Annotated in this window: 46 protein-coding genes and 1 pseudogene (1 of these 47 only partly in view); 37 read left to right on the top strand and 10 right to left on the bottom strand. The window is 72.1% G+C overall.

Features of this window, described 5'->3' with window-relative positions; translation table 11 throughout:
• A protein-coding gene (locus OG956_RS04175; protein WP_330336561.1) for a MarR family transcriptional regulator crosses the window boundary here: on the bottom strand, positions 1 to 65 show its 5' portion. 370 nt of this gene lie to the left of the window's left edge; only the first 65 of its 435 coding nucleotides appear in the window; the start codon lies at positions 63 to 65; the stop codon falls past the left edge of the window.
• Between the two features lie 200 nt (positions 66 to 265).
• Here OG956_RS04175 and OG956_RS04170 point away from each other — a divergent pair, with 200 nt between their 5' ends.
• The 7 genes from OG956_RS04170 to OG956_RS04140 all read left to right on the top strand — a co-directional run bounded on the left by OG956_RS04170 (position 266) and on the right by OG956_RS04140 (position 7397).
• Complete coding sequence (locus OG956_RS04170; RefSeq protein ID WP_330336560.1) at positions 266 to 1450, top strand: PP2C family protein-serine/threonine phosphatase; 1185 nt, start codon at positions 266 to 268, stop codon at positions 1448 to 1450.
• A gap of 115 nt (positions 1451 to 1565) precedes the next feature.
• Positions 1566 to 2462: an STAS domain-containing protein gene (locus OG956_RS04165; RefSeq protein ID WP_330336559.1), complete on the top strand. Its 897-nt coding sequence runs from the start codon at positions 1566 to 1568 to the stop codon at positions 2460 to 2462.
• The gene (locus tag OG956_RS04160) at positions 2459 to 2875 is read left to right on the top strand and encodes an STAS domain-containing protein (protein ID WP_330336558.1); all 417 of its coding nucleotides are present in this window, start codon (positions 2459 to 2461) and stop codon (positions 2873 to 2875) included. The genes OG956_RS04165 and OG956_RS04160 overlap by 4 nt, the downstream gene beginning before the upstream one ends.
• Positions 2875 to 3318 (top strand): ATP-binding protein, encoded by a 444-nt coding sequence (locus OG956_RS04155; protein ID WP_330342732.1) that lies wholly within the window; start codon positions 2875 to 2877, stop codon positions 3316 to 3318. Before OG956_RS04160 ends, OG956_RS04155 begins: the two co-directional genes overlap by 1 nt.
• On the top strand, positions 3315 to 4391 hold the full coding sequence (locus OG956_RS04150) for an ATP-binding SpoIIE family protein phosphatase (protein WP_330336557.1): 1077 nt from the start codon (positions 3315 to 3317) through the stop codon (positions 4389 to 4391). Before OG956_RS04155 ends, OG956_RS04150 begins: the two co-directional genes overlap by 4 nt.
• On the top strand, positions 4388 to 6139 hold the full coding sequence (locus OG956_RS04145; protein ID WP_330336556.1) for a PP2C family protein-serine/threonine phosphatase: 1752 nt from the start codon (positions 4388 to 4390) through the stop codon (positions 6137 to 6139). Before OG956_RS04150 ends, OG956_RS04145 begins: the two co-directional genes overlap by 4 nt.
• A gap of 70 nt (positions 6140 to 6209) precedes the next feature.
• Positions 6210 to 7397, top strand: a complete 1188-nt coding sequence (locus OG956_RS04140; protein WP_330336555.1) for a PP2C family protein-serine/threonine phosphatase — start codon at positions 6210 to 6212, stop codon at positions 7395 to 7397.
• A 19-nt stretch (positions 7398 to 7416) separates the two neighbouring features.
• Here the strand turns inward: OG956_RS04140 and OG956_RS04135 are convergent, their stop codons facing one another.
• Positions 7417 to 7923: a MarR family winged helix-turn-helix transcriptional regulator gene (locus tag OG956_RS04135; RefSeq protein WP_330336554.1), complete on the bottom strand. Its 507-nt coding sequence runs from the start codon at positions 7921 to 7923 to the stop codon at positions 7417 to 7419.
• A gap of 398 nt (positions 7924 to 8321) precedes the next feature.
• Between OG956_RS04135 and OG956_RS04130 the strand changes: the two genes are divergently transcribed.
• The 5 genes from OG956_RS04130 to OG956_RS04110 all read left to right on the top strand — a co-directional run bounded on the left by OG956_RS04130 (position 8322) and on the right by OG956_RS04110 (position 12698).
• Complete coding sequence (locus tag OG956_RS04130; protein WP_330336553.1) at positions 8322 to 8774, top strand: MarR family winged helix-turn-helix transcriptional regulator; 453 nt, start codon at positions 8322 to 8324, stop codon at positions 8772 to 8774.
• Between the two features lie 34 nt (positions 8775 to 8808).
• Entirely contained in the window at positions 8809 to 9219 is a 411-nt protein-coding gene (locus OG956_RS04125; RefSeq protein WP_330336552.1) for an ATP-binding protein, read from the top strand.
• A gap of 115 nt (positions 9220 to 9334) precedes the next feature.
• Positions 9335 to 10594 (top strand): PP2C family protein-serine/threonine phosphatase, encoded by a 1260-nt coding sequence (locus OG956_RS04120; protein WP_330336551.1) that lies wholly within the window; start codon positions 9335 to 9337, stop codon positions 10592 to 10594.
• Positions 10595 to 10665: 71 nt separating this feature from the next.
• Positions 10666 to 12243, top strand: coding sequence for a sensor histidine kinase (locus OG956_RS04115; protein WP_330342731.1), 1578 nt, complete (start codon positions 10666 to 10668; stop codon positions 12241 to 12243).
• The gene (locus tag OG956_RS04110; protein ID WP_330336550.1) at positions 12240 to 12698 is read left to right on the top strand and encodes a response regulator; all 459 of its coding nucleotides are present in this window, start codon (positions 12240 to 12242) and stop codon (positions 12696 to 12698) included. The genes OG956_RS04115 and OG956_RS04110 overlap by 4 nt, the downstream gene beginning before the upstream one ends.
• A 19-nt stretch (positions 12699 to 12717) precedes the next feature.
• Here OG956_RS04110 and OG956_RS04105 read toward each other — a convergent pair whose 3' ends face one another.
• Positions 12718 to 13563: an RNA polymerase sigma factor SigF gene (locus OG956_RS04105; RefSeq protein ID WP_330336549.1), complete on the bottom strand. Its 846-nt coding sequence runs from the start codon at positions 13561 to 13563 to the stop codon at positions 12718 to 12720.
• Between the two features lie 385 nt (positions 13564 to 13948).
• On the opposite strand from OG956_RS04105, the gene OG956_RS04100 reads away from it, so the two are divergent.
• Both OG956_RS04100 and OG956_RS04095 read left to right on the top strand, forming a co-directional pair.
• The gene (locus OG956_RS04100) at positions 13949 to 14716 is read left to right on the top strand and encodes an alpha/beta hydrolase (RefSeq protein ID WP_330336548.1); all 768 of its coding nucleotides are present in this window, start codon (positions 13949 to 13951) and stop codon (positions 14714 to 14716) included.
• A gap of 404 nt (positions 14717 to 15120) precedes the next feature.
• On the top strand, positions 15121 to 15756 hold the full coding sequence (locus OG956_RS04095; protein ID WP_330336547.1) for an SMI1/KNR4 family protein: 636 nt from the start codon (positions 15121 to 15123) through the stop codon (positions 15754 to 15756).
• A 58-nt stretch (positions 15757 to 15814) separates the two neighbouring features.
• On the opposite strand, the gene OG956_RS04090 is transcribed toward OG956_RS04095, so the two are convergent.
• Positions 15815 to 20401 (bottom strand): golvesin C-terminal-like domain-containing protein, encoded by a 4587-nt coding sequence (locus tag OG956_RS04090; protein ID WP_330336546.1) that lies wholly within the window; start codon positions 20399 to 20401, stop codon positions 15815 to 15817.
• A gap of 1394 nt (positions 20402 to 21795) precedes the next feature.
• Between OG956_RS04090 and panD the strand changes: the two genes are divergently transcribed.
• Both panD and OG956_RS04080 read left to right on the top strand, forming a co-directional pair.
• Entirely contained in the window at positions 21796 to 22215 is a 420-nt protein-coding gene (panD, locus tag OG956_RS04085) for an aspartate 1-decarboxylase (protein WP_330336545.1), read from the top strand.
• Positions 22196 to 22606, top strand: a pseudogene (locus tag OG956_RS04080) (GNAT family N-acetyltransferase); the annotation flags it as partial. The gene panD and the pseudogene OG956_RS04080, both read left to right, overlap by 20 nt.
• A gap of 598 nt (positions 22607 to 23204) precedes the next feature.
• Here OG956_RS04080 and gndA read toward each other — a convergent pair.
• Positions 23205 to 24644, bottom strand: a complete 1440-nt coding sequence (gene gndA, locus OG956_RS04075; protein ID WP_330336544.1) for an NADP-dependent phosphogluconate dehydrogenase — start codon at positions 24642 to 24644, stop codon at positions 23205 to 23207.
• A 273-nt stretch (positions 24645 to 24917) separates the two neighbouring features.
• On the opposite strand from gndA, the gene OG956_RS04070 reads away from it, so the two are divergent.
• Positions 24918 to 26123 carry a transglycosylase family protein gene (locus OG956_RS04070; RefSeq protein ID WP_330336543.1) on the top strand — a complete coding sequence of 402 codons (1206 nt, stop codon included), beginning with the start codon at positions 24918 to 24920 and terminating at the stop codon, positions 26121 to 26123.
• Here the strand turns inward: OG956_RS04070 and OG956_RS04065 are convergent.
• Entirely contained in the window at positions 26113 to 27414 is a 1302-nt protein-coding gene (locus OG956_RS04065; protein ID WP_330336542.1) for a DMT family transporter, read from the bottom strand. The two genes, OG956_RS04070 and OG956_RS04065, sit on opposite strands and share 11 nt — an antisense overlap.
• 231 nt (positions 27415 to 27645) lie before the next feature.
• Here OG956_RS04065 and OG956_RS04060 point away from each other — a divergent pair, with 231 nt between their 5' ends.
• The 6 genes from OG956_RS04060 to OG956_RS04035 all read left to right on the top strand — a co-directional run bounded on the left by OG956_RS04060 (position 27646) and on the right by OG956_RS04035 (position 36726).
• The gene (locus OG956_RS04060; RefSeq protein WP_330336541.1) at positions 27646 to 28395 is read left to right on the top strand and encodes a (2Fe-2S)-binding protein; all 750 of its coding nucleotides are present in this window, start codon (positions 27646 to 27648) and stop codon (positions 28393 to 28395) included.
• A 40-nt stretch (positions 28396 to 28435) separates the two neighbouring features.
• Positions 28436 to 29587 carry a glycogen synthase gene (glgA, locus tag OG956_RS04055; RefSeq protein WP_330336540.1) on the top strand — a complete coding sequence of 384 codons (1152 nt, stop codon included), beginning with the start codon at positions 28436 to 28438 and terminating at the stop codon, positions 29585 to 29587.
• Between the two features lie 50 nt (positions 29588 to 29637).
• Positions 29638 to 30858, top strand: a complete 1221-nt coding sequence (gene glgC, locus OG956_RS04050) for a glucose-1-phosphate adenylyltransferase (RefSeq protein ID WP_330336539.1) — start codon at positions 29638 to 29640, stop codon at positions 30856 to 30858.
• A 166-nt stretch (positions 30859 to 31024) separates the two neighbouring features.
• Entirely contained in the window at positions 31025 to 33346 is a 2322-nt protein-coding gene (locus OG956_RS04045; protein ID WP_330336538.1) for a GH92 family glycosyl hydrolase, read from the top strand.
• A gap of 157 nt (positions 33347 to 33503) precedes the next feature.
• A complete protein-coding gene (locus tag OG956_RS04040) occupies positions 33504 to 34835 on the top strand; it encodes a wax ester/triacylglycerol synthase family O-acyltransferase (protein ID WP_330336537.1) in 1332 nt (443 codons plus the stop codon).
• Between the two features lie 397 nt (positions 34836 to 35232).
• Complete coding sequence (locus tag OG956_RS04035) at positions 35233 to 36726, top strand: SDR family NAD(P)-dependent oxidoreductase (RefSeq protein WP_330336536.1); 1494 nt, start codon at positions 35233 to 35235, stop codon at positions 36724 to 36726.
• A gap of 24 nt (positions 36727 to 36750) precedes the next feature.
• Here the strand turns inward: OG956_RS04035 and OG956_RS04030 are convergent, their stop codons facing one another.
• On the bottom strand, positions 36751 to 37104 hold the full coding sequence (locus tag OG956_RS04030; protein WP_330336535.1) for a hypothetical protein: 354 nt from the start codon (positions 37102 to 37104) through the stop codon (positions 36751 to 36753).
• A 406-nt stretch (positions 37105 to 37510) separates the two neighbouring features.
• On the opposite strand from OG956_RS04030, the gene OG956_RS04025 reads away from it, so the two are divergent.
• Together OG956_RS04025 and OG956_RS04020 are read left to right on the top strand one after the other, a co-directional pair.
• On the top strand, positions 37511 to 37684 hold the full coding sequence (locus OG956_RS04025) for a hypothetical protein (protein ID WP_330336534.1): 174 nt from the start codon (positions 37511 to 37513) through the stop codon (positions 37682 to 37684).
• A gap of 61 nt (positions 37685 to 37745) precedes the next feature.
• On the top strand, positions 37746 to 38240 hold the full coding sequence (locus OG956_RS04020; RefSeq protein ID WP_330336533.1) for a GNAT family N-acetyltransferase: 495 nt from the start codon (positions 37746 to 37748) through the stop codon (positions 38238 to 38240).
• 3 nt (positions 38241 to 38243) lie between these two features.
• On the opposite strand, the gene OG956_RS04015 is transcribed toward OG956_RS04020, so the two are convergent.
• Positions 38244 to 39587, bottom strand: a complete 1344-nt coding sequence (locus tag OG956_RS04015) for an amidase (protein ID WP_330336532.1) — start codon at positions 39585 to 39587, stop codon at positions 38244 to 38246.
• A 219-nt stretch (positions 39588 to 39806) separates the two neighbouring features.
• On the opposite strand from OG956_RS04015, the gene OG956_RS04010 reads away from it, so the two are divergent.
• From OG956_RS04010 to OG956_RS03995, 4 genes are all read left to right on the top strand, one after another.
• Positions 39807 to 42143: an alpha-L-fucosidase gene (locus tag OG956_RS04010; protein WP_330336531.1), complete on the top strand. Its 2337-nt coding sequence runs from the start codon at positions 39807 to 39809 to the stop codon at positions 42141 to 42143.
• A gap of 176 nt (positions 42144 to 42319) precedes the next feature.
• A complete protein-coding gene (locus OG956_RS04005) occupies positions 42320 to 42454 on the top strand; it encodes a hypothetical protein (protein WP_330336530.1) in 135 nt (44 codons plus the stop codon).
• Positions 42455 to 42480: 26 nt separating this feature from the next.
• Positions 42481 to 43728: a glycoside hydrolase 5 family protein gene (locus tag OG956_RS04000; RefSeq protein ID WP_330336529.1), complete on the top strand. Its 1248-nt coding sequence runs from the start codon at positions 42481 to 42483 to the stop codon at positions 43726 to 43728.
• 260 nt (positions 43729 to 43988) lie between these two features.
• Entirely contained in the window at positions 43989 to 47009 is a 3021-nt protein-coding gene (locus tag OG956_RS03995; protein ID WP_330336528.1) for an alpha-mannosidase, read from the top strand.
• Between the two features lie 225 nt (positions 47010 to 47234).
• Here OG956_RS03995 and OG956_RS03990 read toward each other — a convergent pair whose 3' ends face one another.
• Positions 47235 to 47963, bottom strand: coding sequence for a FadR/GntR family transcriptional regulator (locus OG956_RS03990; protein WP_330336527.1), 729 nt, complete (start codon positions 47961 to 47963; stop codon positions 47235 to 47237).
• A gap of 163 nt (positions 47964 to 48126) precedes the next feature.
• On the opposite strand from OG956_RS03990, the gene OG956_RS03985 reads away from it, so the two are divergent.
• Genes OG956_RS03985 through OG956_RS03950 form a run of 8 tightly spaced genes read left to right on the top strand, consistent with a single transcriptional unit; the run spans position 48127 to position 56048 of the window.
• The gene (locus tag OG956_RS03985; protein ID WP_330336526.1) at positions 48127 to 49191 is read left to right on the top strand and encodes a sugar ABC transporter substrate-binding protein; all 1065 of its coding nucleotides are present in this window, start codon (positions 48127 to 48129) and stop codon (positions 49189 to 49191) included.
• Positions 49188 to 50738, top strand: coding sequence for a sugar ABC transporter ATP-binding protein (locus tag OG956_RS03980; RefSeq protein WP_330336525.1), 1551 nt, complete (start codon positions 49188 to 49190; stop codon positions 50736 to 50738). Before OG956_RS03985 ends, OG956_RS03980 begins: the two co-directional genes overlap by 4 nt.
• Before the next feature lie 28 nt (positions 50739 to 50766).
• The gene (locus OG956_RS03975; RefSeq protein ID WP_330342730.1) at positions 50767 to 51768 is read left to right on the top strand and encodes an ABC transporter permease; all 1002 of its coding nucleotides are present in this window, start codon (positions 50767 to 50769) and stop codon (positions 51766 to 51768) included.
• 36 nt (positions 51769 to 51804) lie between these two features.
• Complete coding sequence (locus OG956_RS03970) at positions 51805 to 53145, top strand: L-fuconate dehydratase (RefSeq protein ID WP_330336524.1); 1341 nt, start codon at positions 51805 to 51807, stop codon at positions 53143 to 53145.
• Entirely contained in the window at positions 53142 to 53897 is a 756-nt protein-coding gene (locus tag OG956_RS03965) for an SDR family NAD(P)-dependent oxidoreductase (RefSeq protein WP_330336523.1), read from the top strand. Before OG956_RS03970 ends, OG956_RS03965 begins: the two co-directional genes overlap by 4 nt.
• Positions 53894 to 54865 carry an aldo/keto reductase gene (locus OG956_RS03960; protein WP_330336522.1) on the top strand — a complete coding sequence of 324 codons (972 nt, stop codon included), beginning with the start codon at positions 53894 to 53896 and terminating at the stop codon, positions 54863 to 54865. The genes OG956_RS03965 and OG956_RS03960 overlap by 4 nt, the downstream gene beginning before the upstream one ends.
• Positions 54862 to 55212, top strand: coding sequence for an L-rhamnose mutarotase (locus OG956_RS03955; protein WP_330336521.1), 351 nt, complete (start codon positions 54862 to 54864; stop codon positions 55210 to 55212). Before OG956_RS03960 ends, OG956_RS03955 begins: the two co-directional genes overlap by 4 nt.
• Positions 55209 to 56048 (top strand): amidohydrolase family protein, encoded by an 840-nt coding sequence (locus OG956_RS03950; protein ID WP_330336520.1) that lies wholly within the window; start codon positions 55209 to 55211, stop codon positions 56046 to 56048. The genes OG956_RS03955 and OG956_RS03950 overlap by 4 nt, the downstream gene beginning before the upstream one ends.
• Before the next feature lie 82 nt (positions 56049 to 56130).
• Here OG956_RS03950 and OG956_RS03945 read toward each other — a convergent pair whose 3' ends face one another.
• Complete coding sequence (locus OG956_RS03945; protein ID WP_330336519.1) at positions 56131 to 57555, bottom strand: lipase maturation factor family protein; 1425 nt, start codon at positions 57553 to 57555, stop codon at positions 56131 to 56133.
• Between the last annotated feature and the right edge of the window lie 116 nt (positions 57556 to 57671).

The raw sequence follows: 57671 nt of genomic DNA, 5'->3' as shown, positions 1-57671 counted from the left end.
GAGGTGGGCGCGGTGGAGGCCCGGCCCCACACGACCTCCAGCAGCTCGACGGCCTTGGTGGTCACACGCGCGACCTCTTCGGGCTCTGGGCGGCGGCGGAAGGCAGTCACGGTCACACTCTCGCAGGCACTGGGGCGCCTGTCAGCGTACTAGGCGCACGCGCGGCCGGAGCCGATCCGGCGTGACAGACGTGGCTCAGGCAGGAGTTCGGCCTCGTGAGCGAGGCCCCTACGTTGTCCGGCGAAAGGTTGGTGTGTTTCTCATCGTGAAAAGATTCCTTGCCGCTGAACGCGCTCTGCGCACGGCGGCTCCCCACGACCTGCTCGACGCCGTGCGCGTCGTACTGATCGAGCAGTACGGCGCGGAAGACGCCGAGCTGTTGATGGCCGACTACGGCCTGACGGTGCTTCAGCCGTTGTCGCCCCGCGCGCTTCAGCCGGTGTCGGTGCACAACAGCCCGGCCGGCCGCGCCTTCGGCTCGCAGAAGCCGTACTGCGAGGAGGGCCGGGACGGGCGGGCCCGCCTGCACCTGCCGGTGACCGTGCGCGGCGACCGGCTCGGCGTGCTGTCCGTGACCCTGCCCGGGGGCGAGGCGGTGCGCCGCTGGGAGCCCGAACTGGCCGAGATCGCCGAGGTGCTGGGGCACGAGCTGATCGTGGCCGAGCGCGACACCGACGTGTATCTGCAGGCGCGGCGCAAGGAGCGGCTCACCCTGGCCGCCGAGATGCAGTGGCAGCTGCTGCCCGGCCGCTCCTGCTCCCGCCCCGAGTACGAACTGGGCGCTCAACTGGAGCCGGCGTACGCCATCTTCGGCGACAACTTCGACTGGTCCGCGACGGCGGACCATCTGATGCTCTACGTCACCAACGGCATGGGCGAGGGCATAGAGGCCTCCCTGCTGACCAACCTGGCCATCAACGCCCTGCGCAACGCGCGGCGCGCCGGCATCTCCATCGCCGACCAGGCGGCCCTCGCCGACCAGGCCGTGTACGCGCACTACCAGGGGCGCTGCTACCTGTCCGTGCTCATGTTCGACTTCGACCTCGCCACCGGCCGGGCCAGCGTCGTGGACGCGGGCTCGCCCCAGATGCTGCGGCTGCGGGGCGGCACGGTGGAACGCGTCACCTTCGACGCCCAGCTTCCGTTGGGCATGTTCGAGGAGACCGACTATGTGGCCCAGGACTTCCAGGTCGAGCCCGGCGACCGGCTCGTCTTCGTCAGCGACGGCGTGCACGCCGTGGCCTCGCCCAAGGGCGAGACGTACGGGGACGCCGCGCTGGCCCGCGCCATCCAGGCCACCCGGCTGCTGCCCGCCGCCGAGGTGCCGCGCGCCATCCTGCGCGAGCTGACCGGGCACCGCGGCAAGCCGGTGCCGGACGACGACGCCCTGGTGGTGTGTCTGGACTGGCGGGGCAGGAAGCCGGGCGGCGGACCGGTGCCGCTGGGCTGAATGTGACGATCGCGTGTGGTTCGGCCGATACCGTCGCACCAACGCTTGCCATAAAGCAATAATTGTTCCATGGCTCGGCGGCCAGGCGGGCCGCCGAGCGCACAGCAGGGAGACGATGCAGGTGGCGGAGCAGCACGACGTGGCCCCCGAGGTCGTGCAGGAGCTGGGTGCCTTCCTGGAGCGGCGGCGCGAGCAGATCGCCCAGCGGTGGGCGGACGCCGCTCTGTTCAGCATGGTGTTCACCGTCTCCCGGGACGAGGCGGTCGAGGCGTGCAAGGCCGTGGTGGACGCCCTGGCCGAGGTGGCCCGCTCCGGGCGGCTGGAGGACATCGACGCCCCGGGCTTCGGCGCCGTGAAGGACCAGCTCGGCCGGATGGCCGCCTCCCGTGCCCGGGCCGGATTCAGCCCCGCGCAGATCACCGCGGAGGTCGCCGGGCTGCGCGAACCGGCCGCCGCGTTGCTGCGCGCCGAGTTCGGGTCCGCCGACGAGCACGCGCACGCGTGCGTGCTCGCGCTGGCGGTGCTCATGGGGACGCTGCGCCTCGTCGTCATGGAGACGACCCTCAGCGCGGGGGAGGAGCTGATCGCCCGGCAGCGCGAGCAGCTGCTGGAGGTGGCCACCCCGGTCATCAGGCTGTGGGAGGGCGTCGTCGCCGTACCGCTGATCGGCACGCTGGACAGCGCCCGCAGCCAGGTGGTGATGGAGAGCCTGCTGGAGGCCATCGTCGAGCAGCGGGCCCGGTACGCCATCCTCGACATCACCGGCGTGCCGACCGTCGACTCCCTCGTCGCCCAGCACCTGATGAAGACCGTCGCCGCGGCCCGTCTGATGGGCGCCGAGTGCATCGTCTCCGGCATCCGCCCCGCGATCGCGCAGACCATCGTGCACCTCGGCATCGACCTGGGGTCGATCATCACGCGGGCCGGCCTCGCCGACGCCCTGGCCCACGCCCTCACCCAGCAGGGCATCGTCGTCTCGCCACGCCCGGACGCGGGAGCGAACGCACGGTGACCGGCTTCTCCGGCCACGCGGGCACGGTGCCGGTCCTGGCACTGGGAGACGTCCTGCTGGTCACCCTGCAAGGCGAGCTGCACGACGGGGCGGCCGAACAGCTCAAGGACGACCTCGCCCACCGCATCGCGGCCAGCCCGGTGCCGGTGGGCGGTGTCGTGATCGACATCTCCGGCGTGGAGATGGTCGACTCCTTCCTCGGCCGCATCCTGGCCGAGATCGCCGCGAACGCACACCTGCTGGCAGCCAGGACGGTGCTGGCCGGCATGCGTCCCGCCGTGGCCATCACCCTGGTCGAGCTGGGCCTCACCCTGCCCGGCCTGGACACGGCCCTGGACGTCGAGAGGGCACTGGCCCTGCTGGGCCGTGCCCCCTCGGCAGCCTCACCCGCTCATCCGGAAGAGGGTGCATGATGCATGCCCCACTCGCGCCGACCACGCGTCTGCCCATCGGCTCGGACGCGGACCTGGCCTGGGTACGCCAGCGCGTACGCCGGGCCGCCGCCGACCTCGGCTTCAGTCTGGTCCAGCAGACGAAGCTGGTCACCGCGGTCAGCGAACTGGCCCGCAACACGCTGGTGCACGGCGGTGGCGGGTCCGTGGAGATGAGAGTCCTGGAAGAGGCGGGCAGGCGCGGACTGCGGCTGTCGTTCGTCGACGACGGCCCCGGCATCCGGGACATCGATCTGGCCATGACCGACGGCTACACCACCGGCGGCGGCCTGGGCCTCGGCCTGAGCGGCGCCAAGCGGCTGGTCCAGGAGTTCACGCTCGACAGCCGCCCCGGCAAGGGCACGACCGTCACCATCACCGACTGGGCCACGGGCGTGCCCGGCCCGCGCACGGGTGCGCCATGAGCCGGGTCTGGGACATCCCCGTCCAGGACAGCACCCGGGTGCGGGACGTGCGCGTGGCCACGGAAGCCGCCTGCGCCCGCACCGGGCTGGACGCCCACTCCACCGCGGTCGCGGCGCTGGTGGCCACCGAGCTGGCGACCAACCTGGTCAAGCACGCCGGCGGCGGCCGCATCGTGATCAACCTGACCGCTCCCTGCGACACCCGTGCGCAAGCCGTGCCCGGGGTGCAGATCACCTCGCTCGACCACGGGCCGGGCATCGGCAACGTCCAGGCGGCCCTGCGGGACGGGCACACCACCGCCTCCTCCTCGCTCGGCGCGGGCCTGGGCACCTGCCTGCGCGTCTCCAGCGACTTCGACCTGCACAGCAGGCCGGGCCGGGGCACGGTCGCCGTGGCGCGCATCAGGCCGGCGCGTCCCCCGGGCACCCGGTCACCGGGGCCGGCGGCTCCCTCCGCGACGGGCGTTCGGGCCGGGGGCATCGTCACCTCGCTCTCCCCTGCCGAGCACTCCGGCGACGCCTTCACCTGGGTGCGCTCCGGTCCGACGGTCACGCTGCTGCTCGCCGACGGACTCGGCCACGGCGGCAAGGCGGCCGAGGCGTCCACCGCCGCCGTGGAGGAACTGCACGCGAGTGCCGGTCTGCCGCCGGCCGACATCCTGCGGCGCCTCCACGAGGCGTTGCGGACCACACGCGGTGCGGCCGTCGGCGTCGCCCAGCTCGACGAGAGCACCGGCCGGCTGTCCTTCGCCGGCGTCGGCAACATCGGCGCCCGGCTCCGCACCGAGGACGTGTGGCAGCCGCTCATCTCCCATCCGGGCATCGTCGGCGCCCACTTTCCCGCCACCGTGCCCGTACAGCAGTCACCCTGGCGGCCGGACAGCCTGCTCGTCCTGCACAGCGACGGGCTGCCCAGCCGCTGGGAGCCACCGCACGACCCCCGGCTCCTCGGCCACGACCCGGCCGTGACGGCCGCGGTCGTCCTGCGGGACGCCGGCAGCGCCGCACGCCCGCTGCGCGACGACACCAGCGTGGCCGTCCTGGCCCCCGAACCCCCGGACGGACGCACATGACCGCACCTCCCGACGTCTGGAAGATCGCGTCCGTCACCGACGCGGCACTGGCCCGTGCCGCCGTCGACCGCGTCCTCACCGCCGGCGACACCCCGGCCCTGGAGCGGGCCCGCTTCCTCACGTCGCTCACGGCCCGGCTGCGCCACTGCCTGGGCCAGGGCGGCGAGTGGGAACTCCTGCTCCACCTCCGGCACGCCGGCGCGCACCAGGAGGGCCGGCTCGACGTCTCGCTGCGGCCGGTCGGCTCCAACCTCCCGGCCGCGGCCGGCGGCCCCGCCCTCGGCTGCCCCCTGCCCCACCCGCCCCCCGGGCACCCTCCCCGCGCCGGCCTGCCGCTGCCCGAGGCCCTCCTGCACGCCGACGAGAACACCGCGGCCCTGCTGAGCCTGCTGGACGAGCAGGACCACCTCATCCGGCTGCACCGGGAGGAGCTGCACGACACCAACCAGGGCGTGCTCGCGCTGCACTCCGACCTGGAGGCCGCCGTACGGGCCCAGCGCGAACTGCTCGACGCCGAGCGGGCCGCCCGCGCCGAGGCGGAGCGGGCCCGCCGCCTGCTGACCTTCCTCGGTGACGCCAGCGCCGCCATCACGGCGTCCCTCAGCCCCACGGCCATCCTGCGCCGCCTGTCCGAGCTGCTGATCCCGGACTATGCGGCCGACCTCGACGTCTGGCTCTTCGACGAGGACGACGACGAGCGGCCCCACCCGGTGCGGGGCCACTCGGCGGCCGCGGTGGCCGCCGCCCGCGCGGGCCGGCCCCAGCACGCCGCCCCCCACCCCGGCAACCTGCCCGGCATCGGCGACCTCCCGCCGTCCGCCCTGTCTCCCGAGCGGCCCCTGCTGGCCATTCCCCTGGGGGCGCACAGCCTGCTGGGCGTCCTCACCCTCACCGCCCCCGGCCCCCGCTTCGACCCCGACACCTGCGTGATGCTGGTGGAACTCGCCCGCCGCGCCGGCATCGCCCTGGACAACGCCCGCCGCTACGAGCGCTACCGCGACACCGCCGACACCCTGCAGCGGGCCCAGCTGACCGACCTGCCCGCCGTCCCCGGGCTGCTCCTGGCCGCGCGCTACCTCCCCGCCACCCAGGGACTGAACATCGGCGGCGACTGGTACGACGCCTTCCTCCAGCCCGACGGAAGCCTGCTGGCCGTCATAGGGGACGTCACCGGCCACGGGCTGCACGCCGCCGTCGTCATGGGCCAGCTGCGCACCGCGCTGCGCGCCTACGCCGTCGACAACTCCACCCCCGGCCAGATCCTCACGCGCCTGCACCACATGCTCCGCCACCTGCAACCCGACCTGTACGCCACCGCGCTGGTCGCCCGCTTCCGGCCCGGCGAACCCGAGGTGGTCTGGGCGTCGGCCGGCCATCCGCCCGCCGTCGTGCGCGGCGCCGACGGAACCGTGCGGGTCCTCGGCGGTAAGCCGGGCGTCATGCTGGGCATCCCGGTGACGTACACCTATGCCGACCATGTCGCCGAGGTGCAGCCCGGCTCGTCCCTGGTGCTGTACACGGACGGCCTGGTCGAACGCCGGGCGCAGGGCATCGACCCCGGCATCGAACGCCTCGGCCAGGCACTGGGCGCACTGAGCGCACCGGAACTGGAACAGGACCCGGACGCCGCCGCCGACGCCCTGCTCAAACCCCTCCTGCACGACTCCGAACGCGACGACGACGTCTGTCTGCTGCTGTGCCACACCATGACGCCGGCCGGGCCGGAGCGGCGCACGGAGGGCGCCTGAGCCCAGGCCGGAAGGAGAGCTGCCGGTCACGGCTCGCGGAGCGGTAGCGTGGAGGCCACCAGGCGAGAGGGTGGATGCCGTGAAAGCCTCTGAATCGCTTCCGTCCGCGGAGGCCCTGCTGCGTGCGGCCCCGCCCCACGCGCTGGTCGCCACCGCCCGCCGTCTGCTGGCCGAGCGGGCGGGAGCCCAGGAGGTGACCCTCCTGCTGGCCGACTACGGACTGACCGTGCTGCAACCGGTGTCCCACCTGCCGCACACCGGCCCCCCGGTGCCCGCCCACGACGGCCCGGCGGGCAGCGCCTTCATCAACCAGAGCCCGGTGATCGAGGTCCTGCGCGAGCCCCCCGGCCACCTGGTGCATCTGCCCATCACCGTGCGCGGAGACCGCATGGGCGTCCTCTCCGTGCGCCTGCCCGCAGGGCCCGTCGACCCGGACACCGTGCTGCAGCTCGGCGACTTCGCCACGGCGCTCGGCCACGAGGTCGCCACCGCCGACCGCGACACCGACCTCTACGTCCAGGCGCGCCGCACCCGCCGCCTCACGCTCGCCGCCGAGATGCAGTGGCAGCTCCTGCCCGGCTGCGGCTCGGCCCGCGAGGAGTACGCCATCGGCGCGCACCTCGAACCCGCCTACGCCATCGGCGGGGACAACTTCGACTGGTCCGCCGGCGCCGACCACCTCATCCTCACCGTGACCGACGGCATGGGCCAGGGCATAGACGCCTCGCTGCTCACCAGCCTCGCCGTCGGCGCCCTGCGCAACGCCCGCCGCGCCGGCATCGCCCTGGCCGACCAGGCGTGCCTCGCCGACCAGGCGGTCTTCGCGCAGTACGGCGGCAAGGCGTACGCCTCCACGCTGCTGCTGCAGTTCGACCTGGTCTCCGGCGCGGTACGCGCGGTCGACGCCGGGTCACCGCAGCTGTTCCGCCAGCGCGGCGACCACACCGAGCGGATCGAGCTGGAGGCGCAGCTGCCGCTCGGCATGTTCGAGGAGACCCTGTACGCCGAGCAGACCTTCCGGGTCGAGCCCGGCGACCGCCTGATCGCGGTCAGCACCGGAGTGCACGGCACCCGCTCGGCGGCAGGCGATCTGTTCGGAGAACGGGCCCTGCGCCAGATCCTCGGCGCCACCCGGTCCGCACCGCCGCACGAGACGGCCCGCTCGGTCGTCGCGGGGCTGATCGAGCACTACGGCAGCAAGGACCTCATGTCCGACGCCGCCGTGGTCTGCCTCGACTGGAAGGGCCGGCGCGGCTGACCGCGTCCCGCTCGCGCGATCAGGCGCCGGGGCGGTCCGGGCCCCGGGTGACGCCGTCCTGAGCCGCGAGGAAACCCTGCAGGCCGCGACTGAGCGCGTCCCGGTCGCCCGCCCCCATGGCCGCGAACACGGTGGCGAGCGCCCGCGACCGGCGGGCGGCCACCTCGTCCAGCACCTGCCGGCCGTGCCCCGTGAGGTTCAGCTGCACCTCGCGCCGCTTGCGCGGGTGCAGCACGCGCTCCAGCAGGCCGGCCGCCTCCAGCCGGTCGCACAGCCGGCTGGCCGTGGGCATCCCTATCTCCATGCTCTCCGCCAGAGCGGTGAGGTTGAGCCCCGGCGCGGCCTGAAGGATCCGCAGGGCCCGCAGCTGGTGCGGCGACAGGCGCAGCCGCGCTCCCTGCGCGGCGACCGACCACAGGGTCGCGAGACTGTCCACGGCATCGGCGAGCTCCAGCGCGAGGGCCGCCATGGGATCATCGTCCGGCCCGCTTGCCTGGTCGTCCCCGAAGCCGCTGAGACGAGTCACGAACACTTCGCTTTCAGTAATCGTCTGCACATACGGATGCCACCCTCATTCAAACGCGGTACCCGAACGGCCGCCGAGCAAGCACCGCCGGCCGGGCCATCGTAGGAGACGCACAGCGGTCCGGCCGCGTCCTCGGCGGCGGTGCCCGCGCCGTAGCCCGCCGGCCGGATGGGACAAGGGCATGGCGGGCACGCGTTGTCCAGAGCTGATCGTGCGGAAGCGGGGGGCACGGCGCCGGCGTTCAGCAGCCACTGGCCCCGTCCTCCGGATGGCCGGTCACCGGCACCGGATCACCCGCCTGCCGCGCAGCTGAGAGTGTTCTCGAACACAGCGGCGAGGCTGAAGTCCTGCCAGGTGGGTAAGGGCGCTTCCCGACGGCACCGAGGAAGGGGAAAGCCATGTCAGTGCATCCCGAACCCGTCGAAGCGTCGATCGCGGCGGAACACGTCGCCGAATCGCTGGCCGAGTTGTGGCGGCGGGCCCACGAGGACGTCGCCCCGACGCTTTCCGGCCAGCACATGCTCGCTCTGCTCGCGCTGGAGAACGAGCCGGCCGGCCCGGGCGCGATCGCCGAGGTCCTCGGCGTCGACGCCGCGTCCGCGGCGAGACTGTTCCGACGGCTGGAACAGCGCACGCTGGTACGGCGCGTTCCGTCCGGCGCGTTCTGCCTCACCGGTGCCGGCACGTGCGTGCTCGAAGCGACGCGCCAGCGCCGCCGTCAGCTTCTGGAGCAGGTCCTGGCGACGGCCGCACCGCCGGACCGGCCGGTGCTGCGTGAAGCGGTCGACCAGTTGTACGGACGGCTGAGCCCGTTGGTGAGGGTGCCGCGCAGCCGCTCGCACACCGACTGAACCGCAGACGCGCCCACGAGGAGGAGGTCGTTGCATGGCAAGCCGTGACCTGCGGGAGGCCACGAGAGCGCGGACGCGTGCCGTCCTGGGCCGCCGGTCCGACGCCGCCGCCCACGCCCGCGGCGCCTCCCGCACGTTCCTCGACGGCCTTCGGTCCCCGGTCTGCGAGAAGACGGCCTCGGCGGTCGAGCTGGTCGTCTCCGAACTGGTGACGAACGCCGTACGGCACGCCCGAGGCGACCTCTGCGTCCTGGAACTGGAGGACGCACCCGACGCGGTGTCCGTGGCCGTCCGCGACGGCGACCCCGCGCCGCCGCGCCCTCGAACGCCTGACTTCACCGGATCCGGTGGATTCGGCCTGCTCATGGTGGGCAGGCTCGCCGACGAAGTAACGGTGGAGTCCGCGGCGCGGGGCAAGACGATCCGCGCCAGAGTGCCCAAATAGCCGTGGCAGGCCGGTGAAGACACAACGGGACGCTGCCAGTACTCTTCGTTCGTTGCCGTACGGCAACCAAGAGTCCGGAGGGCTGCCGAGGCGTTCGAGGGGGAACCAGGGACGGATGCTCCCAACACAGCATGGACTTGTCGGCGTACGGGTGGTTCCCGGCTCCGCCACGGCGACCGGGGCCGCCTGGGCCTGGCAGGAACCCTCGGTGCTTCTGATCGAGGACGACGAGGCGGATGCCCTCCTGGTGGAGGAACTGGTCGCCGACTGCACTCCCGGCATGCGGCTGACCTGGGTGCGCTCCCTGGCCGAGGCCCGTGAGGCACTGGCCAAGGAGACCCCGGACTGCGTACTGCTCGACCTGCACCTGCCCGACTCCCACGGGCTCGAGGGCGTGGCCCGGGTACGCCGGCACGCCGACGTCGCGGTGGTCGTCCTGACGGGCCTGGCCGAGGAGAGCGCCGGTCTGGCGGCGGTCGCGGCGGGTGCCCAGGACTACCTCGTCAAGGGACGGGTCGAAGCAGAGCTGTTCGGCCGCGCCGTGCGATACGCCATACAGCGCAAGCTGGCCGAACAGGCGGCCGCGGCTCTGCAGGCCGGTCAGCTGCGGGCGGAGGAGAACCGGCGGCTGGAGCGCGGGCTGCTGCCCACCCCTCTGCTCGGTGACGCCCCGGACGTCGAGGTGGTCGCCCGCTACCTGCCGGGCCGGGAACAGGCGCTGCTCGGCGGCGACTTCTACGATGTCGTGCAGACCCCGGACGGCAGCGTCCACGCGCTGATCGGCGACGTCTCGGGACACGGCCCCGACGAGGCCGCGCTCGGCGTGGGGCTGCGGATCGCCTGGCGGACGCTGGTGGTCAGCGGCGCCACCGGAGCCCGGCAACTGAGCACCCTGGAGGAGATCCTGATCGCCGAGCGCACCGGTGAGCAGATCTTCGCCACGCTCACCAGCCTGCACCTGCTGCCCGACGGGCGCTCGGCGCGGGTCATGCGCGCCGGCCATCCCGGCATGCTGCTGCGTACCGGCGACGAGGTGGAGTGGGTGGAGGTGCCGGGCGGGCCGGCGCTCGGGGTGCTGCCGAGCGGCATGGCCGGCTGGCCCGTGGAGGACGTCACCCTGCCCGCCGGCGCGGGGATCGTCCTGTTCACCGACGGCCTGTTCGAAGGACGTACCGGACCGGGGCACGAACGACTGGGAGAACAGGGCCTGTTGCAGGCGGCCCGCGCGAGCGCCGCCCTGCCCGCCGAGGAGTTCGTGGACAAGCTCATCGGCCATGCCGAGGCGCTGGCCGAGGACCACGGCGGTCTCGCCGACGACGTGGCCGTGGTGCACCTGCGGTGGAACCGGCAACCCCGACCGAGCAAGGAATCGTGACCGTGACAACGTCTCCTGCGCCCGCCAACCCCCGTCGGCGCAGCCGGATCACCGTGCAGGGCTGGTTCCACATGGCCCTCGCGGTGATGATCGCCGTGGTGGTGACCGGCTCGGTGATCGGCGCCGAGCTGCTGGCGCGGACCGCGAACGTCTCCGACCAGCTGATCGAGGACGTCCAGCCCGCCCGCGCCGAGGCGCTCCGTCTGCAGAACGCCCTGCTGAACCAGGAGACGGGCGTGCGCGGCTACGCCATAGCCGCCGACCCGCAGTTCCTCACGCCCTACACCGAAGGCAAACGCGACGAGCGGGATTCCGCCGCCCGGCTGCGCCGGCTGATCGGCGACCGGGCGACCCTGCGCCAGGACCTGGACGGGATAGAACGCGCGGCGGCCGACTGGCGCCGCACCTACGCCGAACCCCTCGTCGCCGGCGTCACCCCGGGCAGGCCCCGCACGGTCGACACGGCCACCACGGACCGCGGCAAGGAGGCCTTCGAGCACATCCGCACCCTGTTCACCGAGCAGAACACCCATCTCGCCCAGGCCTGGCAAGACGGCAGGAGCGAGCTGACCCACGTGCGCACCGTACGCGACTGGGTGCTCGGCGCCATGGTCGCCGCATTCCTCGTCACCGGCGGCGCCCTCGCCCTGCTGGTCCACGCCCTCGTCGTCCGGCCGCTGGACGGGCTGCGCGTCGCCTCCCGCCGGGTGGCCAGGGGCGAGTTCCAGCACCGCATCCCGTCCGAGGGTCCCGCCGACATCCGGGCGATGGCGGACGACGTCGAAGCCATGCGGCGGCGCCTCGTGACGGAACTGGACGCCTCGCACGCCCGGCACGAGCACCTCACCCGGCAGACGGCCGACCTGGACGCCCAGGCGGTGGAACTGCGCCGCTCCAACGCCGAGCTGGAGCAGTTCGCCTACGTGGCCTCCCACGACCTGCAGGAACCGCTGCGCAAGGTCGCCTCGTTCTGCCAGCTGCTCGAAAAGCGGTACGGCGACGAGCTGGACGACCGGGGGAAGCAGTACATCGCCTTCGCCGTGGACGGCGCCAAGCGCATGCAGACCCTCATCAACGACCTGCTCACCTTCTCCCGCGTCGGCCGGATCAACGACGCCAACGTGCCCGTCTCGCTGGACCAGGCCCTGGACAAGGCGGTCGCCAACCTGACGGCCGCGGCGGAGGAGTCGGACGCCGTCATCGAGCGTCCCGACGAACTGCCCGAGATCACCGGCGACCCGATGCTGCTGGTGATGCTCTGGCAGAATCTGCTCGGCAACGCCATCAAGTTCCGTCGCCCCGACCGCCCGCCGCACATCCGCATCACCTGCCAGGCCGAAACGGACCCCGAGGAGCACACCGCGCGCTGGCGGCTGAGCGTGGCGGACAACGGCATCGGCATCCCGGAGGAGTTCGCCGAGAAGGTCTTCGTCATCTTCCAGCGCCTGCACGGCCGCGACGCCTACTCCGGCACGGGCATCGGCCTGGCTCTCTGCAAGAAGATCGTCGAGTTCCACGGCGGGCGCATCTGGATCGACACCGCGTACACCGACGGCACCCGCTTCTGCTTCGTCCTCCCGGCCGCTGCGCCCGGCACGGCCGACGACACAGCGCCCGCCCGTACCACCCCGGAAGGACAGCCCGCATGACCACCCCCGCCGTACAGCCCATCGAGGTCCTCCTCGTCGAGGACGACCCCGGCGACGAGCTGATGACCCGCGAGGCGTTCGAGGACAACAAGATCGGCAACACCCTCCACGTCGCACGCGACGGGGAGGAGGCACTCGACTTCCTCTACCGGCGCGGCGCGCACACCCAGGCCCCGACCCCGGACCTGATCCTGCTCGACCTCAACCTGCCCAAGTACGACGGCCGGCAGGTTCTGGAACGCATCAAGTCCGACCCCGACCTCGCCCACATCCCCGTGGTCGTGCTGACGACGTCCTCCGCCGAGGAGGACATCCTGCGCAGCTACAAGCTCCACGCCAACGCCTACGTCACCAAGCCCGTCGACCTCGACCAGTTCATCGCCGCGGTCCGCCAGATCGACGAGTTCTTCGTGACCGTCGTACGCCTGCCCCGCCAGGACATCACCCCGCGGTGAGGACGCCGGGCGCTCCGGCTCACTCCGTGGCGAGCATGCCCGAGCGCAGCCGCGCCAGCAGGCGGGAGACCAGGCGCGAGACGTGCATCTGGGACACGCCGAGTTCCTCACCGATCCGGGCCTGGGTCATCTCCTCGACGAACCTCAGATGGAGGATGCGCCGGTCCCGCTCGTTCAGCTCCGCGACGAGCGGAGCGAGGGCGTGGAAGTCCTCCACGAGCGCGAGGGCGCCGTCCTCCTCGCCGATGAACGCGGAGAGGGCCGCCTCGCCGTCGTCGGAGTCGTGGCTGACGGCGGCGTCCAGGGAGGTGGACTGGTAGCCGTTCGCCGCGATCTGTGCCTCGACGACCTCCTCCTCCGACAGGTTCATCAGGGCGGCCAGTTCGCTGACCCTGGGCGAACGGCCGAGCCGGCTGCGCAGTTCCTCGTTCGCCTTGGCCAGTTCCACGCGCGCCTCCTGCAGCCGGCGCGGCACGTGGACGGACCAGGAGGTGTCGCGGAAGAACCGCTTGATCTCACCGACGATGTACGGCACCGCGAAGCTGGTGAACTGGACCTCGCGGGAGATCTCGAACCGGTCGATGGCCTTGATCAGGCCGATCGTGCCGACCTGGACGACGTCCTCCATGTCCTGACCGCTGTTGCGGAACCGGCGGGCGGCGAAGCGCACCAGCGACATGTTCATCTCGATGAGCGTGTTGCGCGCGTACTGGTACTCGTGGGTCCCTTCCTCCAGGACGGCGAGCCGCTCGAAGAACACCCGGGTCAGCTCGCGGGCGTCCTGCGGCGCGATCCTCTGGGGGTCCGCGATCTGCGGCAACTGCGTGCCGGAGCCGGTCGTCGTGCCGACGGGTGCCGTCGTCATCACTGGCCCTCCCTGCCGTCCGTGCCGGCTCCCGTGAGCAGGCGGTAGCTCTGCGCGTACCCGGACCGGGCCCCATCATGCCGCGCGCCGGACGCCGCCGTGCCACGTGGCCCGCACACCACGCCCGTTTCAGGCCGGGCCCGGCGGACTCCTGCTCGAGCCCTGCCCGGAGCCGCGGCTACGGCTGGAAGGCTACGGCCGGAAAAAGGACGGGAGGACTGATCACCGTGCTGCTAGCCTGCAGTCGACCGTGACGCCGGCCGAGGAGGTGAGACCCATGAACGCTGTATCGACGTGGGTGCTCCCCCTTCCCGTCACGGCCGGCGACTGACACAGGTGCCGCCGGGAGCGCCTCCACACCCAGGCACTCCCGAAAGGCCACACCATGCACTCTCTGCAGTTCACCGCCCAGTCGTCGTCGAACGGCATGACCGAACGCGACTTCACCGTGGACGGCGTTCCCGGCGTCCTCTGGTCGCCGGCCTCCCCCGCGGCCGGAAGCGCACCCCTCGTCCTGATGGGCCACGGCGGCGGCAACCACAAGAAGCACCCGGCGATGTCCGGCCGCGCCCAGCTCCTCGTGAACGGCTGCGGCTTCCACGTCGCCGTCCTCGACGCGCCCGGTCACGGCGACCGGCCGCGCACGGCACACGACGAGGCGGAAATCGCCGAGCTGTTCCGGGCGCGGGCGGCCGGCGAGCCGGAAGGCCCGATCGTCGTCCGCTACAACGACCACCTGGCGCAGCGCGCCGTGCCCGAGTACCGGGCGGCCCTGGACGCCCTCCAGGAACTCCCGGAGATCGGCCCCGACGGGCCGGTCGGCTACTGGGGACTCAACATGGGCACCGCGATCGGCGTTCCGTTCGTGGCCGCCGAACCCAGGATCACCGCCGCGGTCTTCGGCCAGCACTGGCCCGACGTCCTGGCCGAGAAGGCGAAGCAGATCACCGTCCCGGTCGAGTTCGACCTGCAGTGGGACGACGAGCACATCTCCCGCGAGGAGGGCCTCGCCCTGTTCGACGCCTTCGCCTCGAAGGAGAAGTCGCTGCACGTGAACTCGGGCAAGCACAAGGAACTGCCCCGCTTCGAGGCCCACAGCGCGGTCCGCTTCCTCGCCCGCCACCTCGCCACGCCGGCCACCGTCCCGGCCTGACGCACGCGGCAGCGGCGCCGGCGCCCGCGCCTTTTGGCAGGGCGCCGCGACCGCGGCTCGGGGCCTAGACCGCGCATCTGGAGGCCGTATGCGGCAGAAACGGATCCTCCCAGCTCATCCATCTCAGCCTCGCCGGAATACGACGGTTGATCACCTGCCTCACCAACCGCCGACCCACGCCCGCCGACCACATCCTGAACTGGTCCACCTGGCGCCGACGACGACAACACCAAGCCCGCACCTGCCACTGCAAACGGGGAGGGGACGCGGGTAACGCGTTCGGTGGCAAAGTGTCGGGCGGGCCTGGACTCCCCGGTCGTGATCGGCTCGACTGCACTCGGTCGCTGGCTCGGGCGCCTGCCGGAAATGGAGTGTGATGGATTGGCAGTTGTTAGGGTCGTCGCATGACTGATTCACTCGATGACGTACTGGGCCACCTCGATGCGTGGCTGGAGGCTAACGCTCCAGCGGATTATGCCGCGTTGAATCCTCCGGCTACGCAGGATGATATCGACGCCATTGCTGACCGGCGGTTCGACCTGCATCCCGATCTCGTGACGTGGTTGCGGCGTCATGACGGGTCGTCCGCCACCAGCCATGCGGGCCCAGGGGTAATCCTTCCTGGGGGTTTCATCCTGCTCACCTCGGCTGGAATGCGTGACGGTCAGCGGTGGATGGAGGAAGGCATCGCTGAGTGGATCGATGCGAACGAGTCGGAAGACCCTGACCTACGTGACATTTACGACGGTGTGTACGGGTACTCGTTCCACGTACGGTGGGTTCCGATCGCCTCTGATCTCACGGGCGGGAAGCTCATCGTCGATCACCGTGCCGGAGACGGTTTCGGGAACGTGTTGTACGGCCTGCAGACCGGTGACACGGACGCGCCGGTGAAGGTCTGGGACAGTCTTCATCAGATGTTCCAGGAGCTTCTGAGATCTCTCACGGAGGAAGTTCCCATGCGGATTGCCGACTATGCCGAACCGCAGACGCCAAGCGTGAGCGGCGCAGGTCATGATGCACACGTGATGTGGGCATAAAGCGCTGAGGCGGTCCGGAGCAGGAAACTGCTCCGGACCGCCACCTTGTTCCAACCGGCTAGTGCGGCTGAACCACGCAGACTTCATCGGGGCGACAGCCCTCGAGGTCCGGGGCCTTGATGTAGAAGGGATCGTTGTCGTCTACGCGGGCCTTCTTGTAGAAGGAGCCGACGTCGCGGCCCGCACCTTCGTTCTGTTTCGCGGACATCGATGCCCGTCCGCAGACTTCCTGCCACGTGGGCGCAGCGACTCCCGGGCGGTCGTCGTAGTACATGCGCCACTTGCCGTCAGTGGCACTCTTCTGGGCGTACAGCTGAATGCACTCGTCGCCGCTGTCGACGAACTGACCGCCGCTTTCCTTCGTTGACGCGAAGGGGTACTCGTCGCATTGCCGGCCGTCGGGGCTGTTTGTGGTCGCCTCAGGAGTCGCCTTGTCGTACGGCTTCCAGGAGTTGGGGCACACCACTCCTCTGTTCTTGTCCCGCACGCTCTGGTCGATCTCCCGGTGGAGCGGCGTTTTGTGTTCCTCGCTGCCCGGGTGTGACGGCAGTTCCTCGCGGAGCAGCCAGTAGTACGCAGCAGCGACCGGGTACTTCCGATCGTTCACGGTGTATGTCGGTATGTGCTTGTAGAAGATGCATCCGGTGGAGTTGGGGACGGTCACCGAGTTGTCGCAGCGGATTTGGTCGAACAGCGAGATCTCTGGCTTGTCGACGGGGACAACACCTTGCCAATTGGGGCTGTCCGCCTTGAAGCTCAGGAACACGCCTCGGTCGAACTTCTCGGAGGTGCCGGCGGTCGGCGTGGTCCATGTGTTCGACTTCGTCGCGGACGCCCAGTGCTTGTCGGTCAGGCTTGTCCAGGTCGCGTCGGTCCAGTTCGTGGTGTAGGTGGCGTCGCAGTCCGGGGTGCAGGGGGTCTGCCAGTACTCCAGGGAGACGGCGCCGAGATCGGTGTCCATGTCCACGGGCACGATCGACATGCGTTCCGTGAAGGTCGCCTTGTTCTGCGTCTTCGTCTCTACGAATACGTTGAACGCGGCGGACGCGGTTTCGATGGCGCCGTCGGGGTCTTTCTTGGTCCAGTGGACGAGAGTGGTGAAGGCGAGGCACCCTTCGCGGCGTTCGATCGTGTAGGTCTGGGTCAAGCCGGTCTGAGCGCACCACGGCACGAGCGTGGTCGACAGAGCACCTGTCCCGGCCGTCCGCGTCATGGAGGGGCGCTTGATGAGCGGCTCGTAGGTGACGCACTGGCGGCTCTGGCCGTTCTTCAGGCCCTTGGCGCACTGGTTGCCGGACGTGAGTGAAGAGGCCGTAGAAGGAGTAACCAGACCGGTGGGCGCCGGCTGCTTCTGCTGGTCGTCGTCGATGAAGTCGACGTCGGGGGCGTTGTAGTCGGGGTCGGGGAGTTCGAGACCTGCCATCCGGCCACCGGACACGCCGAAGTTGCCGGGCACGAAGGCGACCGCTCCCCAGGCGATGTCCTTGTCAGCGCTGCCGCTGCTGGTGGTATTGGAGAGTCTGACCTCGGGGATGCGATCGTTGAAACGGAAGGCGCCAAGAGACACCCATTTGTTGGACGCGTTGGCGGACTGGTCGACGGTGACTTTCCTGGTTCCGAAGGCCGTCACGACTTCATACACGGCCTGAGTGGTCTGCGCTCCGGTGTCCGGCACGTGTACGTAGACCATGGCCTGTGTCTTGTCCAGGGGCTTGTTCAGCTTCCAGTCACCGTCGATGGTCATGCTTCCGCCGTCGCCGCCGAGGTGATGGGTGTCGCGTTCGTGGGCGTACCAGAAGTGGCCGCCGTAGCCGCCGCCGACCTGGTGCAGGTCGGCTTTCGCATTGAAGTGCGTGCCCATGGTGTCGGCGTAGAACGTGAACTGGAAGCTGCCGGACGAGGTGACGGGACCGCAGTCGCCGTAGGTTTCGGTGCCGTTGGGCACCGAGGCCACCACTTGTGCGCCGCTGGGTGCTCCGGAGCACACCGGTGTGCCGTTCTTCAGGCGGTAGCCGCGTCCCGGTTCCGACACCAGCGACTGGTACTTGATGTTCTCGTGGCCGCAGGTGGAGGCGCAGTCGGTCTTCCAGGTCGCGTTGGGCTGGTTCCACCAGTACTGTGCGTAGCACTCCGCGGTGCCGCAGTCCGGCGGCGTGTTGGGGTCGCAGTTGTTCTTGGAGTTGCAGAACACGTCGAGGTCCGGCGTGACATGTGCCCGGTTGTAGCGCGCGCCGCCTTTGATCTCGACGGGCAGGTTCGCTCCGTTCCAGTAGGCGGGGCGGAAGCCGGCGGAGGAGAAGCCGGACTCGCCGGGCCAGTCCTGGCGGCCGGAGGTGGCGTAGGAGTAGCCGGTGTCGATGGACCAGGCGGCCCAGCCCATCACCTTCACCTCGTACGGCCAGTCCTGCGGGTGTGCGGCGTCGTGGTTGGCGTCGGTGCCGTCCACGTCGGTGTTCATGAACGGATGGCCCCAGCCCTTGGCGTAGATGGGGTTGGCCGGGTTGTTGTACCAGCCGAGGCCCCAGTGCCCTCCGTGCTGCGATGCCTGGGAGGGCGGGTTGAAGCCGAGGTTGTAGTTCCAGACCGCGGTGAACCAGTTCTCCACGTAGGAGGGGTCGTCATTGTTGACGGTGATCGTCTGGCCGGCCTTGTGGACCTCGTTCCACTTGTCGGCGAGGATCTTCATGGAGGCGGCGATGTTCGTCGCGTAGTCGATGGCGACGAGTTTCTGCAGGGCTGGGGACAGGCTGGTTTCGCCCGGCTTCTCATGGCCCTTGAGGCGCATGCCGTCGGTGACCTGGCCCACGCCGTAGCCGCAGTCTGATTTGTCCCAGTTGATGTTCCAGTACGAGTCCGGATTGCCCGGATCGATCTGATGCCCGTAGTAGCCGTCGACCGCTGCCAGGGGGCTGCCCATCTGGCCGGGTATGGAGCCGGACTCGGCCTGCCACAGGTTGGACTCCTGGGCCATGATGCCGAGCATCACGTTGACGGGGATGCGCGCGTTGCTCGCGCCGGTCAGGGTGGGCGGCGGGAACAGGCCCTGCGGGTCGATGGTGCCGAGGCCGGCCTGGTTGCGGTAGCCGCCCTGGTTGAGGTAGCCGGCGTGCAGGTCACCGCGTACCGCCATGTCGACAGCCCACTCGACCTGGTTGGGAGTGGGCTGCAACGCCTGGGCCTTGACGTCGTTGCGAGAGACGGAGCACCAGCGGTCGGGGTCGGTGGGGTCGTGCGACACGATCGACGTCACTGCGGTGGCCCGTGCCGATCGCGGGTGCCTGCCTGAGCCGATGCCGGCTGCGGCGCGGGCCTTGGAAGCCGAGGCGAGGGCGGGAGACAACTGGGCTTCGGCCTTGGGTGGCGTGGGGGTGACCTGCTGGCTGAGCCTGGTGCCGGTGCTTGTGGCGGTGGAGGTCACCGTCAGGGGCGTGGCGGTCTTCAGCATGCCTGGAGCCGGCGTCGTGTGCTGTGAAGCGGGCTCGGTCTGTGTGAAGCCCTTGCCGGCATTCTTGATCCGGTCGATGCCCGCACGTAGCCCCGGTGCGAGAACAGGGTCGACGGCGAGCCGGCCCAGGCTGGAGACGTCTGTGTTCACCGGGGCGTTGAGCCGGGTGATGCCGCTGCCTGAGGTGTGCGTGTCACCCGTGGGATGCCCGACGAGGAACACGCTGGAGGAGCCGCCTCGCGCCAGGTCGAGGTCACCGAGCTTGCCAGTGGCGATGACGGAGGTCTTGCCCTTCGGACTCCACACCCGGGCGCGGGCGCGCTTGGCGCCGTTGCGCTCGACGAAGGCGACGTCACCGCTGTTGACGGGGTGGATGTCGAACGGGGCGCCACCGGCTGTGAGCAGGTCCTTGACCTTGCCCTTGTGGTCGAGGTGGATCAGATGGCGGCTGAGCGCGCCGATCACACCGTCCTTGACGGGTACGGCGCTGGTGACTTCCCCCTTGGTGGCCGACACGCTCAGCGTTTTGCCGGCGGTGTCGACGGTCATGACACGGGTCCGAGTGGCGGCCGGGTCGTTCATGTCACGGAAGGCGGTGAACGCGGCCGTGCGGGTCTGCGGGTTGCAGGAGGGGTCGAAGTAGGCGAGTGTCCCGGTGAACGGCAGCTTCGTCACGTCACCGGTGCTGGTGTTGATGATCGCCGTGAACGCGCCGCCCTGCATCAGGTCCGGTTTGTTCGTGAACGACCGGGGCGCGTACACAGCAGCCACATGGTCGCGGTCCATCACGCACGTGTTGCCGATCCACGAATCCGCCGGCATGCCCGGCTCGGACAAGGCCGCGGCAGTCTTCCACTGGTACGCGTCGGCTTCGTCCGCGACAAGAATCTTGAACGATGTGGCGTCAGCCACGCCAGTGACCACCCGGTCCGTGGATGTCTTCCACCCGTCACCCAGGCTCTTGTCCGGATCGGCCACCCGTCCTGCAGGCGACGGCGACGGAGCGGGGCTTGTGGCAGGGCTGTGACCGCCTGGAGAGGCGGGGACTGCCGTGGCCGGGACGGCTTGCAGCAGGCCGCCCGTCAGCGCCGTGCACGCCGCAAGGACGGCCAAAGATATGGATGATCGTCGTCTGGATCTCAAAGAAGTTCCCCGAATTTCTCGTGTGATGGGATGTCCCGTGCCCTGGTCTGCGGGCACGTTTTGACTGGACCATGGGCGCGCAAGGGCGAATCACAGGGCGGTAGCTCGAGGTTCGCGGGCCGGTCACAGAAACCGCCTTGCCCCGGGCGGGGCAAGGCGGTCGACTCAGGAGGCCGACAACGGGCCCTCTTGCTGATTGCCGGCCTTGGCGAGAACGGTGCGCGGGTTGTGGATCACCCTGAGGTGCTGACGTTGGCGACGCGTACCTCGGAGGGTGTGCCATCGGCCGAGGGCCCGGCGTGTCCGTGCAGGGAACGATGGGCGCCGGCATTCATGCGGTGCGCGAGCCAGGCTGCTGCCCCCTGTTCTCCTCCAGTGCGGATCCGGAAACACCCGTCAACCGTCATCGGGGCAGGCCGCTCGTCGCCGTCCCCCTTGCTGTGACCGCACGGGTAAGGCATCCCGCCGTAGACCTCAGAGGGAAAGTCCCCGAAGACGAACCGGACGACACCGCGCCGCCGTTCACCGTGTAACCGAACTCACTGGAGTCGATCACGGCGGGTCGCGAAGCAGGCGCTGTCCGACTGAGTCGTGGTCTCCGACCGCGAGTTGAAACGGATCCGGAAACAGTGGTTCGGATGGCTGCTGTCACTGGACGTGCAGTCGTTGTGCACGTATGAGGTCCCGGCGTAGGCGGGTACTGCGGTGAGAACGCCAGCGGCCAAGGCTGCGGCGGTGGCAGCCGTAGCGGCGGCGGATTTGGTGAAACGCCAAAGAGCTTCCCCCTGCTGGAGCGAACGCATCGGGGAGGCGGATCAGTACATGGACGCGCCCCCGACGCGCAGCGACAAGCCGACGGGCGGATGTTTGGTCTGGTCCATTCGCCCACGGCCCGACCACTCTTGCGTAGCATGTTCATGCCGGTCAAGGGGCGAGAACAGGAGCTATGTCGGCCCGGCGTGAAAGCGACTCCGGCAGCGACAGTCATCCGGAATGCGGTGATCACGTGCGCGACCCGGGAGGTACCTGTGTGACTCCTGTGAAGCGGAGGGAGCTCGAGGGGACCGCTGGTGCTGCCAGGGGTGGCCGGATTCAGCCCTTCCTCCCCAATCTCCGAGCGAAGCGAGAGACAGGATTCGCGGCAATGTCCCCCTGCTGGAGCTCGTGAACACGTCCATCCGGCTCTTCACGGATCTGTCCCTGCACATCGTCAGGTAAGTCAGCATCTGGTCAGCATCAATTCCCGGACATCCCTGAGAGGCTGTCCGAACAGGCGCCCCGTCGGTGGCGCCACAACAGCCTGGTGGGCGCCGAAGCCCAGGCAGGGAGCCCTGTCACCGATGAGAAGCGATGTTCCTCACAAACATCGACTTCGACGCGTGCCCGTGTAGAGTAAAGACCGCCCTTGACCTGCACAAAGCAGGCAGGGAGCCGTCTTTCAGGAGTCCAAAGTGCTGCGTACTCTGTTCAAGTCCAAGATCCACCGAGCCACCGTCACCCAGGCCGACCTGCACTACGTGGGATCGGTGACCATCGACGCCGACCTGCTCGACGCCGCTGATCTGCTGCCGGGCGAGCTGGTGCACATCGTCGACATCACCAACGGGGCGCGGCTGGAGACGTACGTCATCGAGGGGGAGCGCGGGTCCGGGGTGATCGGGATCAACGGGGCGGCCGCCCATCTCGTGCACCCCGGAGACCTGGTGATCATCATCAGCTACGCTCAGGTCACCGACGCCGAGGCGCGGACGCTGAAGCCGCGGGTCGTGCACGTAGACGGCGACAACCGGATCGTCTCTCTCGGCGCCGACCCGTCGGAGCCCGTGCCCGGCTCCGACCAGCAGCGCAGCCCGCAGGCCGTCGGGGCCTGACCGGGGACCGTACCGTTTCGGACCGGACCAGGAGTGTGCCCAGCCCATGAGCGAGATCGAGATCCGCGACGACCGGGCGGCGGGCCGCCTGGAGGCCGTCGGCGAGGGCGAAGTCGTCGGCCGCGTCGAGTACTTCGTGCTGGCGTCGCCCGCGCGCGCCCTGGTTCCGGTGCACACCATCGTCGAGCCCGCCCACGAGGGCCGCGGCATCGGCGGTTCCCTGGCCCGTGAGCTGTACGAGCTCGCCGGGAGGGAGGGCGTCCCGGTGGTGCCGCTGTGCCCGTACGTCGCCGGGTGGGCCGAGCGGCACCCGGAGGCCGCCCCGCCCGCCGACCCGGAGCTGGTGACGGCCGCGAAGGACTGGCTGCGGGCCCATCCCGGGCGGTTCTGAGCGGGCGCGGCTCCGCCTGACGGGTGAGTGGCCGCGCGGGGGCCGGGTAGGCGGGGGAGTAGTCCAGAGGCGACGTCCCACGACTGCCGGAGGACACCGATGACGAACCCGCATCCCGACCCCGTCCCGCCGGGGCCGCATCCGGGTCCGGGTCCCGGTCCCACCCCGCCGGACCCCTACCCGAGCCCGGTCCCGACCCCCGAGCCGGGCCCCGCGCCCACCCCGCCTCCACCGGGCCCCGAGCCGACGCCGCCCCCGGCGCCTCCGGCCCCGGGCCCGCCGGAGCCCTCACCGTCCCCGATCCCGCCGGGACCGGAGCCGGTACCGAACCCAGAGCCGGGCCCACCGCTCACCTGAGCACGCCCGGCACCGCACCAGGATCCGGGGAACCGCGCGGCCGACCGCCCCAACCGGCGGCCGTGCCACGCCAGTTCCCCGGTCCCCTGCCTAGGTCCTGCCGTCAAACTCCCGCCGTCCGCCCGGAGGGCGGGCCTCGCGGCGTGCATGGCGTCGCGGGGCTGGGGGTCCCCCGGCCGAAGGCTGGGGGAGGGAGTTTGACGACAGGGCCTGGCGGCCTCCTGGGGACCTCAGACGCCGCTCAGGCGGAAACCTCGTCCCGGTCCCCGCCCCACAGCGTGTGGAAGGAGCCGTCACGGTCCACGCGGCGGTAGGTGTGGGCGCCGAAGAAGTCGCGCTGGCCCTGGGTCAGGGCAGCCGGCAGGCGGGGGGCCCGCAGGGCGTCGTAGTACGCCAGTGCCGCCGCGAAGCCCGGCGCCGGGACACCCTGGCGCGTCGCGGCGATCAGCACCTCGCGCCAGTCGTCCTGCGCGTCGGCGATCTCTCGCGCGAACGTCTCGTCCGCCAGCAGGCTCGGCAGATCGGCGCGGGCGTCGTACGCCGCGCGGATGCGGTCCAGGAAGGCCGCCCGGATGATGCAGCCGCCGCGCCAGATCGAGGCGACCTTGCCGAGGTCGATGTCCCAGCCGTACTCCTCGCTGCCCGCGGCGATCTCGTGGAAGCCCTGCGTGTACGACACGATCTTGGACGCGTACAGCGCCTGCTCCACCCGGTCCGCGAAGGCCGCGGCCTCCTCCTTGCCCAGCGGCGCCGGCGTCGGGCCCGCCAGCCCCCGGGACGCCTCGCGGAGCTTCGCGTGCCCGGACAGCGAGCGCGCGAAGACGGCCTCGGCGATGCCGGACACCGGGACGCCCAGGTCGAGGGCGATCTGGACCGTCCAGCGGCCGGTGCCCTTCTGCTCGGCCTGGTCCACCACCACGTCCACGAAGGGCTTGCCGGTGGCCGCGTCCACGTGGGACAGCACCTCGGCGGTGATCTCGATCAGGTAGGAGTCCAGCCGGCCGGTGTTCCAGGTGCGGAAGATCTCCGCGATCTGCGCGGGCTCGTACCCGGCGACGTCGCGCAGCAGCTGGTACGCCTCGCCGATCAGCTGCATGTCGGCGTACTCGATGCCGTTGTGGACCATCTTCACGAAGTGCCCGGCGCCGTCGGGACCGCAGTGCGTGACACAGGGCGCGCCGTCCGCCGCCTTCGCGGAGATCTTCTCCAGCATCGGGCCGAGCGACGCGTACGACTCCTTCGAACCGCCCGGCATGATGCTCGGCCCGTGCAGCGCACCCTCCTCGCCGCCGGAGATGCCCGTGCCGACGAAGTGGATGCCGCGCTCGCGCAGCTCCCGCTCCCGGCGCCGGGTGTCGGCGAAGTGCGCGTTGCCGCCGTCGATGATCATGTCGCCGGGCTCGAGGAGCGGGGCGAACTCCTGGATCACCGCGTCCGTCGGCTCGCCCGCCTTCACCATGATGATCAGGCGGCGGGGACGCTCCAGAGCCCCCACGAACTCCTCGGCGGTCTCGGTGGAAACGAAGTCGCCCTCGTGCCCGAACTCCTCCACCAGCGCCTTGGTCCGCGCCACCGTACGGTTGTGCACCGCGACGGTGTAGCCGTTGCGGGCGAAGTTCCGGGCGAGGTTGCGGCCCATGACCGCGAGGCCCGTGACACCGATCTGCGCTGAAGTGCTCATACCGCCTGCTCCCTGGTTGCCTCGTGACTACGGCTCCGTCAGTACGGGTCCTCGCCCATCCTGTCGTGCCGTTCGGGCGAGCGCACACGCGACCCGCCCCGCCCTCAGTACGACGTGCGGCCGCCCGACGCCTCAGCCTCCGCAGGATCGGATCGGACAGGGTGCGTTCCCGGCCACTCGGGAGGGGCGGGAGGCCGGATTTCCGTCTTGTCATGGCCTGTTCGCGGCGCTTACTTTTGGCGCCTCCTGACGCATGCCGAGGGGACATCGGACATGGCCGTACGCGGCCGGCATCGCCGGTACCAGCCGAACAGGATCAACCGCGCCTCACTCACCGTCACGGCGGGCGGCGCCGGCCTCGCGATCCCGCTGGTCGCCGCCGGCACGGCCGACGCGGCCGACGCGTCCACCTGGAACAAGGTCGCCGCCTGCGAGTCCAGCGGAAACTGGGGCATCAACACGGGCAACGGCTACTACGGCGGGCTGCAGTTCACCCAGTCGACCTGGGAGGCGTACGGCGGCACCCGGTTCGCCCCGCGTGCCGACCTCGCGAGCCGGGAGGAGCAGATCGCCGTCGCCGAGCGGGTCCTCGACGGGCAGGGGCCGGGCGCCTGGCCGGTCTGCTCGGTGCGGGCCGGGCTGAACCGGGCCGAGGCCGACCCCGGCGCCCACCCGGACAGCGCCGCGACACGGCCCGCGCGGAGCGAGAAGACCGTGCAGAAGACCTCCGTGCGGGAGAAGACCTCCGTGCGGGAGAAGACCTCCGTGCGGGAGGTGCGGCCGCAGACCACTCCGCAGTCCCGCGCCGGCCGCGCCGAGATGTACACCGTGGTGCGCGGCGACACCCTCTCCGGGATCGCCGACGACCACCACGTCCGCGGCGGCTGGCACGCGCTCTACGCCGGCAACCGCGCGACGATCGGCGCCGATCCCGACCTGATCCTGCCGGGCCAGCGGCTCGCCCTGCACGGCACGGCCGCCCCCGGCACCGAGTCCCCGGCCGCCGCCAAGTCCCCGAAGCGGAAGGCGCCTGCGGAGCACAAGGCCGCGCCGCACCGGACGAAGAGCACCGGCCGCACCGTCGTGGCCCCGGTCGACGCGCCCATCGGCACCGGCTACCGCGTGGCCGGCGCGCACTGGTCGAAGGGCTACCACACCGGCGTCGACTTCCTCGTGCCCACCGGCACCGCCGTGCACGCCGCGGAGGCCGGGCACGTGGTGGCCGCGGGCTGGGGCGGCAGTTACGGCTACCAGGTGGTCATCCGGCACGCCGACGGCCGCTACACCCAGTACGGCCACCTGTCGGCCATCTCCGTGCGGATCGGGCAGACCGTCACCGCGGGCCTGCGCATCGGCCGGTCCGGGGCCACCGGGAACGTCACCGGCCCGCACCTGCACTTCGAGGTGCGGACCGGACCCGGCTTCGGCACGGACATCGACCCGCTCGCCTATCTCCGGGCCGCGGGGGTCAGGATCTGACGCGCGTACAGCCGTGCCCGTCCGGCACCGGCAGCGGCAGCCCGAGGGCCGAGGACAGGGTGAGGTACGACGCGGGGAGCGGGCCGGACTCCGGCGGTTCGCCACCGCCCCTGCCGTCCCTGCCACCGCCTCCGAGCAGCTCCCGCAGTGCCGGTTCGCCGTCCAGCCCTGCTGCCGGCAGGTCTCGCAGGGCGGCCGGTTCGCCGTCCCGGCCGGCTCCGAGCAGCTCCCGCAGCGTCGTCGGCTCGTCGCGCACGCCGTCGCCCTCGGCCGGCCCGGCGTGCTGCGGATCGGCCCGCTCCGGACCGGCCCCCTCCGGCCCGGCTTCCGCGGACCCGCGCTCCGGCACGCCGGAGAACGCCTCGGTCTCCGCAGACCCCCGCGGCTGCGGCACGCGGGGGAACGCCTCGGCCGGCAGGAGCGGCTCCGGGCCGGTGTCCGGCGCCGCGGCCGCCCCGGTGTGTTCGATGCGTTCGGTCGTCAGCATGATCAGGCCGCCCGCCGCGACCACCCCGCAGCTCACCGCGAGCGCGGTGCCCGTGCCGCCGTAGCGGAACGCCTCCCCGAACATCAGGATGCCGACGGCGGCCGCCAGCACCGGGTTGACGACGGTCAGCGTGGCCAGCGGGGCGGCGAGGCCACCGCCCCGGTAGGAGGCCTGGGACAGCAGGACGCCGGCGGCCGAGAACAGGGCGATCACCGCGAGCGAGGGCACGTCGTCCGTCTCGATGCCGTGCGTCCAGTCCACGGCCACGGTCTTGGTGAACACCGACGACATGCCGAACGCGACGCCGGAGGCGGTGGCGAGCAGCACGCTGCGCACCGCCGGATTCCGGTGCGCGGCCCGGCCGGCGCACATCAGCGCCACCACCGCGCCGCCGGTGACCAGTGCGACCGCCACCCGCTGGGCCGGGCTCAGGGAGGAGGTGCTGTCGGCGGAGCCGACCAGAGCCAGCAGGCCGGCGAGTCCCGCGGTGGCCATCACCGCGCCGCGCCAGGCCGTCGCCCCCGCCCGGCGGCCGACGCACAGCGCCGCCAGGGGCAGCGCGAAGACGATGGTCAGCGCGCCCAGCGGCTGGACCAGGCTGAGCGGCCCGTAGGCCAGCGCCACCACGTGCAGCACGCCACCGAGACCGTTGAGCCCGAGCGCACCCCACCAGCCCGCCCTGCGCACCGGCACGTAGGCGCTGCCGGCCGAGGACACCGCCACCTGCTCCTGCACGATCGCGGCCGCCGCGTAGGCGGCGGCGGACACGAACGACAGGAGCACGGACAGCGCGAGGGCGCTCATCGGTGTCTCCGGGGCGGACGGCGGCGGGGGCCCTGGGCCCGGCGCGACGGTCGGTCGGCTTCCATGGTCGACACTCTGCCCGGCCGCGCCGTTCCCGTCGTCGTCCCTGAGCACGCAATGCCTCCTACTGCCGATGGAGTACACCGCCCGAGCGATCATCCTCGGGACGGGTGACGCGGTGCCGGGGCCCGCTCCCGGGCCACGGGAAGGCACCTGATAGCACTACTGGTCGTGGACCTCGACCCCGCTCTCGCCGCGCTCCGCCCGCTCGGCGGCTTCTTCGTCCTGCGTACGGCCGCGGACCCGGCCGGAGCCGCCGGCGGGCCGGACACCGGGCGCCTGCCCACGCTCGCGGAGACCTACGCGGGGCCGGCGCCGGACGCCCTGACGGCGCGGGTGGCCGTGGTCGCGGACCGGCTGCGCACCGCCGAGCCGCGCGTCGCCGCCTCCGTCGCCCAGCAGGGCCTGGCCGCCCGGCTGTGGTCCGCGGCCCTCGGCTGCGCCGTCCTGTACGGCCGGACGCCCGACCTCGACCCGCGCCTGCTGCGCTGGGATCCGCACGCCTCCGCGCCCGACGACCTGCGCCTGACCGAGCTGCGCCCGTTGCCCGGCGACGCCGCCGCCCTCGCCGCCACCGTGCTGCACGGGCATCTGGCGCCCCTGGCCGAGGCGTTGAGGCACCGCTACGGCAGCGCCCCCGGACTGCTGTGGGGCAACGCGGGCTCCGCGCTCGCCGCAGCGGCCTGCGCCCTGGAGAACTGGGCCCGCGCCCACGGCCGTACCGACGCCGCCGAGCGGACCCGCGCCCTGGCGGACGGCCTGTTCGCCCACCCCCTGCTGCGCACCACCGGCACCCGTACCGGCGCCGCCTTCCGCCGCCGCAGCTGCTGCCTGTACTACCGGGTGCCCGGCGGCGGGGTCTGCGGCGACTGCTGCTTCACGCGGCCGCCGCGCTCTTCCCCCGGGGCGGCATCTGGGTGACCATGAGGGGAACCTGCCGCCGATGCCAGGGGGTTGTCCGGTGCGAGTGGGACTGCTGACCCGGGAGTACCCCCCGGACGTGTACGGCGGCGCCGGTGTCCATGTGGAGTTCCTCGCCCGGGAGCTGGCCTCGCTGGTGGACCTGGAGGTGCACTGCTGGGGCGAGGGCCGCGGGCTGGGGGTCGTACGCCACCGGCCCTGGTCCGCGCTCGACGGCGCCAACGACGCGCTGCGCACCTTCTCCGTGGACCTGTCCATCGCCGCCGCCCTGGAAGACCGCGAACTCGTCCACTCGCACACCTGGTACGCGAACCTCGCCGGGCACGTCGCCAAGCTGCTGCACGGCGTTCCGCACGTGGTCACCGCGCACTCGCTGGAGCCGCTGCGGCCCTGGAAGGCCGAGCAACTGGGCGGCGGATACGCGCTGTCGAGCTGGGCCGAGCGCACCGCGATCGAGGCCGCCGACGCGGTGATCGCCGTCTCCGGAGCCATGCGCGAGGACGTCCTGGCCTGCTACCCGGCGCTCGACCCGGCCGCCGTGCACGTCGTGCACAACGGCATCGACACCCGGCTGTACCGGCCCGACCACGGCACCGACGCCCTCACCCGGCACGGCATCGACCCCGCCCGCCCGTACGTGCTGTTCGTCGGCCGGATCACCCGCCAGAAGGGCGTGCCCCATCTGCTGCGCGCCGTACGGGACATCGACCCCGGCGTGCAGGTGGTGCTGTGCGCGGGCGCGCCCGACACCCCGGAGATCGACCGGGAGTTCCGGGAGCTGTTCGAGGAGCTGAGCCGGGTGCGCGCCGGGGTGTTCTGGATCCCGCAGATGCTGCCGCGCCCCGAGGTGATCCAGCTCCTGACGCGGGCGGCCGTGTTCGCCTGCCCCTCGGTGTACGAACCCCTCGGCATCGTCAACCTGGAGGCGATGGCCTGCGGCACGCCGGTCGTCGCCTCCCGGGTCGGCGGGATCCCCGAGGTGGTGGACGACGGCCGGACCGGCCTGCTCGTCGACGTGGACGACGACTTCGAGCCGCATCTCGCCCGGGCGCTGGACACCGTGCTCGGCGACCCGGAGGCGGCCCGGCGGATGGGCGAGGCCGGACGGCGGCGCGCGGTGGAGGAGTTCGGCTGGGACACGGTGGCCCGGCGCACGGCCGCGCTGTACGAGGAGATCCTCAAGCAGGCTTAGTCCCGCCTGCTCGGGGCATCCATGGTGGAACCAGGGTGAGGGGAGCGGCCATGCGTCGTGGAGGGCCTTCCGTACTCGGGATCGTACTGGCGGGCGGCGAGGGAAAGCGGCTGATGCCGCTGACCGCCGACCGCGCCAAACCGGCCGTCACCTTCGGCGGCACCTACCGGCTCGTCGACTTCGTCCTGTCCAACCTCGTCAACGCCGACGTGCTGCGGATCTGCGTGCTGACCCAATACAAGTCGCACTCGCTGGACCGGCACATCACCACCACCTGGCGGATGTCCAGCCTGCTCGGCAACTACGTCACACCAGTCCCGGCGCAGCAGCGCCTCGGCCCGCGCTGGTACCTGGGCAGCGCCGACGCGATCCTGCAGTCGCTGAACCTGATCCACGACGAACAGCCCGAGTACGTGGCCGTGTTCGGCGCCGACCACGTCTACCGCATGGACCCGCGGCAGATGCTGCGGCAGCACATCGAGGGCGGCGCGGGCGTGACCGTGGCCGGCATCCGGGTGCCGCGCGCGGAGTCCTCCTCCTTCGGGGTCATCACACCGGGCCCGGACGGCCAGGCCGTCGAGCGGTTCCTGGAGAAGCCCGCCGATCCGCCCGGCCTGCCGGACGACCCGGAGTGCGTGTTCGCCTCGATGGGCAACTACATCTTCACCACCAAGGCGCTCGTCGAGGCGCTGCAACGGGACGCCGAGGACAGTCAGTCGGCGCACGACATGGGCGGCTCGATCCTGCCCCAGCTCACCGCCCGCGGCGAGGCCCAGCTGTACGACTTCGCCGAGAACCACGTGCCCGGCGAGACCAGCCGCGACCAGGGGTACTGGCGGGACGTGGGCACCCTGGACGCCTACTACGACGCGCACATGGACCTCATCGCCGAGCGGCCCGCGTTCAACCTCTACAACCGCCAGTGGCCCATCTACACGCACTCCGGCCAGCTCTCGCCGGCCCGTTTCAACGCGGGCGGCATCGCGAGCGAGTCCATCGTCAGCGCGGGCTGCCTGATCCGCGGTCAGGTCACCCGGTCGGTGCTCTCCCCGGGCGTCCGCGTCGACCCCGGCGCGGTGGTGCAGGGCTCGGTGCTCCACGACAACGTGCACGTCGGCCGGGGCGCGGTGGTGCGCGGCGCCGTCCTGGACAAGAACGTCGAGGTGCCGCCGGGCGCGACCATAGGCGTCAACCCCGAGCGCGACGCCGAGCTGTACACCGTCTCCAAGGGCGGGGTGATCGCCCTGGGGAAGGGCCAGCGGGTGCCGTAGGACTCCCGTGTCCGGACCGGCCGCGACCGGGACCCTGACGCGCCGTCATCGTCCCGGTGTGCCCCGGGGCGACGCGTTCGGCTCGATCTTCGTACCTTGCCAGGTTTTGAGTCGTTCGACCTTCAGGATTCAGACACCGATGTCGAACCTGCGGAGGTCATCCGACATGAGAGGGACCCGGCGCACGCGGCTGTGCCTGGCCGGGGTGATGGCAGCGTCCGCGCTGATCGCCACCCCCGCCGCACGGGCCGCAGAGCGGACCGACGGCCACCTCACCGATCTGGTCAACCCGTTCATCGGGACCCAGGACGAGGGCAACACCTTCCCCGGCGCCGCCGTGCCCTTCGGCATGGTGCAGCTCTCCCCGGACACCGGGCACAGCACCGGCTACGACTACTCGCAGAACCGTATCCGCGGTTTCTCCCTGGTCCATCTCTCGGGCGTCGGCTGCCGCATCGGCGGCGACCTGCCCGTCCTGCCCACCACCGGAGACGTCACGCAGACGGACTACACCCGGTACGCCGCCCGGTTCTCGCACCGGGACGAGACGGCGAGCCCCGGCTACTACCGGGTCGGCCTCGCCTCCGGCGTGCGCGCCGAGCTGACCGCGACCGAGCGCACGGGCGTGCAGCGCTACACCTTCCCGGCCACCGACAAGGCCAACGTGCTGCTGAACGCGGCCCAGGCCCTGCACAAACCCGTCTCCAGCACCGTCGAGATCCTCGACGACCACACCGTGCGCACCGAGATCACCGGCCACGGCTTCTGCCGCGACACCGGCCCCTACACCGTCTACACCATCACCCGCTTCAGCCGGCCCTTCACCGCGTACGGCACCTGGGACGGCGAGACGCTCACCCCGGGCTCCCGCAGCGGATCCGGCGGCGCCTACGTCCGCTTCGACACCACCGGGGACCGCACGGTCGAGGCGACCACCGCACTGTCGTACGTCGACGCGCGCGGCGCGGCCCGCAACCTGGCCGCCGAGGGCCGCCGGTCCTTCGACGCCGTACGCGAGCGGGCCCGCGAGGAGTGGGAGACACGGCTCGCCGCCGTCCACGTCCAAGGCGGCACGGACACGCTGCACCGGACCTTCTACTCGTCGCTGTACCGGTCGTTCCTCGCGCCCAACATCGGCAGCGACGCCGACGGCCGCTACTTCGGCTGGGACCGCCGCGTCCACCGGGCCAGGGGATACACGTACTACCAGAACTGGTCGCTGTGGGACACCTACCGCACCCAGGCCCAGCTCCTCGCGCTCCTCGCGCCGCGCGAGGCACGGGACATGGCCCGCTCGGTCGTCGCGATCGACGAGGACGGCGGCTGGCTGCCCAAATGGGGCTACGGCCCGGTCGAGACCAACATCATGAGCGGCGACCCGGTCACCCCGTTCCTGACCACGGCCTACCAGACGGGGCTGCTCAAGGGCTTCGAGGAGCGGGCCTACCGGGCGCTGAGGAAGAACGCCGACGGCGTCCCGCCCGCCGAGTACCCGGGGATCGGCCGCGAGGCCAACGCCGAGTACCTCGCGCACGGCTTCGCCCCGTACGACAGGAACCGGCCGTACGCCAAGATGGGCGACACCGACTACCACCACGGCGCCTCCGTCACCCTGGAGTACGCCCTCGCCGACGCCATGCTGGCCCAGATGGCGCGCGGTCTGGGGCACCACGCCGACGCCGCCCGCTTCGCCGCCCGCGCGGACAACTACCGGAACATCTTCGACCCCGCCACCGGCTTCTTCCGCGCCCGCGACGCCTCCGGCGCCTTCACCGGCTCGCCCGACCCGGCGCGCGGCGACGGCTTCCACGAGGGCACCGCCTGGCAGTACCAGTGGCTCGTGCCGCAGGACGTGCCGGGCATGGTGCGGCTCATCGGCGGGCGGCGCGCGGCCAACGCCCGGCTGGACTCCTTCTTCGCCTACGACCGGCTGCTCGCCGACCCCGCGAGGACGGCCCGCGAGGTGTGGGTGCACGGCGACGCGTACGACTACTACAACGCCGACAAGTACAACCCGATGAACGAGCCCGACCTCATCGCGCCGTACACCTACCTGGCCACCGGCCAGCCGTGGAAGACCACCGACGTGGTGCACGCCGCCCTGACCCTGTTCACCGACGGCCCCACCGGCATGACCGGCAACGACGACCTGGGCACGATGTCCGCCTGGAACGTGCTGTCGTCCATCGGGCTGTTCCCGATCCAGCCCGGCTACGACACCTGGGGTCTGTCCACGCCCGTCTTCGACCGCGTCGACCTCACCCTGGACCGCCGCTACTGGCCCGGCGGCCGTCTGACGATCACCGCGCCCGGCACCTCCGCGACCGACCGCTACATCCAGTCGGTCCGCACCGACGGCGCACCGCACGGGCGGACCTACGTCACGACGGGTGCGCTGCGCTCCCTGCGCTCGCTCGCGTTCACGGTCGGCCCGCGCCCGTCAGAGTGGGGTACGTCACCCGACGCGGTGCAGCCGGTCCTGAAGTGACCTCACCGTTCCCTCGTGTCCCGCCCCTTTCGGCGGAGGCGGGACTTAATCTCCCGTTAACTGAGCGTAGCCTGATCGTACTTGACCGTAATCAGCTGACAGAGATTGACTGCGTGTGACTTCAGATCCACCCGTCGTCGACGCGTGAGGCAAGCCCGTGACTTCAGACCTGCTCGCTCCCCTCGATCTGGCGTTCTGGAACATCGAGTCCGACCGGCACCCGATGCACCTCGGCGCGCTCGGCGTCTTCGGCGCTCACTCGCCCACCGCCGGGGCGCACGCCGCCGACCTGCTCGCGGCGCGCGCCGCCGCCGTGCCCGGGCTGCGCCTGCGCATCCGCGACGTCTGGCAGCCGCTCGCCTTCGGCGGCGCGGCCCGGGAACCCGCCCCGGACTTCGACCCGCTGAACCACGTACGGCTGCACGCCCCGACCGCCGACTTCCACGCCGCCGCCGGCCGCCTCATGGAGCGCCCGCTGGAGCGCGGCCGGCCGCCGTGGGAGGCCCATGTGCTGCCCGGCGAGGACGGAATGTCCTTCGCCGTGCTGTTCAAGTTCCACCACGCCCTCGCCGACGGGCTGCGCGCGCTGAAGCTCGCCGCCGGCATCCTCGACCCGGTGGACCTGCCCGAGCGGGCGCCGCGCGCCATCGAGCCGCCGCGCGGGCTGCTGACCGATGTGCGCCGGCTGCCGGGGCTCGTCCCCGGCCTGGTCAGGGGCGCGCTGTCCGACGTCGGCCGGGCCCTGGACATCGGCGCCTCCCTCGCCCGCTCCACGCTCGGCATGCGGCCCGTCTCGGCGCTCACCTCCGCGCCGACCGGCACCCGCCGCACCGCCGGCGTCGTGGTGGACATCGACGACGTGCACCGGGTGCGCAAGACCGCCGGCGGCACGGTCAACGACGTGCTGATCGCCGTCGTCGCCGGGGCGCTGCGCCGCTGGCTGGAGGAGCGCGGCGACCGTACGCAGGGGGTCGCGCCCCGCGCCCTCATCCCGGTGTCCCGGCGCCGTCCGCGCACCGCGCACCCACAGGGCAACCGGCTCTCCGGCTATCTGATACGGCTCCCGGTGGACGAACCCGACCCGCTCGGCCGCCTCGGCACCGTGCGCTCCGCGATGGTCCGCAACAAGGACGCGGGGCCGAACCGGGGCGCCGGCGCGGTGGCGCTGCTCGCCGACCACATCCCGGCCCTCGGGCACCGGCTCGGCGGGCCGCTCGTCGGGCAGGCCGCCCGGCTGTGGTTCGACATCCTCGTCACCAGCGTGCCGCTGCCGGGGCTGGGGCTGCGGCTGGGCGGCCACGAGCTGAAGGAGGTCTACCCGCTGGCCCCGCTCGCGCCGGGCCAGTCGCTGGCGGTGGCCATCTCCACGTATCGCGGGCACGTGCACTACGGGCTGGTCGCGGACGCGCAGGCGGTGCCGGACCTGGACCGGTTCGCCCACGCGGTGTCGGCCGAGCTGTCCACGCTGCTGGCGGCGTGCGAGGTGTGAGCACCGGCGCGCGGCCTCGGCCTCCGGCCGGGAGGGGGTTCCCACCCGCACCACCCGTGCGGCTCTCGTCGCCTGGTGCGGGTGGCCCCCGCGGGGCGCCCCCACCGCCGGCGGCCGCCGGGTGGGCAGGGGGCCGTTCCGGCGGTGGCCTGCGTGCGGCTGTCCGCCGTGTCGCCCCGCAGGGGTTCGGCTGCCGGTTCCCGTCCGCGGTCTCCGCGGGCCGCTCCGCGCTCCGGCGGTGGCCTGCGTGCGGCTCCCTGCCCCGGCCCGCGTTTCGCGCCCCCGTCCCGGCCTCCGGCACGCGTTTGGCCTCGGGGGCCGGTCCTCCGTAAAATTCCCCGTTCGAAAGCGGGCGCGAGTCGGAGCGCTGCGCGGGTGAGAGGGAAGCGGCAGCGCGATGACGGTGACAGAAGACGGCTCCATGGCCACGGAGGACGTGGTCCACGGCCCCGGTATCGACCCGGAGCGGCTCGCCGTCTGCCTGAGCGTGCTCGAGGAGCTGGACACCCTCGACGTCGACCACCCGGACGCGATCAAGGTCCGGCGGGCCACCTCGCACATCTACCGCATGGTCAAGCAGCGCCGCCGCCAGGAGCGCCGCGCCGCCAAGACCGCGCACGACCGCGCCGTCACCGAGGCCACCGCCACCGGCTCCGCCGAGCGCATCGACGACGAGACCGAGGGCATCCTGCCGTCCTCCAAGGTCGAGGAGGGCCGGATCGCGGGCATACTCCAGCGCCCCCGCTCCTGCTACGTCTGCAAGACCCGCTATGTCGAGGTCGACTACTTCTACCACCAGCTCTGCCAGAAGTGCGCCGCCGAGAACCGCGCCAAGCGGGACGCCCGCGCCGACCTCACCGGCAAGCGCGCCCTGCTCACCGGCGGCCGGGCCAAGATCGGCATGTACATCGCGCTGCGCCTGCTGCGCGACGGCGCGCACACGACGATCACCACGCGCTTTCCCAAGGACGCCATCCGGCGCTTCAAGGCGATGGAGGACTCGGCGGACTGGCTGCACCGCCTGGAGGTCGTCGGGATCGACCTGCGCGACCCGGCGCAGGCCGTGGCCCTCGCCGAGCAGGTCGCGGAGGCGGGCCCGCTCGACATCCTGATCAACAACGCGACGCAGACCGTGCGCCGCCTGCCCTCCGCCTACGCGGCGCTGGTCGAGGGCGAGTCCGCCCCGCTGCCCGCCGGCGAACTCCCCGCCCACCACGTCATCGGCGCCTTCAACTCCGGCGCCGTCGACGGCATCGCCGCGCTGCCCGCCGGCACCAGCGGCCTGGACGCCCAGAAGGTCGCCGACCTCGCCCTCGTCGCCGGCAACGCCAGCGTCGCCCGGCACCTCGACGGCACCGCCATCGACGCCGGCGGCCTCGTCCCGGACGTCGTCGACAGCAACACCTGGGTGCAGACCATCGAGCAGATCTCCCCGGTGGAGCTGCTGGAGACCCAGCTGTGCAACTACACGGCGCCGTTCATCCTCATCAGCAAGCTGCGCCCGGCCATGGCCGACGCCGCGAAGAAGGCACCCAGCGGGCGCGCGTACGTCGTGAACGTCTCGGCGATGGAGGGTGTCTTCAGCCGCGGCTACAAGGGCGCCGGGCACCCGAACACCAACGCCGCCAAGGCCGCCATGAACATGGTCACGCGAACCAGCGCGGCCGAGATGTTCGAGACGGACGGCATCCTCATGACCTCCGTGGACACCGGCTGGATCACCGACGAGCGCCCGCACTACGACAAGCTCCGCCTCGCCGAGGCCGGCTTCCACGCGCCCCTCGACCTGGTCGACGGCGCGGCCCGCGTGTACGACCCGATCGTCCGAGGCGAGGCGGGCGAGGACCTGTACGGCGTCTTCCTGAAGGACTACGCGCCCGGCAAGTGGTGAGCCGGCCCCGCACCTTCCGTGGCGTCAGTCGACGGCGCCCAGCCGGGAGTTGCGGGCCGCCACCAGTTCCAGGACCGTACGCCAGTCCTCCAGGACGCCCGCGTCGAAGCGCGCCGTGCGGCTCTCCTCGTACGCCTGGCGCAGCCGCAGCGCGTCGTCGTCCGCCGGGCCGGCGCCGCCGCGCACCAGCCGGAACACCCGCTCCCCGAGCAGCGGCCGCACCGCCTCGGCCGCCCCGATGCCGTACACAAGCCCCGCCACCTGCAGCTCCTTGTCGGCGGGGTGCCCGCGACGCAGCAGCGCGGCGGTTCGCAGCGCGTGCTCGTGCCGGCCGACGTACAGCAGATCCATCAGCTCCTCGACGCTGCGCAGCTCCATGCGTCAGTCCTTCCGCGAGACAGCCGTTGCCGCTCATCAGCAGATCATGACGAGCTTGCGCCCCGGCCAACGGCACCTGAACTGCGCCACGTGTAGCCCGTGCGGGTGATGCGCTCCACGCGCGGGTGATGCGCCCGGCCGCACATAGCCGCATATTGACAGGTATGGAGGGGCCAAACGACTTCTGATGGTTACACCTTGTTTGCACTCCCGATCGAGCGCGGGCCCGCTCATTTGGGTACCCTGAAGGGGCGGACGGCACGATCGGGTCCCACCCAGACCCGCTGTCCGCAGCGGCGCCACCGCGCCCGGACTGGCCTTCCATCCAGACCCGAGCGGGCGCCGACTGCCGGAGCGCAGACTGACCGGACGCCCCCGAGGGCGACCGACACATAAGGAGTGCGCGGTGACACCGGAGAAGACGAATCGCGAAGAGCGCCCCAAGGAACGCACGGAGCGTGCGGGCCGCCGGCCCGGAGAGCTCGGCAGCCTCGACGTGTGGGCCCGGTCGGCGCCCATCCGCCTCGCGGGTTACGAGGAAGACCTCGCCGAACCCCACATCCTGCCCAGCGTGGACTGACCCCGGATCCCACCCTTCACGAGCGCCGCGTGCGTGGGCGTGACCTGACAGACTCGCGCCCATGCTGATCAGACAAGCCGTGGCCGACGACTGGCCGCGGATCTGGCCTTTCTGGCACCGGATCGTCGCCGCCGCCGAGACCTACGCCTGGGACCCGGACACCTCCGAGCAGGACGCCCGCGCGCTGTGGATGCACCCCGCCAAGCGCGTCTACGTCGCCGAGGACCGGGCCGGAGCCGTGACCGGCTCGGCGTACCTCACCCCCAACTACGGCGGGCCCGCCGCCCGCGTCGCCAACGCCGGTTTCATGGTCGACCCCGACTGCACGGGCCGGGGCATCGGCCGCGCCCTCGCCGAACACGTCCTGGCCGAGGCGAGGGCCCAGGGCTACCGGGCGATGGTCTTCAACGCCGTGGTCGAGACCAACCCCGCCGTCGCCCTGTGGACCTCCCTCGGTTTCACCGTCCTCGGCACCGTCCCGGAGGCCTTCGACCACCCCCGGCACGGCAGAGTGGGCCTGCACATCATGTACCGGTCGCTCGAACAGCGCGGCTGACGATCAGGCCACCGGCGCCGTCCGCGGCCACGGGCGCAGCCGCTCCAGCTCCTCGGCCAGCTCCAGCAGCACGCCCTCCGACCCCGGCGGGCCGGCCAGCTGCACGGCGCAGGGCGCGCCCGAGGGAAGCGTGCCGAACGGCACCGACATCGCGGGCCAGCCCGTGAGGTTCCACGGTGGCGTGAACGGCGAGTACGCGGTGTTCGCGAGCACGTTGCGCAGCCAGCCGCGCTCGTGCCACGGGCCGGCCGCGGGGGAGCGCCGGGCCAGAGCCGCGGTGAGCAGCACGTCGTGCTCGGCGAAGAAGGGCGCCAGCCGGGCGCGCAGCCGCTCGCGGCCGTCCCCGGCGCGCACCGGGCCCACGAACCGCCGGCCCACCGCCGCGTGCACCCGGGTCCGCCGGGCCAGCAGCGTCCGGTCCAGGCCCTCGGCGTCCACCGCGGTGCCGGCCGTCCAGTGCGTCAGCGCGGTCACCCCCAGGGAGAGCGGGTACGGCGGCTCGGCCCGCCGCACCCGGTGCCCGGCCCGCGTCAGCATCCCGGCCGCCTCCCGGACCGCGGTCGTATACGGTCTGCTCACGCTCACCCCGGCGAGCGGGCTGCGCACGGCCGCGGCGATCCGCCGGCGCGGCGGCTCCTCCGTGCGCGGCAGGCCGGCGTCCGCGAGGACGCCCAGGACCAGCCGCAGGTCCTCGACCGTGGTGGCCAGAGCGCCGTTCTCCGCCATGCCGAACCAGTCGCCGTTGCCGATCCCCGCCGGCACCACGCCGTGCCCCGGCTTCAGCGTGACCAGGCCGCAGTTGGCCGCCGGGATGCGCAGCGAGCCCATGCCGTCGTTGCCGAGCGCGACCGGCACCAGTCCCGCGGCCACCGCGGCGGCGCTGCCGCCGGAGGAGCCGCCCGCGGTGCGCGTGGTGTCCCACGGATTCCGGGCGGTGCCGTACGGGCCCTCCGTGGTGCCGAAGACACACAGCTCCGGCACGTTCGTCAGGCCCACGACCACCGCGCCGGCCGTCCGCAGCCGGGCCACCGTGACATGGTCCTCGGCGGCCGGGGTGTCGGGGGTGGCGGCCGAGCCGTCGCGGCGGGACTCGCCGCGCACCGCGAGATTGTCCTTCACCGCCACGGGGACGCCCGCGAGCGGCAGGCCGGCCAGACCGGTCCGCGAGCCCACCTCGTCGGCCTCGGCGAGAGCGGCCTCGCCCCGCACCTTCCGGAAGGCCCCGATCCGCCCGTCCAGCCGCTCGATCCGCGCGAGGTGCTCGGCCACCACCTCCCGCGGTGTCACCCGCTTCTCGCGTACGGCGGCGGCAATCTCGGCGGCACTCCGCCCGGCCCAGTCACCCACGGGCACTCCTCGCTCGGTCCTCGGCTACTCGCTGGTACGCAGCACGGCGCAGGGAGAACTGTGCCCGCTCCGATGGAGTACGTCGAGACACCGTTCACCTGTCGCACCCCGTCATCCGATCAATGCCTGAACTCGGTTTGCCTGCAGCCCCGTTGACAGCGTCTTTACGGCGCCACCATCATCAGACATCCGATGAATCGGAGTTAATGGGAGCCGCTCATGAGCATGTATCCCAGACGGCTGGTCCTGGGCGCGGCGGCCGGGGCGACGGCAGTGGCCGCCCTGCCGCTCACCGCCGCGACACCCGCGCAGGCCGCCGGACGGCAGGCGCCGTGGGCCACCGTCCCCGACCCGGTGCCCGTCCCGCTCGGCGCCCTCTACGACAACGACGGCATCGACACCGCCTCCGCCCGCGGCGGCGACTTCGACGGCTCCGGTTACACCTTCCCGGGCGAGGAACTCCCCGCGGGCCGCATCGAGGTGGACGGCGTCCCCTTCGACTTCCCCGCACCGACGGCGGGCGCCGGGAACAACGTCGTCGCGCTCGGCCAGCGCATCGACCTGCCCCGCGGCCACTACCTCTCGGCCGTCTTCCTCACCGCAGGGAGCTACGGCGACGCCTCCGGCCAGGCCACCGTCCACTACGCCGACGGCTCCACCAGCACCGCGGCCCTCGGCGGCGCCGACTGGTACGCGGCGGGCGGTCCGCTCTCGGCGCCGTACCGCTACACGCCGGACGGCACCAAGGACGAGCACACCGTCGGCATCGGGACATCGGAGGTCTGGGTCGACCCCCGGCGCGAGGCCGTCGCCGTCACCCTGCCGGTCACCCACCCCGCCGCCGCGAACAAGACGTCCCTGCACGTCTTCGCCCTCTCCCTGCAACCCGTCGCGCAGGGACGGGCCCTGGCCCTGCGCGACGCCCACTCCACCGCCTCCCTGCTGGAGGCCACCGGCGCCCAGAGCGTCGAGGCCACCGTCGTCAACGCGGGCACGGTCCCGATCCTCTCCGGCGACGACGTGTCCGTGCGCGTCGACGTCCCCGGCGCCCGCACGGTCGAACCCGCCCGCATCCGCCGCCTCGACCCCGGCGAACAGGCCCGCGTCCGCATCGGCATCCGCAACCGCGCGGGCACCGCCCCCGGCACCCGGCAGGACGGCACGGTGACCGTACGCGGCCGGGGCGCCCAAGCCGCCTCGGCGCCAAGCCGGCTGACCCTCGGCGTGGCCGACTACCGGCCCACCGAGGCCTCCCTCGCCGGACATCAGGCGCCGTACTGGTTCCAGGGCGCCAAGTTCGGCATCTTCATCCACTGGGGCGTCTACTCGGTGCCCGCCTGGGCCCCGGTCGGCAAGCAGTACGCCGAGTGGTACTGGGACCAGATGCAGGACCCCGGCAACCCGACGTACGCCTACCACCGCGCCACCTACGGCCAGGACTTCGCCTACGACGACTTCATCCCGCGCTTCACCGCCGAGCGCTTCGACCCGCGCGCCTGGGTGGAGCTGTTCCGCGACGCCGGCGCCCAGTACCACGTGCTGACCTCCAAGCACCACGAGGGCTTCGCCCTGTGGGACACCAAGGTCTCCGACCGCAACGCCGTGCGGATGGGCCCCCGACGGGACCTGGTCAAGGAGCTGTTCGAGGCCTCCCGGCGGTACGCCCCCGAACTCCACCGCGGGCTCTACTTCTCCATGCCGGAGTGGTTCAACCCCGACAACCCGTGGATGGGCCACGCCCCGCGCAACCCGTACACCCTGGAGCCGGTCCCGTACACGGGATACACCGCGGGCAAGGACTACGTGCACGACTACCAGGCCCCGCAGATGCTCGAACTGATCCACGGCTACGACCCGGAGATCATCTGGTGCGACATCGGCGGCGTGAACGACAGCCTCCATGTCCTCGCCGAGTACTTCAACCACGCCAAGAACCGGGCCCGCCCGATCGACGTGACCGTCAACAACCGTGCGGGCATCGCCTTCCACGACTTCACCACGCCCGAGTACACGACGTACGCCAACACGGTCGTCGCCAAGTGGGAGTCCAGCCGGGGGCTCGATCCGTTCAGCTACGGCTACAACCAGGCCACCCCGGACGCCGCCTACATGACGGCCGAGGAGGTCGTGCGCAGCCTGGTCGACATCGTTTCGAAGAACGGCAACTTCCTGCTGGACATCGGTCCGCGCGCCGACGGCACCATCGCGGACATCCTGCAGACCCGGCTGCGCCAGACGGGCGCCTGGCTCAGGGTCAACGGCGAGGCGGTCTACGACACGACGTACTGGTCGCGGATGGCCCAGCTCGGCGAGGACCTGCGGTTCACGGTCCGCCCGGACGAGGCGTTCTACATCCACTCGCTGGCCGAGCCGGGCGCCAAGCTGACCGTCGAGGCGCCGGTCCCGGTGCGGCCCGGGGACAAGGTCACCATGCTCGGCCACGACCGCCCCCTGACCTGGACCGTCTCGGGCGGCTCGCTGGTGATCGACGTACCGGAGGCCGCACGGAAGGCGGGCCGGTACGTGTGGGTGTTCAAGGTCGACTGGCGGGCCTGAACGCCTGCGCGCAGGCACGCAGACCGGGCGGGAGCGGCTGCAGGGGCCGCTCCCGCCCGGTGCTCCCCGGCGCCGGCCGGCACCTGCCAGATCCCTTCGCCCCGTGCGGAAGCCGTCCGGACGGCCGTCGCGGCCATCGGCGCCCCGCGAGAGGCTCGGCGCCCTCAACGTGCCTGGTGTCAGGCGCGGTCGTCCGGGACGGCCGCCGTGCTTCCCCGGCCCGTCAGGCGCGGCACCGGCTCATCGCCCTCTTCGCCTGCCTCCAGCGATACTTCTTCCGCGGCGTCGGCGAGGGCGCCGTCAAGGGCTGAACACCCGTACGCCACAAGGACACTCCATGCCCCCTGCCGTGCGCTTCGGCGTCAACTACACCCCCAGCGTCGGCTGGTTCCACCACTGGCTCGACTTCGACCTCGACACCGTGCGCGCCGACCTCGACGCGATCGCCGCGCTCGGCCTCGACCACATCCGCGTCTTCCCGCTCTGGCCGTACTTCCAGCCCAACCGCACCCTGGTCCGGCCCCGCGCCGTCGAACACCTCGTGGCCCTCGCCGACGCCGCCGCCGAACGCGGACTCGACGTCAACGTCGACGGGCTGCAGGGGCACCTGAGCAGCTTCGACTTCCTGCCCGCCTGGACCCGCACCTGGCACCGCCGCAACCTCTTCACCGACCCCGACGTCGTCGACGGCCAGGCCGCCTACCTGCGCACCCTCGCCGCCGCCCTCGCCGGCCGGCCGAACTTCATCGGCATGACCGTCGGCAACGAGGTCAACCAGTTCGCCGCCGGCCCCCACCCCGACCCCGACCGGATCACGCCCGAACAGGCCGAGCGGTGGCTCGTGCGGATGCTGGCCGCCTGCGCCGAGGGCGCCCCGGACCGGCTGCATCTGCACGCCTCCTACGACGCCGCCTGGTACCAGGACGACCAGCCCTTCACCCCCGGCCACTCCGCCCGCCTCGGCGACCTCACCGCCGTGCACTCCTGGGTGTTCAACGGCACCGCCCAGCGCCACGGCCGTGCCTCCGTGCCGGCCGAGCACCACGCCGCCTACCTGGTGGAGCTGAGCAAGGCCTGGGCCGAGGAGCCGCACCGGCCGGTGTGGCTCCAGGAGGTCGGCGCGCCCGTGCCCCTCGTGCCCCCCGAGCACGCCGCCGCCTTCACCGAGGCGACCGTCGCCCACGCCCTGGACTGCCCGGACCTGTGGGGCGTCACCTGGTGGTGCTCCTACGACGTCTCCCGCGACCTCGCCGACTTCCCCGAACTCGAGTACGGGCTGGGCCTGCTGACCAACGACCGCACGCCCAAGGACGTCGCCCGCGTGCTCGCCGGCGCCGCCCGCGGTCCGCACACCGTCCCCGCACCGCGCACCACGGCCCTCGTCGTACCCGGCGACCCGGGCCGCCGCTCCCGCTGCGCGCCCGGCGGAGCCGTCTTCGACGCCTTTTTCCGCCTCGTCGCCGACGGCGCGCGTCCCACAACCGTGCTGGACACGCGCGCCGACGACAAGGAACACCTCGCCGCGCGCGGCGTCACCGAGCTGGTCGCTCCCGACCAGGTACTCCCCGCCGTTCCCGGGCAGTGAGCGGACATGAGCCGCGACGGGGAGGCCCTGAACCATCTCTCTGGTGGAGCAGGGGCCCCGCGCGCCGGCGCCGGACCCGGCGTCCCAGACCGCACGATCACGCGGTCCCGTTGCCCTTCTGGCACCGCAAGCGGGGAGAGACGGTCGCGCGGTTCGAACCGCGCGCCGTGGGGGAGCTGTACAACACCTCGGTCCCCGTGACCGTCACCCACCCCTGGTAACGACCGTCACCACCCCGGAACCCGCAGGGAGCAGCCCGCATGCATGACGACCGTACTCTGGTGGAAGCCCGCCTCAGGCGAGTCCTCGACGAACGCATCCGCCCCGCCGTGTACCCCGAGTCCGTGCCGCTCCAGGTCGCGGTGTGGCACGCGCCCGGCGAGCCCGTGCCGGTCGAGGAGGGCCTCGCCGCCGAGCCGGAGCCCGTCCAGGTCGGCGCCCGCTGGGGCGCTCCCTGGGGCACGAGCTGGTTCCGGGTGACGGGGACCGTGCCCGAGGCGTGGGCCGGCAAGACCGTCGAGGCCCTGCTCGACCTCGGCTTCGACGAGAACATGCCCGGCTTCCAGTGCGAGGGCCTGGTCTACCGGCCCGACGGCACCCCGGTGAAGGGCCTCAACCCGCGCAACCAGTGGGTGCGCATCGGCGCGCCCGTGGCGGGCGGCGAGGAGGTGCGCCTGCACATCGAGGCCGCCTCCAACCCGGTCATCCTCGGCTACCGCCCCTTCGTGCCCACGCGGCTCGGCGACAAGGACACCGCCGGCAGCGAGCCGCAGTACACCCTCACCCGCATGGACCTCGCCGTGTTCGACGAGACCGTGTGGCAGCTGGTGATCGACCTGGAGGTGCTCGGCGAGCTGATGGCCGAACTGCCCGTCGACTCCCAGCGCCGCTGGGAGATCCTGCGCGCGGTGGACGGTGCGCTCGACGCCGTCGACCTGCAGGACGTGAACGGCACGGCCGGCCGGGCCCGCGAGCGGCTCGCCGGGGTGCTCTCGGCGCCCGCCGTGCCGTCCGCGCACCGGATCAGCGCCGTCGGGCACGCGCACATCGACTCGGCCTGGCTGTGGCCGCTGCGCGAGACGGTCCGCAAGGTGGCCCGTACGACCGCCAACATGACCGCGCTGATCGAGGACGAGCCGGAGTTCGTGTTCGCCATGTCCCAGGCGCAGCAGTGGGCATGGGTGAAGGAACACCGGCCCGAGGTGTGGGCGCGGGTGAAGAAGGCGGCCGCCGAGGGGCGGTTCGTGCCGGCCGGCGGGATGTGGGTGGAGTCGGACACCAACATGCCGGGTTCGGAGGCGATGGCCCGCCAGTTCGTGCACGGCAAGCGGTTCTTCCTCGACGAGTTCGGCGTCGACAACGAGGAGGCCTGGCTGCCCGACACCTTCGGTTTCGCCGCCGGGCTCCCGCAGATCATCCGGGCGGCCGGCTCCAGGTGGCTGCTGACGCAGAAGATCTCCTGGTCGCAGACGAACAGGTTCCCCCACCACACCTTCTGGTGGGAGGGCATCGACGGCACCCGGATCTTCACCCACTTCCCGCCCGTCGACACCTACAACTGCTCCATGAAGGGCAGCGAGATCGCCCACGCCGCCCGCAACTTCCGGGACAAGGGCGCCGCCCGGCACTCGCTGGCGCCCACCGGCTGGGGCGACGGAGGAGGCGGCACCACGCGGGAGATGGTCGCCAAGGCGGCCCGGCTGCGCGACCTGGAGGGCTCGGCCACCGTCACCTGGGAGACACCGCGCGCCTTCTTCGAGAAGGCCGAGGCCGAGTATCCCCAGGCGCCGGTGTGGGCCGGCGAGCTGTACCTCGAACTGCACCGCGCCACCCTCACCAGCCAGGCGAAGACCAAGCAGGGCAACCGGCGCAGCGAGCACCTGCTGCGCGAGGCCGAGCTGTGGGCGGCCACCGCCGCCGTGCGCACCGGATTCCCCTACCCCTACGAGGAGCTGGACCGGATCTGGAAGACGGTCCTGCTGCACCAGTTCCACGACATCCTGCCCGGCTCCTCGATTGCCTGGGTGCACCGGGAGGCGCGGGCGACGTACGAGCGGATCGCCGGGGAGCTGAACGAGATCATCGGGGCGGCGCAGCGGGCCCTGGCCGGAGAGGGAGAAGCCGAGCTGGTCTTCAACGCGGCTCCGCACGAGCGGTCCGGAGTCGCCGCCGGAGCGGCCGCCGTCCCGGCCCGGACGGGCCACACCCGGCTCGCACCGCGCGAGGGCGGCGGTTTCGTCCTGGACAACGGGCTGCTGCGGATCGGGATCGACCCCCGGGGCCTGGTGGTCTCCGCCTACGACATCGCCGCCGACCGCGAGACCGTCGCGCCCGGCAAGGCGGCCAACCTCCTGCAACTGCACCCCGACTTCCCGAACATGTGGGACGCCTGGGACGTGGACTCCTTCTACCGCAACACCGTCACCGACCTCACGGACGCCGACGAGGTGAGCGCCGGGGAGGACGGGATCTCGGTGCGGATCCGGCGGAGCTTCGGCGCCTCCCGGGTCACGCAGGTGCTGTCGCTGCCGCCCGGCGAGCGGCGGCTGCTCGTCGACACCGAGGTCGACTGGCACGAGACGGAGAAGTTCCTGAAGCTGGCCTTCCCGCTCGATCTGCACGCCGAACGGTACGCCTCCGAGACCCAGTTCGGGCACGTCTTCCGCCCCACCCACACCAACACCTCCTGGGAGGCGGCCAAGTTCGAGGCGTGCAACCACCGCTTCGTCCACCTTCAGGAGCCCGGCTGGGGCGTCGCGGTCGTCAACGACTCGACGTACGGCCACGACGTGACCCGCACCGTGCGCACCGACGGCGACCGCGGTACGACGACCACCGTCCGCGTCTCCCTGCTGCGCGCCCCGCGCTTTCCCGACCCCGAGACCGACCAGGGCGTCCACCGCTTCCGGCACGCCCTGGTCCCGGGCGCCTCGATCGCCGACGCGGTCCGCGAGGGCTGGCGGATCAACCTGCCGGAGCGGCGCCTCACCGGCGCCCACGAGGTCGCGCCGCTGGTCACCGTCGACAACGACGCCGTCGTCCTGACGGCCGTGAAGCTCGCCGACGACGGCAGCGGGGACGTGGTGGTCCGCTTCCACGAGGCCCACGGCGGCCGGGCCCGCGCCACCCTCACGGCCGGTTTCGACGTCGCGGACGTCACCGTCACCGACCTGCTCGAACGGCCGGGCGGCGACACCGAGCCACCGGTGCGCGACGGCGAGCGGATCACCGTACGGCTGCGGCCGTTCGAGCTGGTGACGCTGCGCCTGCGCAGGAGCTGACCGGCGGGCCGCCCGCGTCGGTCCGCCGGGGGCGAGGCGGATGGCCCCGGCCGCACGCGATGCCGGGTTCCGTTGCACGGGCCCTGGCACCACGGGCCGGCGGGCGCGGCGGCGGGGCCGCACGCGGGGGTGATTCCGGGACCGGTCCCGCCCGGCGCACAGCGCGGCGGCCGCCCGCCGGGCCCGGTCCCGCCGGCCCCTGTCCCCACCCGGCGCGGCCGTCGCCTACGCGTCGGCCTGCGTGCCCCCGCTCCGCCCCCCGACCTGGGCCCGCAGCCACTCCTCCACCTCGCCCACGTGCGCGGCCGCCGCCGCGCGCGCCGCCTCCGGGTCCCGGGCGGCCAGCGCCCGGTGGATGGCGGCGTGTTCGCGGCGGGTGCGGGCGAAGGCGCCCTCCTCCTGGTAGCCGCGCCAGACGCGGGCGCGGAAGGTGCGGGACGACAGGCCCTCGAGGATGGCGGCCATGGTCTCGTTGCCCGCGGCGGCGGCGATCTCACGGTGGAAGGCGAGGTCGTGGGCGAGGATCTCCTCGGGGTCGTCGGTGGCGTTCATCGCCGCCAAGTGCTTCTCCACGGCGGCCAGTTGGCCTTCGGTGATGCGGGCGGCGGCCAGCGCGGTCGCCGTCGACTCCAGGATCCGGCGAACCTCCAGGAGCTCCACCAGGCGCGGGCCCCGGGACAGGTCGGCGACCACCCCGAACGTCTCCAGCAGGTCGCCGGCCTCGAGAGCGGTGACGTAGATGCCGGAGCCGTGCCGGGCCTCCAGGACGCCCATCACCGTCAGGGCGCGGATCGCCTCCCGCATCGAGCTGCGGGAGATGCCCAGCCCGGCCGCCAGGTCCCGCTCGGTGGGCAGCCGCTCGCCCGGCTCCAGCCGGCCCTCGGCGATCATCGCCTTGATCGCCTCGATGGCGCGCTGGGTCACCGTCCCCTTCTGCGGGGCTTCCTCGTCCACGCCGCTCCTCCTTCCCCCGGGTCCGCCGCAGTCTAGCCACCACAGTGGTCGGACCACTACGGCCTCAGCGCGTGAATTTCCCGTGCACGAGGGTGTTCTCGCGGCTTATTGGTCTGATAAGTATGCGGCGTCTGCTCGAACACCCTCGACGAGGAGCCGCGAGATGCCCGCCAGCACTGTCAGGAAGCGCAGCAGGTCCCGGATCACCGGCGCGACGGCTCTCGCCGCCTGCGCCTCGCTCATGCTCGCCGCCTGCGGCAGCACCAAGGACACCGCGAGCGCGAGCGGCGGCGGCACCGGCAGGGTCGGCGTGATCCTGCCGCTGCTGACCTCGCCGTTCTGGCAGTCGTACAACGACTACGTGCCCAAGATGGCCAAGTCCGAGGGCGTGCAGGTGCTGAAGACGGTCAACTCCAACAGCGACCCCTCGCAGCAGATCACCGACATCGACAACGAACTCACCCAGGGCGTCAAGGGACTGGTCGTCGCCCCGCTGGACAGCGCCGCCATCCAGGCCGGGCTCGACCAGGCCGAGCGCAAGGGCGTCCCCGTGGTCGCCGTGGACGTCGCGCCCGACAAGGGCAAGGTCGCCATGGTGGTGCGCGCCGACAACGTGGCGTACGGCGAGAAGGCGTGCGACTACCTCGGGCAGCACATCGGCAGCGGCAAGGTCGTCCAGATCATGGGCGACCTCGCCTCGGTCAACGGCCGCGACCGCTCCGAGGCCTTCCGCTCCTGCGTGAAGAAGAAGTACCCCACACTCAAGGTGCTGGAGATCCCCGCCAAGTGGGAGTCCGACACCGCCGCCGCCAAGCTGGACACGCTCCTGAACGCCAACCCCGACATCAAGGGCATCTACCTCCAGGCCGGCGGCGTCTACCTGGCGCCCACCCTGCAGACCCTGAAGTCCAAGCACCTGCTGAAGCCGGCCGGGCAGAAGGGCCATATCGCCATCGTCTCCAACGACGGCATCCCGCAGGAGTTCGACGCCATCCGCAAGGGGGAGATCGACGCCACCGTCTCCCAGCCCGCCGACGCCTACGCCAAGTACGGCCTGTACTACATCAAGGCGGCGATGGCCGGGAAGACGTTCAAGCCCGGTAAGACCGACCACGGCTCGGTGATCGTCAGACTGCCCAGCGGGATCCTGGAGGACCAGCTGCCCGCGCCGCTGGTCACCAAGGCCAACGTCGACGACCCCAAGCTGTGGGGCAACACGGTCGGATGAGCACGCCACTCGTTGAAGCAGAGGGCATCGTCAAGCGGTACGGCCCCACCGTCGCGCTCGCCGACGGCCGGCTCACCGTGCTGCCCGGCGAGTCCCACGCCCTGGTCGGCCGCAACGGCGCCGGCAAGTCCACCCTGGTGAACGTCCTCACCGGACTGCAGGCCCCGGACGCGGGCACCGTCCGCTTCGACGGCGAGCCCGCGCCCCCGCTCGCCGACCGGGACGCCTGGCGCCGCAAGGTCGCCTGCGTCTACCAGAAACCCACGGTCGTCCCGGAACTGACCGTCGCCGAGAACCTGTTCCTCAACCGTCAGCCGACCGGCCGCGGCCTGATCAGCTGGCGCCGGCTGCGCCGGGAGGCCGCCGACCTGCTCGGCACCTGGGACGTGCGCGTCGACCCGGAGGCACGCACCGCCGACCTCAGGGTCGAGGACCGCCAGATGGTGGAAATCGCGCGGGCGCTGAGCCTCGGCGCCCGGTTCATCGTGCTGGACGAACCCACCGCCCAGCTCGACAACCGGGAGATCGAGCGCCTCTTCACCCGCATGCGGTCCTTGCAGGACTCGGGCGTCACCTTCCTGTTCATCTCCCACCACCTCCAGGAGGTGTACGAGGTCTGCCAGACGGTCACCGTGCTGCGCGACGCCCGCTGGATCACCACCGCGCCCGTCGCCGGCCTGCCGAAGGCGGCCCTGGTGGAGGCCATGGCGGGGGAGTCCGTCGCCGAACAGGCCGCACCCGCCAGGGAGGCCGACGAGCGCGCCCCCGTCCTGCTGGCCGCGCACGGGCTCACCTCGCCGGCGTACGAGAACGTCGACCTCACCGTCCGCCGCGGCGAGGTCGTCGGACTCGCCGGCTCCAGCGGCAGCGGCAAGACCGAGCTGGCCGAGTCCTTCGCCGGACTGCACACCCCGACCGGCGGCACCGCCGAACTGGACGGCGCACCGCTGCCGTTCGGGGACGTACGGGCCGCCCTCAGGGCCGGCGTCGGCTGTGTCCCGCGAGACCGGCACGAGCAGGGGCTGGTGTCCGGCATGAGCATCGGCGACAACGCCACCCTCAGCGTGCTGGACCGGCTCGGCCGGTTCGGCTTCGTCGCCCCCGCCGCCCGGCGCCGCTTCGCCGCCGGCCTGATCGACCGCCTCGACATCCACGCCGAGGGCCCCGACCAGCCGGTGTCCGACCTGTCCGGCGGCAACGCGCAGAAGGTCGTCATGGCCCGCGCTCTCGCTTCCGACCCCCGCCTGCTGGTGCTGATCAACCCCACCGCCGGCGTCGACGTGAAGTCCAAGGAGTCGCTGCTCGCCCGCATGGACAGCGCACGCAAGGACGGCACCGCCGTCCTCGTCGTCTCCGACGAACTCGACGACCTGCGCCGCTGCGACCGCGTCCTCGTCCTGTTCCACGGCCGTGTCGTCGCCGAGCACCCGGCCGGCTGGCGCGACCACGAGCTGATCGCCTCCATCGAAGGAGTTGACCATGGCTACAGCATCTCCCGGGGGCAGCCCCCGGACCCCCGGCCGAGCCGCGGGGGCCGGGGTGACTGAGATGAAGGCCGCGGCGCCCGCCGCCGCCATGCCCACCCGGGACCGGCAGGGCACCGGTGGCTCCAGGACCGTCCTGCTGCGCCGCGCCCGCGAACTCGCCCTGGTCCCCGCCCTGGTGCTGCTGATGGTGCTCGGCGCGGTGGTCAACGACTCCTTCCTGACCGAGCGGAACCTGATCTCGGTCCTCGGCGCCTCCGCCGCCCTCGCCATGGTCGTGCTCGCCGAATCCCTCGTGCTGATCACCGGCAAGTTCGACCTGTCCCTGGAGTCCGTCGTCGGCGTCGCGCCCGCCGTCGGCGCCCTGCTGGTGCTGCCCGCGAGCCAGTCGGGCTGGGGCACCGGCTTCCCGGCCGCGCTCGCGCTGCTCGCGATCCCCGTGGTCGGCGCGGTCGTCGGCGCCTTCAACGGCGTCCTCGTGGTGAAGTTCCGGCTCAACGCCTTCATCGTCACCCTCGCGATGCTCATCGTGCTGCGCGGCCTGCTGGTCGGCGCCACCAAGGGCAAGACCCTGTTCGGCATGCCCGACAGCTTCTACTCCCTGGCTTCCACCACGTTCCTCGACGTGCCGCTGTCCGTGTGGCTCGCCGCCCTCGCCTTCGCCATGGCGGGGTTCGTGCTGAAGTACCACCGCACCGGCCGCGCCCTGTACGCGATCGGCGGCAACGCGGACGCCGCCCGCGCGGCCGGCGTCCGCGTGGACCGGATCATGCTCGGCGTGTACGTGGTCGCGGGCGTGCTCGCCTCGCTCGGCGGCCTGCTGCAGACCGGGTACGTCGGCGCGATCAGCGCCAACCAGGGCCAGAACATGATCTTCACCGTGTTCGCGGCGGCGGTGATCGGCGGCATCAGCCTCGACGGCGGCAAGGGCACCATGTCCGGCGCCCTGACCGGGGTCCTCCTGCTGGGCGTCGTACAGAACCTGCTCACCCTCGCCCAGGTGCCCTCGTTCTGGATCCAGGCCATCTACGGCGGGATCATCCTGGTCGCCCTCGTCATCGCCCGCGTGACCACGGGCCGCGCCCAGGACTGATGCCCCGTCACCCCGCCCGTGACCGAAAGGACTTCAGTGTCCCAGGCCCCCGCCCGCGTCATCGCGGTCGACACCCACGACATCCGCTTCCCCACCTCGCGCGAGCTGGACGGCTCCGACGCGATGAACCCGGACCCCGACTACTCCGCGGCCTACGTCGTGCTGCGCACCGACGCCGGCGACGGGCACGAGGGACACGGGTTCGTCTTCACCATCGGGCGGGGCAACGACGTCCAGGTCGCCGCGATCGACGCGCTCCGGGACCATGTGCTCGGCCGCGACGTGGCCGGGCTGTGCGCCGACCCCGGCTCGCTCTTCCGCGACCTGATCGGCGACAGCCAGCTGCGCTGGCTCGGCCCCGAGAAGGGCGTGATGCACATGGCCGTCGGGGCCGTCGTCAACGCCGTCTGGGACCTCGCCGCCCGCCGGGCCGGCAAGCCGCTGTGGCAGCTGCTCGCCGACGCCGAACCCGAGTGGCTGGTCGGACAGATCGACTTCCGGTACATCGCGGACGCGCTCACCCCCGAGGAGGCCCTCGGCCTGCTGCGGCGGGGCAGAGAAGGCGCAGCCGAGCGCCGGGCGCGGCTGCTGGAGCGCGGCTACCCCGCCTACACCACCTCACCGGGCTGGCTCGGCTACGACGACGACAAGCTCGGCCGGCTCGCCGCGCAGGCCGTCGCCGACGGCTTCACGCAGATCAAGCTGAAGGTCGGCGCCGACCTCGACGACGACATCCGGCGCTGCCGGGTCGCCCGCGCGGTCGTCGGACCGGACATCCGGCTCGCCGTCGACGCCAACCAGCGCTGGAACGTGGACGAGGCGATCCGCTGGACCAGGGCCCTCGCCGCCTTCGACCCGTACTGGATCGAGGAGCCCACCAGCCCCGACGACGTCCTCGGCCACGCCGCGATCCGCCGCGCGGTGGCCCCGGTGAAGGTCGCCACCGGCGAACACGTGCACAACCGGATCATGTTCAAGCAGCTGCTCCAGGCCGGCGCCGTCGACATCGTCCAGATCGACGCGGCCCGCGTCGCCGGCGTCAACGAGAACCTCGCCATCCTGCTGCTCGCCGCCAGGTTCGGCGTCCCCGTCTGCCCGCACGCGGGCGGCGTCGGTCTGTGCGAACTAGTCCAGCACCTGTCGATGTTCGACTACCTGGCCGTCTCCGGCACCACCGAGGACCGGGTCATCGAGTACGTCGACCACCTGCACGAGCACTTCGTCACCCCCGTCGTCGTCCGCGACGGCCACTACCGGGCACCCACCGCGCCCGGCTTCTCCGCCGCCCTGCGCCCGGAGTCGGTCGCGCGGTACGCCTTCCCCGGCGGCGCCTGCTGGGCCGCCGCTCCCGACACCCAGAAGGGACACGCCGCATGAGCGACTTCGAGGGTCTGAAGGCCCTGGTCACCGGGGGCGCGTCCGGCATCGGCCGGGCGACCGCCGACCTCCTCGCCGCCCGCGGCGCCCGGGTCGCCGTCCTCGACCGGGACACGACGGGCGTCGACAAGCCGCTCCTGGCCTACCGGGCGGACGTCACCGACGACGCCTCGGTCCGCACGGCCGTCGAGCGGGCCGCCGACGACCTCGGCGGCCTGGACATCCTCGTCAACAACGCCGGGATCGGCGCCCAGGGCACGGTCGAGGACAACGACGACGCCGAGTGGCGGCACGTCTTCGACGTCAACGTCCTCGGGATGGTCCGCACCGCCCGCGCCGCCCTCCCGCACCTGCGCCGCTCGGCGCACGCCGCGATCGTCAACACCTGCTCCATCGCCGCCACCGCCGGCCTCCCGCAACGCGCCCTCTACAGCGCCACCAAGGGCGCCGTGTACTCCCTGACCCTCGCCATGGCCGCCGACCACGTCCGCGAGGGCATCCGCGTCACCTGCGTCAACCCCGGCACGGTGGACACCCCGTGGATCGGCCGGCTGCTGGACGCGGCCGACGACCCGGCCGCCGAACGCGCCGCCCTCGAGGCCCGCCAGCCCACCGGACGCCTGGTCTCCGCCGCCGAGGTCGCGGGCGCCATCGCCTACCTGGCCGGCCCCCTGTCCGGCGCCACCACCGGCACCGCCCTCGCCATCGACGGCGGCATGCAGGGCCTCAGGCTGCGCCCGGCGGGCCGATGACCAGGCTCGGCCGCAGCCGCGTCGAGATCAGCCCGCTCGGCTTCGGCGCCGCGCCGCTCGGCAACCTCTACACGCCGATGGACGACGAGCAGGCGGCCGAGGCGGTGCGGGCCGCCTGGCAGCGCGGCATCCGGTACTTCGACACCGCCCCGCACTACGGCCTCGGCCTGTCCGAACGCCGGCTCGGCGCCGCCCTGCGCGCCTACGACCGCGCCCGCTACACCGTGTCCACCAAGGTCGGCCGCCGTCTCGAAGCGGCCGACGGCACGGGCGACGACCTCGCGCACGGGTTCGCCGTGCCGGCGACGCACCGGCGCGTGTGGGACTTCAGCGCCGACGGCGTGCGCCGCACCCTGGAGGCGAGCCTTGCCCGCCTCGGCCTCGACCGCGTCGACGTGGTCTATCTGCACGACCCCGACGACCACGCCGAGCCGGCCTTCCGCGAGGCCTACCCCGCCCTGGAGAAGCTGCGCGCCGAAGGCGTCGTCGGCGCGATCGGCGCGGGCATGAACCAGACCGCCCTGCTCACCCGGTTCGTCCGCGACACCGACGTGGACGTGGTCCTGTGCGCGGGCCGCTACACCCTGCTCGACCAGAGCGCCGCAGCCGACCTGCTGCCGGCGGCCGCCGAGCGCGGGGTGTCCGTCGTGCTCGGCGGCGTCTTCAACTCGGGCCTGCTGGCCGACCCCACGCCCGCCTCGACGTACGACTACGGCCCCGCGCCGCAGGAGTTGCTGGACCGTGCCCTGCGCATGAAGGCGGTCGCCGAGCGGCACGGCACCACCCTGCGTGCCGCCGCGCTGGCCTTCGCCTCCGCCCCGCCGGCCGTCGCCGGAGTCCTGGCCGGGCTCCGCTCGGCGGCCGAAGTCCACGACTGCGCCGACCAGTTCGCATCCGCGGTCCCGGCCGGGTTCTGGCAGGAGCTGCGGGAGTCCGGCCTGCTGCCCCGAGAGGAAGGACCGTCATGAGGGTCGCTCTGCACACCAAGGTCCGCGCCGACAGGATCGCCGACTACGAGGCGGCCCACCGCGAGGTGCCCAGGGAACTGACCAAGGCCATCCGGGCCGCCGGCGCCACCTCCTGGACCATCTGGCGGTGGGGGTCCCCCCGCGCGAGCGCAGCCGAGCGTGGGGGAGGAACCGATCTGTTCCATGTGCTGGAGTGCGAGGACTACGGCCGCCTGCTCGCCGAACTGGAACAGCTCCCGGTCAACGTGGCCTGGCAGGCCCGCATGGCCGAGCTGCTCGACGTCGTGCACGACTACTCGCGCTCGGGCGCGGACGCCGGACTGCCCGTCGTCTGGGAGCTGCCGTGACCGTCGACGCCCACCACCACGTCTGGGACCTGTCCGTACGCGACCAGGACTGGATCAGGGGCCCGGAACTGAAGCCGCTGCGGCGGAACTTCAGCCTCGCCGACCTGGAACCGGAGGCCCGCGCGGCGGGCGTGGACCGCACGGTCCTCGTCCAGACGGTCACCGTCGCCGAGGAGACACCCGAGTTCCTCGCGCTCGCGGCCGGGCACGACCTCGTCGCCGGCGTCGTGGGCTGGACCGACCTCACCCGCCCCGACATCGGCGACGAACTGGCCCGGCTGCGCGCACTCCCCGGCGGCGCCTTCCTGAAGGGCATCCGGCACCAGGTCCAGAGCGAGCCTGACCCCCAGTGGCTGCTGCGGCGGGACGTACAGCGGGGACTCACGGCCGTGGCGGCGGCGGGGCTGGCATACGACCTGGTCGTCCTGCCCCACCAGCTCCCGGCCTGCGCCGAGGCGGCCGCACGGCTGCCCCACCTCACCTTCGTCCTCGACCACGTGGGCAAACCGCCGATCGCCGCCGGGGAGCACGAGCCCTGGGCGTCCGCCCTGCGCGCACTCGCCGCGCACCCGAACACCGTCGCCAAACTCTCCGGCCTGGTCACCGAGGCCGACCCCGCCACCTGGACGACGGCAGACCTGCGACCGTACACCGACACCGCACTGGAGGCCTTCGGGCCCGACCGCCTGATGTTCGGCTCCGACTGGCCGGTGTGCACCCTCGCCGCGTCCTACGGGCGGGTCATGGACACCGCCCGCGCGCTGACCGCCGAGCTGAGCGACGACGAGCGGGCGAGCGTCTTCGCCGGGACCGCGACCCGCGTCTATCGCCTGTGAACGGACTACCGCCCAGGTTTACCCGGACCCGAACCCCGGGTTGATGTGTCCCCGTCATGCGCCTGGCCACGGGCCGGCTCCGTTACGGCCTGGGCTGCGCCTGCGTCGCCAGCCTCGTCGGGCGCAGATAGTCGCGCACATACGTCCGCTCCCAGCAGGCGCCGGTCTCCCGCAGCTCCCGCCAGCCGGTGAAGCGGTAGCGGAACAGGCGGGCCCGGACGAAGCGGGGCGGGGTGTCCGGCGGGAAGGGGCAGCGGCGCAGCAGCCGCAGGGTGTCACGGTCGTTCTCCAGCAGGCGTTCCACCAGCCCGCCGAACCATTCGCCGGCATAGGCCGGGGACAGCGCCGCGAACCACATCAGCCAGTCCAGGCGCAGATGGTACGGCGCGAACTGGCGCGGCCAGCGCCGGGTGTCCCCGGGCTTGCCCCGGAACTCGTACTCCCGCCAGTCGGAGTCCTCCCGCGGCACCTCGTCGAGGGTGCCCTCGACCACCACCTCGTAGCGGACCCGGCTGACGCTGCCGAACGCGCCGTAGGTGTTCACCAGGTGCAGCGGGTCGAAGGAGCGGTTCATGACCTGGCGCCGGGAGACCATGTTGACCACCGGGTGGTAGCTCAGGAAGAGCAGCAGCGCGCCGACCGCGAGCACCAGGACCTCGTACCACAGCGGCGCCGCCGGCACGGACGGCGCGGACGCCGGAATCTGCAGCGCCGACAGCGCCAGCACGATGGTGATCCAGTTCAGCCAGGAGAAGTTGCCGGAGAGCACCAGCCACAACTGGGTGACGATCATCAGCGCGGCGGCGGCCGACGCGACCGGCTGCGGGGTGAACAGCAGCACCGGCACGACGAGTTGGGTGACGTGGTTGGCGGCCACCTCCACCCGGTGCAGCGGCTTCGGCAGATGGTGGAAGAACCAGCTCAGCGGGCCCGGCATGGGCTGGGTCTCATGGTGGTAGTACAGGCAGGTCAGCTTCCGCCAGCACGCGTCGCCGCGCAGCTTGATCAGTCCCGCGCCGAACTCCACCCGGAACAGGATCCAGCGCAGCAGGAACAGCACCACGACCGGCGGCGCCACCTCGCCGTTGCCGAGGAACGCGGCCAGGAAGCCCGTCTCCAGCAGCAGCGACTCCCAGCCGAACGCGTACCACGTCTGGCCCACGTTCACGATCGACAGATACAGCGCCCACGGCACCAGCCACAGCAGGATCCCCGCCCACAGCGGCAGAGCTGAGTCCGCGCCGGCGAGCAGCGCCGCCGACACCCCGCAGCCGCCCCAGGCGCAGGCGGCGAAGAAGCGGTCGGAGTAGTGCAGGTGGAACAGGCTCGGGGCGCTTCTGAAGGGCACCCGGGACACGAACCGCGGGATCGGCAGCATGCCGCGCTCGCCCAGCAGCGCCCGGAACTGCCGGGCCGCGGTCAGGAACGCCACCAGGTACACGGCGGCCAGAGCCCGCTGGAAGACCAGCCGGCTCAGCCAGTAGTCGGGAGCGGTGAACCAGTTCACGGCTGCTGCGTGCCCTTCGTCACGGCCGGCCCCCGGTGCCGGCCCCTCATGATCCGCCGACCCGCTGCCGAGTTGCCAGCCGGACGGGAGCGATGCAGACAATGGAGAGAAATCAC

It is taken from the genome of Streptomyces sp. NBC_00557, assembly GCF_036345995.1.
Lineage (GTDB): Bacteria > Actinomycetota > Actinomycetes > Streptomycetales > Streptomycetaceae > Streptomyces.
The sequence above is the reverse complement of the archived record's forward strand: the minus strand, read 5'-3'. Positions and strand labels throughout refer to the sequence as shown.

Coding starts and splice junctions, on each gene's coding strand:
- OG956_RS03975 (WP_330342730.1), top strand. CDS start 50,767: ATGCCCACCCGGGACCGGCAGGGCACCGGTGGCTCCAGGACCGTCCTG.
- OG956_RS03955 (WP_330336521.1), top strand. CDS start 54,862: ATGAGGGTCGCTCTGCACACCAAGGTCCGCGCCGACAGGATCGCCGAC.
- OG956_RS03980 (WP_330336525.1), top strand. CDS start 49,188: ATGAGCACGCCACTCGTTGAAGCAGAGGGCATCGTCAAGCGGTACGGC.
- OG956_RS04130 (WP_330336553.1), top strand. CDS start 8,322: ATGTCAGTGCATCCCGAACCCGTCGAAGCGTCGATCGCGGCGGAACAC.
- OG956_RS03995 (WP_330336528.1), top strand. CDS start 43,989: ATGCATGACGACCGTACTCTGGTGGAAGCCCGCCTCAGGCGAGTCCTC.
- OG956_RS04165 (WP_330336559.1), top strand. CDS start 1,566: ATGCAGGTGGCGGAGCAGCACGACGTGGCCCCCGAGGTCGTGCAGGAG.
- OG956_RS04035 (WP_330336536.1), top strand. CDS start 35,233: ATGACGGTGACAGAAGACGGCTCCATGGCCACGGAGGACGTGGTCCAC.
- OG956_RS04020 (WP_330336533.1), top strand. CDS start 37,746: ATGCTGATCAGACAAGCCGTGGCCGACGACTGGCCGCGGATCTGGCCT.
- OG956_RS04155 (WP_330342732.1), top strand. CDS start 2,875: ATGCATGCCCCACTCGCGCCGACCACGCGTCTGCCCATCGGCTCGGAC.
- OG956_RS04095 (WP_330336547.1), top strand. CDS start 15,121: ATGACTGATTCACTCGATGACGTACTGGGCCACCTCGATGCGTGGCTG.
- OG956_RS04065 (WP_330336542.1), bottom strand. CDS start 27,414: ATGAGCGCCCTCGCGCTGTCCGTGCTCCTGTCGTTCGTGTCCGCCGCC.
- OG956_RS04120 (WP_330336551.1), top strand. CDS start 9,335: ATGCTCCCAACACAGCATGGACTTGTCGGCGTACGGGTGGTTCCCGGC.
- OG956_RS03965 (WP_330336523.1), top strand. CDS start 53,142: ATGAGCGACTTCGAGGGTCTGAAGGCCCTGGTCACCGGGGGCGCGTCC.
- OG956_RS04010 (WP_330336531.1), top strand. CDS start 39,807: ATGAGCATGTATCCCAGACGGCTGGTCCTGGGCGCGGCGGCCGGGGCG.
- OG956_RS04145 (WP_330336556.1), top strand. CDS start 4,388: ATGACCGCACCTCCCGACGTCTGGAAGATCGCGTCCGTCACCGACGCG.
- OG956_RS04100 (WP_330336548.1), top strand. CDS start 13,949: ATGCACTCTCTGCAGTTCACCGCCCAGTCGTCGTCGAACGGCATGACC.
- OG956_RS03960 (WP_330336522.1), top strand. CDS start 53,894: ATGACCAGGCTCGGCCGCAGCCGCGTCGAGATCAGCCCGCTCGGCTTC.
- OG956_RS04070 (WP_330336543.1), top strand. CDS start 24,918: ATGGCCGTACGCGGCCGGCATCGCCGGTACCAGCCGAACAGGATCAAC.
- OG956_RS04110 (WP_330336550.1), top strand. CDS start 12,240: ATGACCACCCCCGCCGTACAGCCCATCGAGGTCCTCCTCGTCGAGGAC.
- OG956_RS04045 (WP_330336538.1), top strand. CDS start 31,025: ATGAGAGGGACCCGGCGCACGCGGCTGTGCCTGGCCGGGGTGATGGCA.
- OG956_RS04105 (WP_330336549.1), bottom strand. CDS start 13,563: ATGACGACGGCACCCGTCGGCACGACGACCGGCTCCGGCACGCAGTTG.
- OG956_RS03985 (WP_330336526.1), top strand. CDS start 48,127: ATGCCCGCCAGCACTGTCAGGAAGCGCAGCAGGTCCCGGATCACCGGC.
- OG956_RS04000 (WP_330336529.1), top strand. CDS start 42,481: ATGCCCCCTGCCGTGCGCTTCGGCGTCAACTACACCCCCAGCGTCGGC.
- OG956_RS04030 (WP_330336535.1), bottom strand. CDS start 37,104: ATGGAGCTGCGCAGCGTCGAGGAGCTGATGGATCTGCTGTACGTCGGC.
- OG956_RS04125 (WP_330336552.1), top strand. CDS start 8,809: ATGGCAAGCCGTGACCTGCGGGAGGCCACGAGAGCGCGGACGCGTGCC.
- OG956_RS04115 (WP_330342731.1), top strand. CDS start 10,666: ATGGCCCTCGCGGTGATGATCGCCGTGGTGGTGACCGGCTCGGTGATC.
- OG956_RS04150 (WP_330336557.1), top strand. CDS start 3,315: ATGAGCCGGGTCTGGGACATCCCCGTCCAGGACAGCACCCGGGTGCGG.
- glgC (WP_330336539.1), top strand. CDS start 29,638: ATGCGTCGTGGAGGGCCTTCCGTACTCGGGATCGTACTGGCGGGCGGC.
- gndA (WP_330336544.1), bottom strand. CDS start 24,644: ATGAGCACTTCAGCGCAGATCGGTGTCACGGGCCTCGCGGTCATGGGC.